This window comes from Arthrobacter sp. R3-55, from assembly GCF_054161505.1.
This window is the reverse complement of sequence record NZ_CP096423.1, coordinates 4,293,457-4,350,796: the sequence shown is the minus strand read 5'-3', so window position 1 is coordinate 4,350,796 and position 57,340 is coordinate 4,293,457. Positions and strand designations below refer to the sequence as shown.

Below are 57,340 nucleotides of genomic sequence, written 5' to 3'. Positions count from 1 at the left end.
GCAGATGTCCGACGGCGAACTCACCCCGGGGCCCGCCGGCACGGCAGTGCTTGAGGTGCTTCGCGAAGTGGTCCAGGGACCGGGCACCGACCGGTTCCTTTCGCCGGAACTGGAAGCGGCTGACCGTCTGGTTGGCTCCGGTGCGGTCCGCGCGGCCGCCGAATCCGCCGTCGGGGTTTTGGCCTGACGTCGAATAAAACGCTCATCTGATGGGCATATTTGCCACGTCCCGGTCTTTGTTCGCAACGCAATGACCGGGGCGTGGCAAATGTAGTAGAACTTATGGTGTACGTCACGTCCACAACAACGGTGTTGTGGGCTTGACGGTCAACCGTTCACACAACTCAATACACAACAGAGAACATCCACAAAGGGGTAGAAGTTCAATGAAGGCACGCGGAGCAGTCCTGTCCAGGCGAAGCGCTCACACGGCTACGGTTTCCGACTGGAAGACGCTGACAGTTGGCGAGGCGGTGGAAGTGGTCAAATACGCCCACGTGATTGCCACTGGCCGGGTCGAGGAAATCTCCAGCAGCGGAAACGTGGTGTGGCTTGAGCACTCGGGCCCGGGCGTTACCGAAGAGGGCAAGGAACTGTTCATGAAGTCCGACGGCGTCACTCTCCGCCGGGCATAGCTGCAGTTACCGTCGAGGTACTTGTTAAACAGAAACCGGGGCTCGTTCCCTTTCCGCGGGTAGTAGATGCGGAAAGGGAACGAGCCCCGGTTTTTGGCGTCGCTGGCCCGGAATACGTTGGGGTATCAGGCAGCGAGTACTTCGCGGGTCTGACCGAAGGGAACGGATTCGTCCAGAGCCACGGTGTAGGTGCCGGGCTCGTGCCGGGTCACCAGAATGCCGCAGTTAGCATCTGCTGCTGCGTTTTCGATCAGGGCATCCACGGCGCGGTCGAGTCCGTCGTGGATTTCGTCTGCCTTGGAAAAGGACAGGCGAATTTCGCGTTCTGCAATCATTGCAGGGGTCATGGGGGTGCCTCCTATTACGTGCCGCATGCGAGGGCGACCCATCAATCATAGTGGTCGCGCCCGAAAATTTGTAAGATGACCAGCACTTCGGTGACGTGGGTCTCACATGCGGCCCGGGTGTGGGGCGAACCGGCGGCGGGACTCCAAAGACGTGGTGGCGGGATTCGAACCCGCGTGCGCTGCTTTGCAGGCAGCTCCCTGGCCTCTTGGGTACACCACGTGCCAACGACACTAGGTGCACCCAAGCGGGCCCGGCAAAGTTCATGTCCCGAGCTTTCCCAGGGCTACGAATGGTGTCGCCCGGCTAAGAATTGGAGACGTCCGGGGACGTGAAGATTGCGCCGGGTTGCCTCCAGTGACCGGTTGCCTGCAGTGACTCCATCGACCGGCCAACCCCGGGCTTGTTCGCTGACGCATGGCGCTCAAGGGCGGGTGTCACGGACAAGCGCGGGATCCGTGGATTCACCCCGTGCGGAGCGCCGCCCCGCCAGCTTGGTCACTCCGACGACGATCAGGAGTGTCAGGATGGACGCCGCCATGTGGGTATAGAGAAGGAGGTGGACGTCGCCGCCACTGGTCGCGGTGCCGGCCGGTACGTCCGCCACCGCCTGTTCTCCGTGCAGGTGGTCAAAGAATCCGCTGCCGGGAAAGTACCCTCCGAAAGCGTCGAACCCCAGGTGCAGCACTTGCTGGGCCAGGCCGGACAGAAACAGGAGCACCAAAGGTCCATGGACCCAGCGGGCGATGAGCTGGGCTGCCAGGCAGGAGAGTGCGGCGAAGGCCAAGAGGACGGGAATGGCGGGGATGCTGCCGCCGGCCAGGGCATGCGCGGCCAATCCCAGGGCGACCGCTGCCAGCCCTGCCACCCAGGCCCACTTCTCCTGCACAAGGGGTGTGCGCATCGCTGTCCTTTCCTCCACACAGGCTATGTGGAGGAACGTGCCCGGGAACAGGCCCTTTCAAACGTGTCTCTAAGCGAGCAGGGTGTTGATCAGGCGGGCCGCCACTTTTGCGGTGCGGTGATCTATGTCGAACTCCGGATTCAGCTCCGCGACGTCCAAGTGCAGCAGCTTCCCGCTCGCAGCAACCTGGCGGCAGACCGCGCTGATCACCGGCAACGGCACACCGTAAGCAGCAGGGGCGCTCACCCCCGGAGCCACCGACGCCGGCATGACGTCGAGGTCGATGGTCAGGTACAGCACGTCCACCCCGGCCAGGAAGCCGGCAACAAAAACCTCCACAGCCTCGGGGGTGCACAGCTCGTCCAGCAGGTACTTCACACCCAGGCGTTCGGCTGTGTTGAAGAGCGTCCGCGTGTTGTTGGGCTCCGAAATTCCGACGACGGCGTACTGCAGTTCGCGCCCTTCGGCAGCTTCTGCGCGGGCCATCTGAAGGAACGGCGTGCCCGAGCTCGGCGTGGGCTCGTCGCGCAGGTCAAAGTGGGCGTCCAGGTTCAGTACGCCGAGCCTTTTGCCACGAACCGCTTCAGAACCTGCCACGCCAAGGTAACTGGCAAACGCGGTCTCGTGCCCGCCGCCCAGCACCACGGTGAGGTTGCCGGCGTCGAGCAATCCCGAAATGGCGCGTCCGGCGCGCTGTTGGCCCGCTTCCAGTGAGTCGTCCTCCACCACTACATCACCGGCGTCGAACACGTCACGGTCGAGGTGGAAAGCCAGGGGACCCAGCGCCTCTCGGATGGCGGCGGGAGCAGCGGCAGCACCCACGCGGCCCTTGTTGCGGAGGACTCCGGCGTCACTGCAAAAACCAAGCACGACGGCGGGGCGCGAGGCCGTTGCCGACGCGGAGGACGTGAACGGCGTTACCGCTTGCCACCAGCGCCGGTGTTCGGCGCCGTCCCCGTCAAAGCGGCCCGTCCAGGGTGTGGGGCTGACGTCGACAGTGGGGATGCTGCTGGTTTCCATGCCTTAAGCACACCCGAAGGCGGGCACTAAAACCAGCGATCCAATCACCCGGGTGTCCGGAATCCCGGACTTCCCTACTTGACGCCCAACAACTCCTCCACAGTTCCGATCCCGAAGAACAGGAGGAACGCCGCGGCCACAGCCCACATCAGGGGATGGACTTCACGGGCGCGGCCTTGGAAGGTGCGGATCAGGACGTAGGAGATGAAGCCGGCGCCGAGGCCGTTGGCGATCGAGTACGTGAACGGCATGAGGGAGATGGTCAGGAAGGCCGGGATGCCGACGCCCCAGTCCTGCCAATCAATCTTGCCCACCTGGGAAACCATCATGAAGCCCACTACCACCAGCGCCGGGGCGACGGCTTCGAACGGGACAAGGTTGATGAGGGGCGTGAAGAACATGGCCACTAGGAACAGCAAGCCGGTGACGATCGAGGCGAGGCCGGTGCGGGCGCCTTCGCCGATGCCTGCGCCGGACTCAACAAAGATCTGGTTGGAGGAAACCGAAGCGCCGCCACCTACGATCGCGCCGAGGGCATCCACTTGGAGCACACGGTCAACGTTGGGGATGTTGCCGTCCTTGTCCACGGTTCCGGCCTCGTTGGCCAGGCCCACCATGGTGCCCATGGCGTCGAAGAAGATGCTCAACAGGATCACGAATGCCAGCAGTGCCGCCGCAATGAGTCCGAGGTGTTCAAAGGCGCCGAACGGGTTGGCCTTGCCGATGAGGGACAGGTCCGGGGCGCCCCACTCCGAAAGGGTGGGAGCAACCAGGGACCAGCCGCGGGGGTTGACGTTCTTGCCGTCAAAGCTGGGGCCGATGTGGAGGGTGAATTCAAGGATGGCGGCCAGTGCAGTGGAAACCACGATGCCGATCAGGATGGCACCACGGACCTTGCGGACCACCAGGGCGATGGTCAGGATCAGGCCCACTGCGAACACCAGGGTAGGCCAGCCCATGAGCTTGCCGTCCACGCCGAGGCCCAGCGGGACCGTGGTGCCGGCGGCGTCGGGAATGCGGCGGACAAATCCCGCATTGACCAGGCCAATCAGTGCAATGAAGAGGCCAATGCCCACCACGATCGCAGTCTTCAGGGCCTCCGGGACGGCCTTGAACACGGCGGTCCGGAATCCTGTCAGCACCAGGATGAGCATGGTGACGCCGGACAGCACCACAAGGCCCATCATGTCCGGCCAGGTCAGTTCCGGGTGCGAGGCCACGGTGACGGCCACAAAGGCGTTGACGCCCAGGCCCGTTGCTACGGCAAACGGGTGTTTGGCCCACGCGCCCATGAGGATGGTCAGGATGCCCGCTACGAACGCCGTGGTGGCCGCGACGGCAGTGAAACCAAGGGATGCCCCGCTCGAATCAGCCCCGGAGAGGATCAACGGGTTCAGCACCACGATGTAGCTCATGGCGAAGAACGTTGCGAAGCCGCCACGAATTTCCCGCGAGTACGTGGATCCACGTTCAGTAATCTTGAAGTAGCGGTCTACTGCAGAACCTTGTTTAAGCATGAAGGACTCCGGGGATCGAGGGGAGTGTGCTCTCAAATCCTATGCGGTCCGGTACGGGCGCTCCGGACGATTCGCCTAGTCTGTAAGGAAGCCAACACTAGGAGAAACCGCCCCATGCGTACCATCCGCCCGCTTCTGGCCGCCGTCGTTGCTGCTCTTGCCTTCGCGTCCGCCCTGCTGTTTTCGGCGGCTCCGGCGTCCGCCCATGACGTCGCCGAATCCACGACGCCGGCCAACGGTGCCGCTGTGACGGAAGTGCCGGCGTCGGTCGCCATTACCTTCAACAACCGGCCGCTTGCCATCGGTTCGGGCGTAACTGTCACGGCGGGTGGCGAAAACTGGGCCGACGGCCCCGTTGAAATCATTGACAACCAGGCGGTTCAAAAGCTGCGTAAAGGCGCCCCCGCCGGCGAGTACACCGTGGTCTGGCGGGTTGTCAGCAGCGATTCCCACCCCATTGAAGGCACCTTTACGTTCACTGCCACCGCGGGAAGCACGACGTCGACAGGCGCTTCGGCAGGTGCCTCGACGTCGGCCCCGGCTTCATCCTCCGCAGCGGTGCCGACCGCAGGAACCGGGGCGCCTGGAAACGGCAGCAGTGAACCGGCCGCGGATGCCTCCCAGCCCTTCCCGTGGAGCATCGTGGGACTGGCCGTGGTTGCTGTAGGTCTCGTTATTTTTCTGGCCGTTACTGCACGCCGGAAACTGGCTGCGTCAAATGACTCTGAGGGCGATTCTGCCGCGGAATAACGGGGTTTTCTACGTAGCTGCGAAGATCTCGAAATGGTCACCACGACACGCCAGAAGCGCGGTTCTCGTTACTTAAATGTGACTTCGGCGTGATCATCGCGTACGGTTGTACCTGTGCCTGTTCCACGTAGCGGGCACTTCCGGCCTGATTGCCTAGCTCTGCCGCAGTCCGGAATCCGTTCGCAGACAAACCTTACGGCAGAGACGGGGAACCCATTTTAGGTCGCTTTCGAGCGTGCCTTGGGGTGAAGTCACGAAGCTTCCGCGTAACAGCGGGGCGTAGTGGCCGGGTGACTCCCATCCGAATCCGACAGCTAACCTCGCAGGCATCGGGAGAGGCTCTTTCATGTCTTCACGCATTCTTCGCGGCCGTCGTAAGGCGGACAGCGTACGTCCTAATCCGTTCATCTCCATCTCCAAGGCAGTCGCCAGCAACGCTTCCGGCGCTGGCCGCCAGGCAGCTGTTATCGCAGCAGCCTCCGGCCTTGTCCTGACCGGCTCCATTGCTGCCCACGCAGCTGAAGCTCCGGTTCAGCGGGATTCCAGCCCTGCAACGGTCGCTGAGACCGTTTCCGAGGCTCCCACCCAGGTTGTGACCGCATTGGCCACGGCTACCGTCAACTTCGAGCGCCCCGCTGTTGCTTCCGTAGCAGCTCCGGTCATCGAGAAGCCGGCTCCGGTTGCTCCGGCTCCCGTCGCCAAGAAGGCTGCAGTCACCACTGCAGCTGCAACGGCTCCTGTTGCCAAGGCTGCTGCTGCCGCTCCGGCCGCAGCTCCGGCTCCGGCTCCGGCTCCTGCTGCAGCCCCGGCCGTCGGTGGCGTCAACGCTGCCATGGTTGCCTCGGCTTACGCCCAGATCGGCATCATGCAGGACTGCACCGCCATGGTGGAGCGGGCCCTCGGTTCCGCAGGCATTCCTGTTGGCGACCTCGGTCCCATGCAGTTCATGAACTACGGCAAGGTTGTCAGCTCGCCCCAGCCCGGCGACATGATCGTCCAGTCCGGCCACGTTGCCATCTACATCGGCAACGGCCAGGCCATCAGCGGTGGCATCAACGGCAACCAGACGGGCATCCACCCCATCAGCTGGTTGACCGCAACGGGTCCCCTGACCTACGTACGCGCTGGCGCATAAGCCTCACGCTTCAGTTCAAAGGCCGGTGTCTTCGAAGAACCAATCTTCGAGGACACCGGCCTTTGGCGTTAAATAATGTGAGTTAAAGTTCAGAGTCCTAGGCGGTAGCGATGCCCGGGCCTGCCGGGAGGGCAACCTTGGATGATATCGCCTGGCCCACAGCCTTTGCCTGGCGAAGCACTTCCTTGGGTGTGGGCGTAATGAGTTCCCCGACTCCCACCAAGTGCATCCCGACGGCCCGCATGGCGGCCACCAGATTCTGCCCGATCGCTATGCCCAGTTCGGCCAGCATGCGGCGCAACTGACTCTGTGCGCAGCGCGTCACCACAATATGGTCGGCCAGAAGGACCCCGTTGGCAGTGTGCACGGCCCACTGACGGCGGGTGGATTCGAGTGGACCGGAGGCGTGGAGCCCCGTTCTGAGCCCGGCAGTGGTCATGCTGGCAGCCAGTCCGTAGCCGATCTGCTGGGACGGGTCGGAGCCAAGGAAATCAAGGCGTACAGCCCGGGTGGTGCTGCGGACATCCAGGTGGTGGCTGGCGGCGTAGTTCCGTAGGTGGCGGAGGATTTCGTTGCGTTCCTGCATGGCTGCTGGATCAGCGGCGTCGCAGCGTTGAAGCATTCCGGTGTGTACTGACGGGCCGGTTGCGGACAACGCGCCGAACCCGTCCACCACTATGGAGCCCACGCCATAACGGCTGAGCTCACTGGCAACTGCCAAGCCGGACAGGCCGGCTCCGATGACCACGGTGGTGGTGCGTTCCGTGGCGGAATCAGGCGTGAGTGACACTGCTTGGTTCCTCCTTGACGTGTGTGCCCTTGGGCATCGCATGGGGTCGCGTCCGAGTTCCCCAAGCGGCCGCAATAAATGGCCGGAGTGTGTTGTGGAACACGTTTGCCGGCCATTCTGTGACTCGAACACTACCGAACTTTTTCTGCCATGGATAGCCTCCGGGGTGCGCGTGTTTCCGGTGTTCATCCGTAGCGCAAAACGGCCTTGCTGCAACCGACCCCGGACCGTTACCCACATAGCCCGAAGTCGCCTTGATTCGGCGTTCCCGACCGAGAATAGTGGGCCTTGGGAGGAAGAATTTTATTGTTTCTTCTGCCCCGGCCATTGACAAGGGCGCTGTGAGGGAATCCTGGAAGGAGAACCTCTGGCAGAATGGCCGGAACATCAAGCAGCAGGTGGAGAGGCGGGCCCCATGGACCAGCACAGCAGGCACAATGAAGAGCCACAGGACGGGCAGGACCAGGCAGTGGCGCCTGGTGGCATCGTTGTTGGAGTGGACGGTTCGGAGCACGGTCAATGCGCCTTGGTATGGGCCGCGCGGGAGGCCGAGCGCCGTCAATTGCCTTTGCACATCGTGACGGCTTACTCCGTCCCCATCTTTGCTGCATCCGGACTCGATGGCGGCTATGCAACTGTGGATGATTCAGTGATTCGCGAGGGCGCGGATGCCATCATCAAACAGGCCATGGACAAGGTTTCCGGTTACGCCATCGACGTCGATGCTTCGGTCGAAAACGGCGACGCTGCCGGTGTCCTCCTGGATCTCTCCGCTGACGCTGCGCTCCTCGTTTTCGGCAGTCGGGGCCGCGGTGGCTTCGTTGGACGCCTCTTGGGATCGGTGAGCAGCGCCTTGCCCGCACACGCCAAGTGCCCCACCGTCACGGTCCCCTTGTACTGCGCTGATCGGCTGGGCGAAAACACAGAGGACAAGCACATCAAGGCCGAGCACGCCAAAGCCGGACCCCGCACTGTCGAGAACGTGGTTGCCGTGGGCGTGGACGGCTCCGAGCAAGCCCGTGTGGCTATGCTTGAGGCAGCCGAGCAAGCCCAACGCATGGGAGCGAAGCTCCGCGTCATCTGCGCGGTACCGCAATACAGCGGGTCCTTGGCCTGGGTACCGGCCCCGTTGGACCGGGATGCCCTCTTTGCCGACATCAAGGTCCAGCTGGACGCCGGTGTCGCATGGCTTAGGAGCCACTTCCCCCAACTGACCATCGAGACGGACCTCCGGGACGGCTCGCCGGTGGACGTCCTGGTGGAAACCAGCCGCAGCGTCGAGCTGGTGGTTCTGGGAACACGCGGCCGGGGCGGCTTCGCAGGCATGCTTTTGGGTTCCACCTCGGATGGCGTCCTGCACCATGCCAAGGGTCCTGTGCTTGTTGTCCCTGACAGGGAGGACCCGCGGCTGGCTGATCGCCATAAGTTTGGGCCCATGCTCGGCGCAGCTTAGGCGGCGCAGCCTGGTGCTCATCCTCGACATCGCCGGCATCCGTGCTTCCATGCTTCCTGACGTGGGTGGCAAGGCGGCCAACCTGGGTGAGTTGGCACGTTCGGGGCTGCCCGTACCGCCCGGCTTCTGCCTCACAACGGCCGCCTACCGCCAAGCTCTCTCGGGCGCCGGGCTGGAGGCTGTGCTGGCAGCGTTGAAAGAGACCTCTGCGTCCCAACTCGAGGATTTGAACCGCCTTGCCGCCCGGGCCAGGTCCTTGGTGCTCGACGCCGGCGTCCCGGCGGGGATTGCCGAGGCGGTGCGGTCCGCTTATCAGCAGCTGGGAGAGAACGTCCCGGTTGCCGTCAGGTCTTCAGCCACTGCCGAGGATTTGGCCTTCGCGAGCTTCGCGGGTCAGCAGGACACCTTCTTGAATGTGGTGGGCGGGGACGCCGTCCTGGACGCAGTGAGCCGCTGTTGGGCTTCGCTGTGGACGGACCGGGCCGTGACCTACCGGACCGTCAACGGCATGGATCATGCCTCGGTCACCCTGGCTGTGGTGGTTCAGGAGATGGTGGATTCAGCTACTGCCGGCGTGATGTTCACTGCCAACCCTGTAACGGGAAACAGACACCAGACGGTGATTGACGCCAGCCCTGGCTTGGGAGAGGCAGTTGTCTCCGGAGCCGTGAACCCGGATCAGTACGTTGTTGACCTTCGCCGCCGCGCCATGGTGAAGAGGAGCTTGGGGGACAGGCAGGTGGAGATCAGGGCGCTCCCAGGCGGCGGCACGGAACGCGTTGAACGGAGCGCCGGGTCCCTGCGCGACCAACAAGCCGGTTCCGAGCCCCAGCCCTGTCTCAGCGAAACCCAGGTCCTGAAATTGGCGGACCTGGGCCAACAGATCCAGGGGCACTACGGAGCCCCGCAGGACACGGAATGGGCCATCGACCCAGCGGGAAAACTGTGGATCACCCAAGCGAGGCCCATCACCACCTTGTACCCGCAAACCACGCGCACCCCTTCCACCCCCGGAGAGCATGCCTTCCTGAATTTCAGCCTCGCCCAGGGGCTCACCAGGCCGCTGACGCCCATGGGCTTGGCCGGGATTCGGCTCATCGCCTCCTCTGTGGCAAGGACTGCGGGCTTTGACGTCCCGGATCCGCGGTCCGGCCCGTCGCCGTATTACGAGGCCGGGCAGCGCATCTTCTTTGATCTCACTTCGGTGGTCAGGAGCAGGGTCGGCCGGGTGATCGTGCCCCGTGTTTTCGACGTCATGGAAGCCCGCTCAGCCAGCCTGATACGTGGTCTTTTCGATGATCCACGCTTCGCTGTGACCATCAAGACACCCTTGAAGCTGATTCGCCACGTAGCTCCGGTCGCAGCCAAGTACCGCGTCCCGGAAACGCTCTTACGCGGTCTTTTCCGCCCCGGTGCGGCAATGAAGCGCGTGCAGGGGTTTGGTTCGAATCTGCGGACCTCCCTGGCCGTCCCGGCGGAAGCCACAGCCCATCAGAGGATCGGCCACGTCCAGCGAATCCTGGGTGAGGAGCTTTTCGCCACAGTCCCCCAGGTACTGCCGCTTCCTGCGCTGGGCTTTGCCATGCTGGCGCTGGTCAGGCGCCTTCTGGGCGACCAAGCCTCCTCCGGGGAGCTTCAAACAGTGCTACGGGGCCTGCCAAACAATGTCACAACGGAGATGGACCTGGCCTTGTGGCAGCTCGCCTCCGGGATTCGGGAAGACCCCGACGCCGTTGCCTCCATCACCGGTCGGTCGGCGATAGAGCTGGCGGAACAGTATCGGGACGGAAGCCTCCCGGCCGTTGCCCAGGCCGGGTTGGCTTCCTTCCTGAACACTTTCGGGCACCGGGCGGTCGCAGAGATCGATCTCGGAATGCCGCGCTGGTCAGATGACCCCACCCATATCCTTGGAGTCGTCTCCAACTATTTGAGGCTCCCGGACGACGCGGAGGCGCCGGACCAGCAGTTTGCGCGGGCAGCTCGCGAGGCCGACAACCAGATAGCCCGGTTCGTGGCCCGCGCCAGGACCAAGAGCCCGCTGCACGCAGCGATCGTCAGAGTTGCCCTGGACCGGACACGGCGCTTCGCAGGACTGCGCGAGTTGCCAAAGTACAACCTGGTCCTGGGATTGTCCGCTGCGCGGAAGCAGCTGCTCCTGGTCGGGGAGGAGCTCGCCGCAGCGCATCGGATCCAACGTCCCGAGGACATCTTCTTCCTGGATCTGGACGAAGCCGAGACCGCACTGGCCGGAGATGAGCTGCAGGAGTTGATTGCAGAGCGTCGTGAGGCCTATGAGCAGGAACTGCGGCGGAGGCATATACCGCGGGTGCTCATGTCTGACGGCACTGAACCAGAGGCTGCGCCCGGAACCAACCGCACGCAGCGCCCGGGCACTTTGTCCGGCAGTCCGGCGTCGGCGGGGCAGGTCACAGGCCCTGCTCGCGTCATCATGGATCCCGTCGGCGCCCACCTGGAGCCCGGAGAAATACTTGTGGCGCCGTCAACGGATCCTGGCTGGACGCCGTTGTTCCTCACGGCCAGCGGGTTGGTCATGGAAATGGGCGGGCCCAACTCGCATGGTGCTGTGGTGGCCCGCGAGTACGGCATTCCTGCAGTCGTGGGAGTTCCGGATGCCACAGTGCGCATCAGCACCGGGCAGCGCGTCACCGTGGACGGCGCCGCGGGGAGCGTGGCTATTGAGGACGCGGGAGGCGCGGCCGGCTAAGCGTGCTGGTGTGATTCGTGCTCGGAGTGGCTTACAGGCTCCAACTGGAAAGTGCAGTGCTCGGTGTCGAAGTGCCGGCCGAGGCAGGATCCGAGCTGATCCAGGATGTTGTCTGCCCCGCTGGCATTGAGGACCGCGTCCTCCACCACCACATGGGCCGAGAAGACGGGGACTCCGGAGGTAATGGTCCAGATGTGGATGTCGTGGGCATCCACCACACCGTCCACGGCAATGATGTGCTCGCGGATCATGTTCACGTCCACACCCTTGGGCGTGGCCTCGAGCAGGACGTCCACCACATCGCGCAGCAGATGCCAGGCGCGGGGAATGATCATCACTGCGATCAGCATCGAAGCGATGGGGTCGGCGGCGCTGATTCCCGTGGTCATGATCACCACAGCCGCGACGATGACGGCGATGGAGCCCAGGAGGTCGCCCAGGACTTCAAGGTAGGCGCCGCGGACGTTGAGGCTCTCCTTCTGTGCTCCCTGCAGGATCAGGAGTGAGACCAAGTTGGCTACAGCACCCAAAATGGCTGCCCACAGCATGACGTCCGTCTGGATCTCCGGGGATTCCCCGAAGCGGCGGATGGCCTCGATCATGATCACCACGGCAATGACGATCAGGATCAGGGCGTTGGCCAACGCGGCCAGGACCTCGGCCCTTTGGTAGCCGTACGTTCGCTGGTCACTTGCCGGCCGGGTAGCGATCCATGCCGCCATCAGGGCAATGAACACACCTGCCGCGTCGGAGAGCATATGCCCGGCATCGGCCAACAGCGCCAAAGATCCGGACACGACGGCGCCGATCACCTGGATGCCCACCACCCCTAAGGTGATGGCGAGGACGGCAATAAGCCGCTTCCGGTGCTTGCCGGTTGCTGTGACTCCGTGGGAGTGGTTGTGGTCGTGCCCCATGTCTATAAGGCTATCCCCAGCCGAGTTCGTGCAAGCGATCGTCGTCGATCCCGAAGTGGTGTGCGATCTCGTGGACCACCGTGATGGCCACTTCATCAATGACTTCTTCGCGGGTGCTGCAGATGTCCAGAATGGGCTGCCTGAAGATGGTGATCCGGTCCGGCAGGGAACCAGCCTCCCACCAGGAATCGCGTTCGGTCAGCGGGACGCCTTCGTAAAGGCCCAGCAGGACGGTGTCCGGATCTTCGCCCGGTTGGGGCGTGTAGTCGTCCTCAATAAAAATGGCTACATTGTCCATGGCACTGGCCGCTTTGGGCGGTATCAGTTGGAGGGCGTCACTGACAGCTTCTTCGAATTCCTCGGGTGACATGTCGAAAGCCGGGGTGTGCCCCACCGAGGCGTGTTCAGCCGGGCTGTGCACCGCATTCCTTGCCGGGAGAGGCGATGAGGGGCGCTCGCCGTCCGGAACAATGGGCAAGCCGGGTGGAAGATTCGCGGGCATGATCTGACTTTAGTCCGCCCTGGCAGCATCGGCGCCGTGTGTGATGAGAGATACTAAAAGTCAATCCTCTCTCGACAGACACAGGAACCGCATGACCGGCACATCTTCCCTCGCGCCTGAGCCCCTCGATGTCGTCGTAGTTGGTGAGGCGTTGATCGACATTGTGGAGTCGTCCGAAGGCCAAGTGGAGTATCCAGGCGGTTCTCCGGCAAACGTCGCTTTCGGTCTGGGCCGTTTGGACGTCAAAACCGGCCTGCTGACGGCCATTGGACGCGACACCCGCGGCGATGCCATCGCAGCACATCTGCACAGCGCCGGTGTGGTGCTGTTGCCCGGTTCTATGTCAGCAGGCAAGACAGCCACGGCCACCGCGCGGATATCAGCCGACGGTTCAGCCGACTACACGTTCGATATTGACTGGAAACTGGCTCCGATTGCCCTGCCCTATGCGCCAAGGATCCTGCACACAGGCTCCATCGCCACCTTCCTGGAGCCCGGAGCAAGCGTTGTGCGCAGCCTGCTGGAGCAGGCTCAAGGCGGGTGCATGGTCACGTACGATCCCAACATCCGCCCCGATCTCCTGGGAAGTCACCACGAGGCACTGGCCCTCTTTGAGGAAATAGTGCCGCTGACCGACGTCGTGAAGCTCAGCGGTACCGATGCCCGTTGGCTATACCCGGGCAAGGCGCTTGAGGACACGGCAAACCACCTCTTGGCCCTCGGCGCCGGGTTGGTCGTTGTGACCCAAGGGGTCAAGGGATCACTCATGGCAACGAAGCACATACAGCTCAACGTCCCCGCCGTCCCGGCCACGGTGGCGGACACCATTGGCGCCGGTGACTCCTTTACGGCAGCCCTCATCATGGGGCTGTTGCTGCGGGGCAGCGACGGATTGGCGCCCACCGTCATGGAGCGGATCGGCACCATCGCCTCCATGGCGGCTTCCATCGCCGTCGGCCGCCCAGGTGCCAACCCGCCCACACACCGCGAACTTTTGGTGGGAATGGCCCGCTAACGCATCGGCTTACGGGTTCGGCGCCGGGTCAGGCCAACGCCGATCAGGCACACCACGCCCCCGATCAGCCCCCAAATGGTGGGGACTTCCTGGAGGACAGCCCACGAAATCAGGATGGTGGTGCCCGGAACCAGGTAGGTTGTGGCCGCAAGCTTTCCCGCCGAGATCAGAGAGAGCGCGTAGGCCCAGGTGGTGAAGGCAATGGCTGTGGGGAAAATGCCCAGGTACACCAGCCCGAGGGTCGCCGGCAGCGGTGCCGCTTGGATTTCGGAAATCAACTGTCCCGTCCAGGGCAGGCAGCAGATGGCGCCCACCATAATCCCGAACCACGTTGCCTGCCCGGCCGTGAACTTCCGGAGCACGGGTTTCTGCAGGATCGCGCTCACTGAGGCGAGCACAGCGGCAAGCAGGCACAACAGCACACCGGCGACGTCCGCCGTCGAGCGCTGGCCGGAACCCAAAGCGATCATCGCAACCCCGCAGAACGCCACACCGCTGCCGATCAGGAGCCACCGCGGGAAGCCCTCCTTGAGGAAGATTCCAGCAAGGATGGCGATCAGGATGGGGGAGACGTTGATCAGCATGGCGCTGGTGCCGGCGTCGAGTACGTGTTCCGCGGCGTTCAAGGCCACGTTGTAGCCGCCGAACCACATCACCCCGTACGCAACGATCGGCAACCATTCCCGACCCCTCGGCCACACCTTCAGCGTCGGCAGGACAACGATTCCAAGCACGACGGCGGCCACCGCTAACCGTCCCAGCGTCAAGGAGCCGGGGGAGAAGCTGGGGCCGACCGCGCGGATGCCCACGAACGCCGACGCCCACAGGACGACGGTGATGATGACGGCGGCGATGCCGAGCTTACTGATGGCTGCTCCCGGCGCGGGGGTGGTGCGCTGGGGCAGGTCCGGGGAAGGCTGGCCGGGTTCGGCCGGGGTGGTGGTTGTCATGAGCCAAATCTATCCGGCAGGCAGCGGGGGCGGCTGGCGGTTTTCGGACGCGTCAGGACAAGATCCTGCCAATGTTCGGCAGGCGTCCTCCCTGGGCTCTTCCTGCGTGTTCGCGAGGGGCGGGCTCTCGGCACTTTGGGTGTCCCTTTGGGGCGAGATCCAACCCCTCGATGGTCATCGGATGGGGTGTCCAGATGCCCGGCAAATCCTCGATTTGGGAATATCGCCATCTATGCTCTAAAGTTTTAGAGTCCAGTTCGGACGAGCGAGACACGGAAAGAACGCGTAAGCGTCGCTTTTGTTTTGTGAAATCCGAATTGAGTTCAGGCCCCCATCGTCTAGCGGCCTAGGACACCGCCCTTTCACGGCGGCGGCACGGGTTCGAATCCCGTTGGGGGTACGCAAGGAAGTGGTAAACCGGATGAAAAAAGTCTGGTAAGCTAGAAGCCTTGAAAAAAACGCGGTAGAGATACTGCAAACGCAAGGCCCTGTAGCGCAGTTGGTTAGCGCGCCGCCCTGTCACGGCGGAGGTCGCGGGTTCAAGTCCCGTCAGGGTCGCTCTGAGCGCCGAAGAAATTCGGTTCTCAAGGTGACATGTCACCTAGGCTCTGTAGCTCAGTTGGTAGAGCGTTCGACTGAAAATCGAAAGGTCACCGGATCGACGCCGGTCGGAGCCACCAGCGAAAACCCCGCAGTTCCCAGTAATCCTGGGGATCGGCGGGGTTTTTCTTTGCTTCGTCTACACGCCGAATCCGGCTTGGATCGGATCCAATCGGGAAGAATCGGAACAGCACCCTTGGTATTTCCTTGGTAGAAACCCTGGGTCCCAGCGCCGTCGGACCTAATAATTATCTTCTCGTGCCATGTTCCACCATCGTGCCGTGGACGGAGGCGAGAAGCGCAAGCTTTAAAACAGTTTCTACTCTGACGCGGGGAGCCTAGTCCTTACCGACCTTGTAGTTGCCCCCGGTCAGGTAGCGGAGGCGGGCTCCACTCAGCTTGATCATCCATTTGGCTGACGGAATGCCTTCCTCGCCTATCCGTCACTTGCCGGGTCATCGACTGTTGACGGTGTGGGTAACACTCACCATGTTGAGTGCGTGACGATGCCGCCCTCTATCTGGAACATGAGGCCTGGCGTGACAAAACCAACTGACTTCATCGGAACTGACTCGGCGGGCTGGATGGACTGAATGTACCGCCGTGATGCAATTCGACCGCCCAAGATGGCGCGGGAGGCCTTGCGCTGGATCCGCGCGACGGGTTCGTTGTCTGTGGCTTGGAAAGTAACGATCCACCCTGAAGTCGAGTGCACGCGCGCCGTCGGTTTGTAGCCCAACGAACGAGAGACTTCGAGAAATCCGTCAATGATGCGCCGGTTGGTGTTGGTGAACTGAACCTGGCCCTTCGCGGTGACATTGCCGTCCGAATCGATCATGCCCTGCATGAGTGAGCGGCGTTGCTCCGTCCCGGCAAGCAAGAACAGATCCGGTACGTGCTTGTTTCTCAGCAAACCCAAAGTTCGGAGCCGCTGGAACAACGACTGCTGCGGCGACACTCTGGAGGGTTTCTTGATGTTCCGGATGTTGAGATGGTGACACAGGTTGTAGTCGTAGTACCTACAGGTGATTATCTCGTACGGCAGCAAAACTCTCGTTAGAATCGCGGTCACCTCTTCCACGTCCGCGTTACCGACTGCGAAGGCCCCATTTGCTGCGTACCCATCACCGAGCCAGTAGCCGAAAAGGTAGGGATCGATGGGAAGATCGAGATTCGGCGATTCACGTTTAGTCAGAGGGATACTTATTGCTGACCGTCGGCTACCTTTCATGATGGCGAGTTCCTCCGTTGTAGCCGTGAACTCGACAAAGGCGTTGTCGTGTCCATTACGGGTCTGAACGGTCCAACTCTGTGACGCCGCGGCCCGGATCCGCTGACCGTCGTCAAAGGTTATCTCGAAGCAAGGCTGCCGACGATACGTCGGGGAGGTTTCGGAGACTGGTGTCATTGCGCCGGTGATGTCAAATACCAAGTCGTTTGGGACAAGTTCGGCAAGGGGCTTCCATCCCGTCGGAGTAGCAACCCGGTGTGTGACCGCAAGTGCTTGACGTCCTGTGGCAGCGGTGCTTCTTGCCTGGGTTGCGCGAGCCTGCCCACGAGGCTGAAGGTAAAGCGCCCGAAGGTGGGCAGGCACCGATTCCTTGTCATCGGCAGCGAACTCCTCGCTCAAGTGCCCGTTGGTGACGAGGTGCCCTGGGCTTGGACCTCTAGAGACCTCGAAGAGGGCTGCTTGCCCCGGTACTTCACTCTCAACGAATGGCGTCATAGCTGGCTCCCTAAATTTTCCATGTATCTCTAAGAGAGCAGACAACTATGACAATATTAGTTGGCATTGATTCATGCCCATTAGTCCGCAGCAGTCCTCCAAAGAGCAAACGCTCCGATGGGCTGAACGACGGGCAGCTGTTGGAAGCCGTATCCGGGAGATTCGCCTCGAGCAGGGCTTATCGCAGGAGGCCCTGGCCTTAGAATCGGGCCTGAGTCGGAATATGATCATCGGGATCGAATGGGGCCGTAAGAGCGTTGCGTATGAGCGTCTGTGGGATATTGCAGCGACCCTGGACTGTGACATCACGGAATTGTTTACGCCCGCTGAACGCCGTCCAACGGTTAGCCCATACCGAGGTGGCAGTAGGGCGATGAACCATTCAGCCGGTAGGTGACGGGCTCCACTTACACGAGGCGTGAGGTTGGGCGCGGCCCAAGAAGCTGAGACCTGAGACACGAGTGTTTGGACAGAGCTACCTTCGTCGGATCATTTGTTGAACCGATGGATAGCTTGCCGGTCCAGCTACATGCTCGAATGGCTGACCGTCGAGCCCATAAGCAAAGGGCCCCCCACCGGGAGTTGCCCTGCCGATGGGCAATCCTCGTCGCATCGCCCACAGTATTGTCGCACCGCTCATTTGCTTGATGCTGACGAGATCCTGAATAACTGCCTCTGGTTGTTCGGCAGCGCGGCGGTGCTCCAATTCGCTGTTGCGGCGTGAAGTCATGGGCATCATGTGGTCCGGGCGAACGCATAGGGTGTTGCGGCATACGTGGTCGAGCGTCAGGCGGTTTCCGTGGCCGCCCATGAAGAGGCCGTAAGCGTAGCGATGGGCAAGCCATTCGTGGTTGTCGATGCTGATGACGCCGTATCCTGGCCGTATTTCACCTGTCGGGCTGAAAACTACCTTGTTGATTCTTCCGCTCCATGGCCAACAGCCAAACAGGCCATCGAGGCCGTCGCGTGTCGGCGCGATCTGTCCCCGGAATTTGTTCAAGGTTCGGCGCATGGCTTGAGGCGTGCGGATGGGTTCCACAAGTAACAGGGGCTCGTCCATCCGGCAATAGCCTTCTCGGGAATATCCGGGTACCAACCGGGTTGTACAGCCGGTGGCCTTGCACTTCGGCTTCTTCCGGTGTTCTTGCCGGTAGTGCTTTTCGCAGAGCCCCTTGGCGTAGTGGGGGTTGGGCGGAACATGGCGCTTATTCGTGGCGAGGCAGCGAAGGCAACTGCGGCGAAACTCGGCTCTCGGTCTGACCATGTCGTCGTTTCCCCCCACCACGATGTGTCCTATGTAACTCCGTCGGGGAATCCTACAGCGGTGCTGTGCGGCCCGCAAGACAGGGGTTTCCGGCGGTGAATTGCTCGATTCGGCGTGCAGAGAGTTAGGGCAAATGGCGGGGCCTTTGGAAGGTCTATTCGTAGGGCCGGGTCTGGTGGCTAGCGCCCTCTCGGAGTCTGACTGGCGGTCTGCCCCTGAGGGCGGACCGCCTCACGCTCTCTGATATGGCCGCTCCGCATCCTGGGGGCTCTATTCCCCCGGCGACGCTGGATCATGGCTCCTTGCCACGAGGCACCTGTCGCCCGGTGCGTTGTTGCCTGCTGTCACCGGCATCCCTCGTGCAATGCACTCCGGAGATGCGGATTGCTGGGCATCAAAGCAGGGCGCAAATTCACCAGTGACTCGGCCAGGCCGGAGCGGACAACCGGGCATCAGTAGGCCAGGAACGACTCAACAATTGGCTGGTCCTTCGTTCCGCCGACCGTGCACTCGATGGTTACGTCGGCTTTGGCGTTGGACTGGTTGGTCACGTCAGCCCCCACCTTGAAGAACCACCGGTCGTTCACGATCTGCGCAGCCTGCCTGTCCAGCGCCCAGTGCGGGTCCCAACCATAACGGAACTCCTGTTTGCCGTGAATGTCACACGCAGCTTGAGCGTATAATTCGTCCAAACCAGTGGACGTTGACGGCCCGGTCGCCGGTTCGGCTGCCTTGGTTTCCTCAGGCTTGTGGACCTGGAAAACAACCTTTCCGCCGGTCTTGACTACAGTCCCGGGCAACGGGGAACTGGACAGGACAGTCCAGTTCTTCGGGGACAGGACCGCCTTGCCGTTCACCGCGTCCTCGGCATCGTAAAGGGTGCCGTTCTTGAGCAACTCCGCGAGAGGGACGTCCAGAGTCTTACCCACGTAGTCCGGGAGGGTGAAACCCGCGGTCGACTGGGTCGGGGGCGAAATGCGCGTCGTCGCGCTTGGCGGGGCGGTCGTAGCCGGGGGAGGTGACGCAGTTGGAGCCGAAGGGCGGGAACAGCCTGTGAGGATAGCGAGGATGAGTAGAGCCGCTACCAGGTGGTGCCTTCTCTTTTCCGTGGCCTTCACGCCCTCTGTTCGGTACTAAGGTTGTGGCATGGCCCCGGCGTCACGAGGACTGCTGTGGCCATCAGCGTTTCGTAGGGCTTGGATCCGTCCTCGTGCTTCGGTTGAAGCATCATGCCAGAGCATGTCCCGCTCGCGGATCAGCTTCTGAAGGTCCGCCCACGCAATTCTGCGGAACCGGGTTCGCGGACGCTGCATGGACGCCGCGCGCATGCGTTCCAACTAGTCAGGGTCACGCTGGGTCATACCCATGGATGAAGCATTGGCCAGATGCGCATTCCAGTCAATATCCGGGCAATCCGGCGACGGTCGGCTGCGGCTGGGGCGGGAGTCCTGTGACGGCCTCGCAGAGGACATCCATGTCCTCGTGCTTCACTTCAACCACGACCTGACCCCGCCGAGGCGCACCTGCGTCTCTCGTGCAAACGGAAGCCGGGCAGGCAGGTTGCGAGATATCAACGTAGGACGCAAATTCACCTGCGTCTCTCACTGGGAATCGAAGAGAGCGCACCTGCGTCTCTCTCAAGGGCCCTTTGGGATCCAACGCCTTGAGGTGCACGCCTCGTCTGCCGCCGAGGTTGGCTACATAGTGCCGGAGCGTGTGAGCCCCGGAAAACAACGCGCCGTAAGCCCAGGCCTACCCGAACCGGGGCCCAACGAAGCGTCGTCAGAATTTCGTCACACTAGGCCGTTTACAGGGGCGCTAGGCCCACAGCCATGATCCTGAACAGCTGGTTTCCCGGGCTCCCAACGGTCTGGGTGGATCTGACTGGTTAGCTGTTCTAGCGTCGTCCACCACAAATCTGATGGGCGCGCCCTGCCAGAGATGGTGGGCTCCCGCTACTGGCTGTCTATTCGGCGTGCGGTTGGTGTGCCCGCTTGTGCCGAATTTCCTCTCGGTCTCTAAGTACCCACTCAGTGATCGACATGGCCATCACCACCGCGATGTAGGCCCATGCCCACATGCCGCTCAGGATGCCGGTCGCCAGCAGCAGGAAGCCGAGGGCAACAAGTGCCCACGACGTAACCTTGAGTGCGCGCACAACGCTTGCGACTGGCATGCAATGATCATCCCTTTCCTTGTGACTGCCGTAAAGACCATGCAGCCGGTAAAGCATGGAGCAGTCACGAAGCCCCTTGGCGGCGGATCTCGAGAAGTCATGAGTGCGCTACCCCCACGCAGTACAGGGTGATACCCGCCTTGCCTAATGGGTGCGGCCCGACCGGTGAGTGGGAATCAGCATGACAGCCACCCTTTGGGCCGATAACCGGCCAATATGGGTGACAATCACCATGTTCATTGCTTCGACCGCAGCTACCAGCAACGGGGTGGGGGTAGACCCTCGTTTCACGGGCAGCCCGGCCCGCCCGTGATAGCGGCTGGGGTACCGTACGGGTTTGACAGTATTAAATATGTTTTAACCTTGTGATCTGAGGCTGGCCCGTGAGATCGGCGCCGACGTCATCGCGGTGGGCGTGGAAACCGCCAAAGAACTCGCAGAAATCAGCGCGTTGAAAATCACCTCCGCGCAGGGCCGGCCCACAGGTATCCCTCCGTTCACCCGCTGGACTGGTCCGCGTGGAGCATCAGCGCACAGACCGTAACCCAGCCTGGCAACTGACCCCCACGCCAGCCGGAAGGCGATTGTTAGTGAACACTCCTACAGCAGGTTGGTACACCGATCCCAGCAACTCAACAGCGGTCAGAGCAACTTCCAGAGGAAGTCAACAGCATTCCAATTTCACGGAAGTGGGACATCTTGGACCATCTGGTGCACCAGAAGGGGATCGGGGGTTCAGGATGTTGCTGGCCCTGCAAGCCGGGATTCTTGCGGGCAGAATTGATCTACCAGATCGCGGAGTTGGCAGGCCGAAACGGTTTCGGAAGATAGGCAGATGCGCCAGCAGAAAAGCCGTCCAGCTCGTCTCCGGTTGCCGCGAACGCGGTGATCATCAAAATCGGGGCCTTAGTCACGTCGCGTAGTAAGCCAGCTACTTCGCGGCCATCCATGTCAGGGAGCCCTAGATCCAGAGTGATCAGCTTCAATTCCACGCTGGCGGCCGCCAGGAGACCTTCCGTCCCCGTTGCCTCTACCCGGACGTCAAAGCCTGCGGTGGTAAGAAGTACCTCGATCAGTCCGGCGATATCCTCGTCATCCTCGATAACCAGGCACCTACCGCGTGAAGTCATGTCCCCCCTGTGACGTCCCAGTCAGTCTACGGCCGTACGCACGGACCAATCCATAAGCGGCGCTTGGCTATAGAAACCTGCACAGCGAGAGAAGGAGCCCCTTCGCCGGAGGCTGGGTTTCCTTTTCTTGTGTATGCGGAAGCTCTTCCTGTGTTGTTGGTCGGCCCTAGCTGCGGAGTCGTAGCTTGGCTGCTCGTCCGATAAGCATGGGCACATAGTCGCGGATCGGGCCGTCGTTAAGGGCGGTGTATTCCTCGCTGACGATCCTCGACCTGGGTTCGTGGGTGTCCGGAAATTTCTTCGCCAGTCTGTCGATAACTGCTGCTACAGTCTGTGCTTCGTCTTCTTTAGCCATGGCCCAGTGTCAGCGCATAAGGCTGTCCCGTCAACGCCGTTCCGGTTCCAAGGAAGTGGGACTGGCCGCGCGGGCTTGGTCGCTGGTCAATGGATGCAAGCTGTTGACGTCCATCATCTGCCTCTTGTGGCAGAAGCCAAAGGAAGGACCGACCCTAGGGCCGATCCTTCCTTCGCACGCTTTGGCAGAGCTCCAGCCGGCAGCCCCCGAGGAGCGTCTAGGCGATTACCCCACGAACAAACCCAGCCCGGGGACGATTATCGCCACGGAGATGGCCATAGAAATGGTGTTACCGATGAAGGGGTGGAAGTCTTTCGGGAGCCGGGCTGAAACGGCGCGGGCTATCAGCGGGCAAAGCAGGGCGCCCGCGACGGCGCCGCCGATGATGGAAAGTGCGCTGCCGTTGTAGGCGAGTACGCTGGCTGGTCCAACGGAGACGACGGAGATGTAGGTGGGGGCCCATCCGCCGGCCCGGTAGAGCTTTCTCCAGACGATGACGCCGATGGCTGATGTGAGAGCTTGGACAAAGAGAATCTGGGGTAGGAGATTCGTTCCGTATGCCGGGAACAGCGGGTTCATCAGGAAGGCTGCGACGACTCCGAGGATCACGCCGATGCTGGCTAGTTCGTTGGCGTAGAACTGGGTTTCGGTGAAGTCTGCGATTACCCTTCGGACCGTCCAAACGGCGTCCTTGATTAGAGTTGGCGCTCCAGGAATGGTGCGTACTGGGGTGGGGGATTCGGTTGAGGCATCTGTGTCCTGCTGTGGAGCGGGTTCTGGCAACCGCATCCAAGGCAGGTAACGGGCGATGATGAATGTGGCCGCAGCTCCAATGGACATTGCCAGGGTGTTGGCAACAACCGGCGGGAGAGCGAGAGGGCCAGTGACGAAGTTGATGAGAACCATCGCGACTGGGGTGGTGGTGGCTGCTCCCAGGATGGCGCCGGTCAGGAAAACCGGCCAACCTTTGCCGTAGACCAGAACGGTAGCGGTTGCAACGCAGACGAACGGCACAAAGGTGGGTTGCCATCCTTCGCCGAGTCCTCCGCCAAAGGCGAGGTTCGAGAGGACCAAGCTCAGAGTTGCCGATCCCAGAATCCATGGCCACAGTCCGGTTCCATAGGATATGGGCATTCCGGCCCATTTCTTGTTCCGGGATCCGGCCCACCATGCCAGCGCTGCGCCGGCCAGCAGGCCGATGGAGGCCAGCCAGGACTTGTAGAACTGGGGTTCTGTCATGTCTCCAAGGGCCCATTGGGCCCGGGTGAGGAGATCGTTCGGTAGTGGTTGGACCCACTCGGTGTAGGTGGGGCCTTGTTGAGCGAGCAGGGGAGAGAGTGCGCTGATACCTACGGTTAGGGCTCCGAAGAGTGCGACGACAGCTGTGGCGCCGATGAGAAGTCCTGCGAGGCTGAGTTCGGTGCGGGGCGTTGGTGCCGAGGTTGTCTGTGGGGGAGGGCCGAGTTGGGTGTTGGGAACCGGTACATCGGCGAGCATTTCTTGAGACGGATTTTGTCTCGTGTTGTCGGTCATGGGAGGCCTTAGGTCAGGGTCTGGGTGGTGGCCGGACTAGCGGACGAGGGGGGTACCGTTGAACCCCAGAAGGGGGTCATAGAGGTCTGTTCGGCGGTCACGGGCCAAATCGTTGAGGTCGTTCCAGATCATGGCTGCCCGGGATGCGGTGAGGTCGAGGTCCGCGTAAATAATGGTTTTGGCTTCGGCATCTGCGATTCCTCCTATAGGCCAGCCGTTCGTTCCGGTGATCAGGGAACAGCCGAGGAACTTGCCTCCGCGTTCTTCGCCGACCCGGTCGGCTGCGACGATGGGGATGGTGTTGACGTGCGACGCGGACATGGTGAGGTAGGAGGCCATGCAGTTGCCGGCGTCGTCAAAGAGGGGAGGCGGCGTCCAGACCCAGTTGTTGGTGGAGCAGATGATGTCCGCGCCTTGGGCAGCGAGGATTCGTGCTACTTCCGGGAACCAGATGTCCCAGCAGATCAGCAGGCCGATGCGGCCGATTTTTGTTTCGAAGACCGGGTACTCAGTGCCAGGTGTGAAGAGCAGCTTTTCCCGGTTCCACAGGTGAGTCTTGCGGTATTTTCCGATGAAGCCCTCGGGGCCAATGAGGACGGCCGTGTCGTAAAGTGTTACGCCTTCTTGTTCCAGGATGCCTGCGACCACGTAGGCGTCGTGTTGGCGGGCGGCTTCAATCCATGCTTGCGAGGTGGGGCCGTCCGGGACAGATTCTGCGTGAAGATATGCTTCCTCCCTGGTATCGAAGGAGTACCCGGTGCTGGCTAGTTCCGGCAAGACGATGAGCCTTGCGCCCTCATGGGCAGCCTCGGCGATGAGAAGCAACGTGGTCTCGACATTTGATTTCTTGTTTTCGATGCCGACCTGGGGATCGGACTGCACTGCGGCAACTTTGATTTCGCTGGCCGCGGGTGAGGTTCCTGTGCGCATTTGGTTAGTTCCTTTTGATGTGAGGGTTATTTCGGGTGTGAATAAGCTGCTGTTGAACTGATGAAGGAATTGCGCACCTCGTCAGGGGTGTCGACATACCGAGTGCGTTCGGCGCCCATCGCGTTCCGGATCTGCTCGACGTCAGCACCGGAGGCCACAAGTGCGGCCAGAAGAATGCGCGCCTGGCTTGGCCTGAGGTGGCCGGCGGGGATGGCTCCGGCGGACATCAAGTCAGCACCCCCGCCACCCCCTCCATAGACTCCCCGGATCGGACCTCCGGCAACCCGGGACGAGACGACGACAGGAATCCCGTTCCGAACGTGTTCGGCAACGGCACCCACAATGTCGGGATTCGCGTTGCCGTACCCCGTCGCCTGCAGGACGATGCCCCGCGCGCCGGCCTGGATATTCGCATCTAGCGCGACTCGATCCACGCCGGGGTATATCGCGATGGTGTCGATGCGTATGTCTCCGATCGAAACCGGATGCCGCGGCCCGTCGGACGGAGGACTGACCTTTGAATGCACACGCACACAGCGGTCAATCACGATCCCGAACGGCCCATGGTCTACATCGAAGAAGGCTGACAGTGCACTGTTGTGGATTTTGCGCGTCCCCCTTGCCGCATGCAGTACGCCTCCAAAACAGATGAGGACACCGCATCCACGGGCATTTGATGAGGCCGCCACAGCAATGGCATCCGCCAAATTTTCGGGACCATCGGTGTTGGGATCATCAGCGCTTCGCTGGGCACCAGTGAAAACCACAGGACGGGGGTCGTCGTGGAAAATGTCGACCAGCATCGCGGTCTCTTCCAAGGTGTCGGTTCCATGGGTGACGACGACCCCACAGGTGTCCAGCTGACTCAGGGCTTCTCTGACAGCGTCGTGGACGGCATCCATATCAGCCAAGGTCATCGAATAGCTATTAGTCGAGAGAACCTGAACGACGTTGACGTCGACACCCTCCGGCGTCGCAATGCCCGCCACCAAAGCTGACCCTGGGATCGCGGCAGATTTCACCCCGCGACCATCGGTCGTGCTGGCAATCGTTCCGCCAGTCGTGATGATAACCACTTTTCTCATTACTTGCCCAATCGTTTGCGCGTCGTATCTGAGTCAACCATAAGTGATATGGTGTGGATCACGCAATCGTTTGTGCAAAGTATTTCGCGACACCAGAAAGCAGGGCCTGATGAGCACCGATCCACTGCCGTTCGCAGATGAGGCTGGTCGCCCTACGCTGCGGACAGTTGCCGAGATGGCAGGTGTTCATGTTTCGACGGTGTCGCGTGTGTTGGCCCCGTCGCTCCGGCCCGGCGTTCGGACAGCTTCGAAGGCCACGACTGAGCGGATCAAGGCCATCGCCGATTCGCTGGGCTATTCACCGAATCCAATTGCCGCCGGTTTACGCACCAGTCGCAGCTCCTTGGTGGGAGTGCTTGTTCCAAGGCTGACTGACATCGTGCTTGCCACAATCTATGAAGGGATCCATGAGGCTGCCCGCGGTCATGGATACCAGACCTTCGTTGCCAATAGCGAGGACAGGCAACCCGAGCGGGTAGCCGGGGCGGAAATGCTTCTGGCGCGGCGGGTCGATGGGCTGATTCTCGGAGACTGCACGCTGGACTCGACATTTGCGGATTCCCTGCAGCAACGCGGCATCCCGTTCGTGCTGGTAAGCCGACGCTCCGGCAAGCATCCTGCCGTAGTGGGCGATGATTACGCGGGAGGCCGGCTCGCAGCTGAACATCTGCTCTCTCTCGGACATACCGATGTGGGGATAATAGCGGGCGAGGCCTACGCAAGCACAGGTGTCGACAGGACCGCAGGGTTCGTGGACGCATACGCGAAGGCGGGAATCAACATACCGGACTCCCGGATAGTTCACTCCAGCTTCGACGTCATCGGCGGACGAGAAGCATCGACGCGGATCTTCGCCAGCAAACCCTGGCCCACAGCACTGTTTGCAGTAAACGACTTCGCGGCCATTGGAACGTTCGGCACCTTGCGCGGTCTGGGACTCCGCGGCGGTGAGGACATTGCCGTGGTGGGCTACAACGACACCGTCCTGGCCGCCGAACTCCCCGTTCCCCTTACATCCGTGCATTCCTCCATGCGTGAGATGGGCGAAAAGGCTTTTGAACTGCTTCTTTCCCGTCTCAACGGTGAGCCCGTCGTGTCACACATAATCCCGCCAACTCTCGTCGTCAGAGAATCAAGCGCCGGCGTACGCTCTACCCTCCGTATCGGGAGCAACTAGGCGGGAGACCCCGCCGGCGTGCCGTTCACCAGTGAACAGTACGGAAATTCACGTCAAGCAGCCTCAGAGCGAGGTTGCCAGCCCTGTATGCGCGGTAGCAGCGTCCTCTTTCTAGCCGGCCGCTGCAGGTTCGGTTGACCCAGTCCTGGTACGGCCAGCCACATTTGACGCGCTGAGGGGCGTTAGCCAGTGTTCCTCGGCACCATCTGGGGCGGACGTTGTTGCCGAGTGGCCTATCCTGGCCAGCGGGGGTACTTGCGGTGCGACGTCGTTGAACCGCCCGGTGCGGTTGCAGCGGCTAGCCGCCGCCATGCCATTGAAGTTCTCAGCGCGGAGAGCCAAATGGTGAATTCATTGTCTTTTCAGTTTCCTGAAACGCCTGCACAGCGGAGAGAATCGTTCCGGCTCCCAGTGCCTGCGTGATCCGATGGGTTCGAAAGGCGGGTTCTTTCGCTTTAGCCAACAGGGCGCGTCATGAATGCTCGATGGAAGCTAGCTTAGCTCTACATTGCAAGGGGGCAGAAGGGAGACCACTCAGGCTGGATGATCGGCGTCGTAGTTGAGGCAGATCTGCTGCCGGATGATGTCCATAGCAGCGATGATTGCGATGCTGTCCTGTGGGGGGAGTATGGTTCCTGCGGTAGGAAGCTTTTTGATCAAGGACTCCATCTCCATTGCTTGGAATTGCATGCCTCTGCCCTTTGCCGGGTGGGTGAAGACCTCGACCAGGTGGCCCTGGTTGTCGTACCGTCCGAAGGTTGCGCTCTGGTTCCAGACGGATTCGATGCTAATCCAGCCCTCGGTTCCGATGATGGTTGCCCGGTTGGCTCCGGCGGCATCAAGTGCGCAGTCGAGCAGCGCCTGTTCACCGTGCGGGTAGGTAAAGATGACCGCGGTCTGTCGGTCAACGCCCGTGGTGGTCTTTGCGGCGCTTGCCTGTATTTGTTGTGGTGCGCCGAAGATGTCGAAGGCGAAGGAGATCGGGTAGACGCCGAGGTCCAGGAGTGCCCCGCCGCCCAAGGCGGGGTTGTTGAGACGGTGGGCGGGGTCTTTCGGAAGGTTCCGGTTGTGGCTCGCTGTGATCTTGCGGATCTCCCCGAGTAGTCCTTCTTTGATGATTTCGCGGATGCGGACCATGTGGGGGAGGAAACGAGTCCACATGGCTTCCAAAACCACCAGACCATTTATCTCTGCCAGGGCCACGATTTCCTGCGCCTCGTGGACGTTGATGGTGAAGGGTTTCTCGACGAGCACATGTTTACCGGCGTTTAGTGCCAGTAGCGCATGGGTGTGATGGAACGTGTGCGGGGTCGCAACGTAGATGACGTCGACTTCTGAGTTGGCGACCAACCCCTCGTAGCTTTCATGGGCATCCGGGATGCCAAACCTGGCGCTAAACGCTCTGCTTGAGTCCAGGGAGCGGCATCCAACGGCTTGGACCGTAAACCCGTAGTCGATCAAGTCCTGCGTTTGTGCGGTAGCGATTCTGCCGGCGCCAAGGATGCCCCAGCGGATGCTGTTAGTCGGCGTACGGACTGCTATTTCATTCACTTCGGCGCTTTCTTGTGTTGCGGGCATGGCGAGCGTCGCCGGGAGGATCCTGGCTACCCGTGTGTGTTTGGGATGCCAATTGCTGCTTCTCGTTGATGTCCCCGTTTCCGGCCCACTTTCCCCCGGCTTGGTCGCCTTGGGCGGTGTTGGACAGCCAGGCGATCGCTTCCAGTGTCGAGCACTCCAGGGATGCTGGTTCTGGCCATTGCGCTGGGACTCGTTCAAGGGCTTCCGTGGGAGGCGCAGGCCAGGGCTCGTGACGGATGTCGTCCAGAGAACCGATTGCCATGAGGCCCTCGGTCAAGGCTCTTTTGAGGAGTTGCAGCACTGTGCCCCTCAGGTCCCTGCCGCCTACGCGCGTGTACGCGGAAACGTAGTCGGTGAACATGCCCAGACTCATAACGTCGCCGCGGTTCTCCACCAAGATGCGGTGCAGGACGTCGGGTTGACCGGGGCAGACCCGTCGCTGATGGTTTAAAGTCTCCGATTCAGGGGCTGTGTTTCTATGGAGAACGGATCCGGGTGCGACATTAGTTGGTGCTCCCGATTGTCTGGGTCGTTGAATAGATCCCGTACCGTAGCGAGGACGGTGCCGCTTGCTCGTAGTACGAGGACGGGGTCGAAGGACGGTTCGGATGTGACGTTTCGAAGTCGTCCCGTCTGAGTGTCAGGGCTCGGATGTCGGCTGTAGAGATACTAGCTTTCGAGTGGTGTTCGGCAGCCTTTGCCGAACGGCATTGGCAAGCTGTGGGCGAGGCCTCCGGGCGAAGGTTCTCTGCAAAGATGGACATGTTTTTCTGCGATTCTCGGGTCAGTGGCCTGGCGTCGGACGTGCACAAGGAGCGTGTCGACGTTGCAAGATAGCCCGGGCGCAGATGCGGGCAGCGATCACAGTCTGGAGCCGCGGAACTCCTGCGCGACTCCAGACTGTGTTGGTTGTGCCCGCCGTCTGCTTGAGGGGCGCAAAGTCGCTCTTAGCGCTTTACGCGTTCGTTGTAGGCCTTCAGGGCAGCGGTTCCTTTGTCCTGGGCCGTAGTCAGGGTTGCTCGTACGTCGGCTCCGTCGGCAATGGACTGGATGGCGCTGCGTACGTCGGCGCGGCTCTGACCAAATGCGCCGTTGTGGCAGCCAGCCGCTGCGTTGGCATCTTTGGTGCTTGCCAGTTGTTCCAGGAGAGCTTTCTTCGCCGGGTCGGTTTCAGAGCCTTTCAGTTCATTCAACGCGGCTTTTGAGGAGGGAAGGTAGCCGCTGTCCTTGAAGATCTCCTTTTGTACGTCGGCCGATCCCATGAATTCGGCGAACTCGAGGGCTGCTGCCTGTTCGGAGGGCTGGCGTCCTTCGCCGAGGATCCACAGGGCACTGCCACCGGGCACTGCTCCGCCCTTGTCGGAGGCAACGGGCAAGGGCAAGGCGTCAATCGTGAACTTGGCTGCTGCTGCAGTTGTGCCGAGGCTTGCTGATGATGCCAGCAGCATCGCGGCCTGCTGGCTGCTGAACGCTCGCTGTGCGGCCGTTCCGTCGCTGCCGACGTTCAGGATTGCACCCTTCTTCAGTGATTTTTGGTAGTGCGTCCATGTGGCCACGAGTTCATTGTTGACGTAGTCGAACGCGTTTGCCGGCTCGGTCCCAAGCCCATTGTCCGGCGTGCAGTAGGTGAAGCCGTTGGATGCGCTGAACTGTTCGTTCCACCATTCATTGTGTTGGAACACTAAGCCTGGGGTGCCTGTGGTCTCGTGGATGGTGTCGGCCCAGTCGAAGAGCTCCTGGATGTTTTTGGGCCGTTCGGCCGGGTTGATCCCTGCTTGGGCAAGTACTGCGGGGTCGAAGAACACGGCCGGTTGGGAGACCATCATCGGAACGGCCCAGAGTTCGGAGTTGATGGTGTAGTAGTTGGCCGCGGCTGTGGCCACGGAGTCGCGGTTGAATTTGTCGCCGTCAAAGGGGCTGATGGAGCCAGGGATTGTGGCGAGTCCTGAGTCGTGTAGGTATGCGGTGAAGGTGTCTCCGCCTTGGAACAGGGGAGGTGTCTCGCCGCTCTGTACTGCGTTGGTGAGTTTGGCTGCTGTTGCGGCGTAGTCACCTTGGTAGATCGCGTTGATGGTGATCTGGTGTTTGTTGCTGGTGTTGAAGGCGTTGACTTGTTTCAGAAGTGCGTCCGCAGATGAGCCTCCGACTGAGTACCAGAAATCCAGTTGGACCGGGCCTTCGGACTTGACTGTCGTTTGTGTCGTTTCGCTCGCGCAGCCGGTAAGGCCTACAACCAGGGCGGCCGCGGCGCCCACGGCGCCAAGGCGGAGGGACGTAAGGTGTTTCATTTCACTGCTCCTTCGGTGATTCCCCGTGCGAGGAATTTTTGACCCACGAGCACCAGGATGATTGTGGGAATACTGACGATGATCAGGCCGGCGAGGCCTGCCCCTATATCTGTGTCCGCTTCGTCGAAGAGCGCTTTGACGCCTACTTGGACGGTGCGCGCTTCGGGGGATTCGGTGACCAGAAGCGGCCAGAGGTATCCGTTCCAGGCGGCGATGGCGGAGACCAAACTGACGGCCATTACGGTGGGTTTGGTCAATGGAATGAGAAAGCGGGTGAGGAATCTGATGGGTCCCACGCCGTCGAGTCGGCTGGCTTCCACAATTTCGGTCGGGAAGCTGAGGAATGACTGGCGCAGCAGGAAGATTGAATATGCGGACGCGATGAAGGGAAGGAAGACGGCCAGCAGGGTATCGAAGAGGCCGAGGCTTCTGATCGTGAGGTAGTTGGCGACGACGGTGGCCTCGTTGGGGATCATCATCGTGACCAGGTAAAGGCCCAGAATGAGGGTTGGCCGCTTGAAACGCCCAAAGACAATCGCGTAGGCCGCGAGCAAGCTCGTGAGTACCTGTAGTCCTGTCTGAGCGATGAGCACTAACGTGGAATTGAGGATCTGTTGGAACAGCGGTGCCCGGTTGAACGCTGACACAACGTGGTCCCACGTAAAGCCGGTGGGGATGATGTCCAGGAGTGTCCCGGCCACCGCGGGGGAGGGCCTGACTGCACCGAATGCCACGTACGCGATGGGGAGAACGATTACCAGTGCGACGGTTGCCAGATATGTAAGGAGCGCTATCCGGGTTGCTGATTTCATTTGTAGTTGACCCTTCGCTCGAGCACGCCGAATTGGATCGCGGTGAGTGCCAGTATGAGTATGAGAAGGACGATCGATCGGGCCGAAGCTGCACCGTAGTCGGCCGTGCCGCCGAACGCGGCGTCGTATATGTCCAGCACGAGTGTCTTGGTGGAATCGGCCGGCCCGCCGCCGGTCAGGACGCTGATCACAGTGAATTCCCTCAGGGACTGGATAGATTGCGTCACAACGATGAAGAACAGCGTCGGTGTGATGAGCGGAAGTGTCACTGACGTCAGCTGGCGCCAGAATCGTGCTCCGTCAATAGCTGCCGCTTCGTAGATTTGCGTCTCAATGGAGTCGAGCGCAGCCAGAAGCAAAAGAACAGTGAAACCGAGGGCAGTCCACACATCGACCATGATCACGGAGATAAGCGAGATGCTGGTCGACGTCAGCCAACCCACGTTTTCGCCGCCGAAGGTATTGGCGATCACGTCGAACAGGCCACTGGATGGGGTCATGAGAGCCCGGAACGCCAAGCCCGCGACGGCGACCGAGACGGCCATCGGCACGAGCACCGTGGCCCTGAAGATAGCTGTACCGCGGAGCCTGGATGACAACGGGACGGCAATGGCCAGACCGAGGAGAAGTTTGCCGGTGACGGACCCGGCCATGAAGGCCACCGTCGTCCCCAGAGTCCGCCAAAAGTCAGGATCACTGAGCATGTCGGCGTAATTATCGCCGCCGACAAAGCCCTTGGGCTGCCCGAAGAGGTTCGTCGTTTGCATGGACAGGAACAGTGTCCGCAGCAGCGGCCAATAGTCGAATAGGGCTATGGCGCCGAGACTGGGGATGAGGAACAGAACAGCCCAGAGGTGGGGACCCTTACGGCGCCGCGGCGGACCATTGCGGCCCTGCGGCGGCTTGAGCGCCGGTCTTGATGGATTCGATTGAAGCGCAACCATGATCATTCTCTTCGTTGGGAAATTGGACTATTGTGAAAAGTGTAGGGAACGTTCCCTACATAGACAACAGATTTTGGTGAAGTTTTCATGAACAGGCGGCCGGCCCCTTGCCAGCGCCGGGAAGGCAGATGATTGCTGCACATCGATTGGATCAATAATTCAACGCTGACAGAGCTCGCGCTAGTGGGGATGGCGTACGTCTTTTCGGCGCTGGTGGGGATAGAACGCCACCGCCAGGTCAAGAGCGCGGGTCTGCGCACGCACACGCTGGTAGGCCTTGGCGCAGCGGTGTTCACCTTGGTATCCGGCTACGGCTTCAGCGCCATTACAACGTCCGATGTCATTCTGGACCCATCACGCATAGCCGCGCAGATCGTTTCGGGTATCGGCTTTCTGGGCGCCGGCGTCATCTTTGTGCGACAAAACGTCGTCTCCGGCTTAACGACCGCAGCGTCCATCTGGGTAGTCGCGGCGATTGGCATGGCTTGCGGGGCCGGCATGCCGGTGCTCGCTGCGACAGGAACAATCCTCCACTTGCTCACGGTGACTCTGCTTACACGGGTCGCCCGTCAGATTCCGGTGGCCGGCAGGGGTCGGGACCTAACGGTCCATTACGGCGACGGGCAAGGCACCCTTCGAGTCATCCTTGAGCGGGCTACTGAGCTTGGATTTGAGGTGGCTTTGAAAGGAACCCGCCGCCAGGAAACGGCCCGTGCCGGCACCGTCATTGAGGCCAATCTTCGCTTTAACCGTGGCAGAGTCTCGATCGACCATCTGGTTGAACAGCTCACCGACGTCTCCGGCGTTCAGCGGGTCGTCAACGCCACGGACGCCGACAGTTCCCTGTAAGAATGAGTACGCAGGCCAAACACGACAATAGGAGCTGGCATGACTTCCCCATCCGCGCGGGAGCAGGCAATCGGCCGAGTTGCGGCCGGTGAGTCCGTCAAGGACGTCGCGCTGCGCTTCAACATACAACCAGTCGCTTTGCAGCGCTGGGTGGCGGAGGAAACGGGTGTTGAAGGACTGATTCCCGCTGAACAACCAGCCGTACGCAACGGCCACGTGACGATCGTTGACGTGGCCCGACGGGCCAACCTTTCAAAGTCCGTCGTCTCACGGGCACTCCGCGGACAATATGGTGTCAGTAACGAGGCCCGTAAGAAGGTTGAGCAGGCTGCCCGCGAGCTGGGCTTCGTGTTCAACGCGGCCGCACAAAACCTTAGCTCCTATCGGACGAACACCATAGGGGTCTTGGTCCGGGACGCTTCGGCCGCCTTCTACGGCGAAATGCAGAGTGCGCTCCAAAAGAGAGGGACCCAGGTTCAGAACCGCGTCTTCATCACGTCCGGGGCCTTGGACAACCACGACGAGAGACGGGCCCTTGAGGATCTGATTGCCCTTCGCGTCGATGGCCTCATCGTGTGTAGCGGAAGACTGCCCGCCGAGGAAGTGAAGCGATTCTCAGACCGCTTCCCCGTCGTGGTTGCCGGGCGGCCGGAAGCCGATCCGGCACTGAACAGCGTTTTCGGAGACGAAGACGCTGGGGTGGCCGACTTGGCGCAGCACCTCATTGACCTGGGCCACCGGGAAATCGGTGTACTTCAGCCATCTATTAGTGCCTCGCCCATACTCCACCGGCGTACGAACGTCATGGCTGAGGAACTGAAGCGACGCGGCGCCATCCCTCACCTCCTTCCTGTTGAGTCAGCAGAATCCGCGCCGGAGTCGCTGGACTCAGCCCCCGGAACAATCACCGCCCTCATGTGCCCCAACGACCGCTACGCTGCCGTCTGCCTGGAACTCTTCGAACAGGGGCGGCCACGGCTTGCCATCACCGGATTCGATGGGGTGGGAGGACTGGCCAGCAACCTCATTGGCATTACAACCTGGCGCCAGCCCATCGATGAGATAGGAACCGCTGCCGTTGATCTGCTCATGAAGGTGATCGCTGAACCCGGACGGCCTGTTGAACGCCTCGCCATTCCCGGACAGCTCAGGGCCTCGCGGTCCACGGCGGCGATCTAGAAATTACCCTCTGGACAACCAGCAGGCTTTATTGGATCATCGTAGGGAACGTTCCCTACACTTCCGGAATAGACCATAGGACAGCAAAATGACGACGAAATACACGTACGGTGTCTACCTGCGACCAGACCCGCTCACCTGCAAAGCCGTTTCCGACCTCACCAGCTTGGCTCGTCGTCAGTTCGGCATTGTCTCGGCTGCCGCCTTCCCGCCGCATGCAACCCTTGCCGGGGCCATTCCGAGCAAGGCCACTGAAGATGACCTGGTCTCCGCACTGGACCCTGTCCTGAGCACCACCAGTGCAATTGAGGTCCACAACGCCGGCATTTGCCGACACAACGTGGCCATTACCTTCGATGTTGACCACACCATCAGCGGGCAGAAGAACCAAGCCATCAAGGACTTGGCTGTGGCAGTCAATGCAGCACTGGCGCCCTTGACTGAAAGCGGCGAGGGGTTGCGCGCCAAGCCCTTCGACGCCGACAACTTCCGCGCCCACCTCTCGTTGGCCTCACACGACCTGGATGCAGCTCCTCATCTGCGCGAAGAGGTTGAGTCATTCCTGCGAGCAATGCCCCACAGTGCCCCCTCGGATTTTGTGGCCAACACTGTAACGCTCTTCCGGTTCTACAGCAGTGACTGGGCAGGGGAGTGGTGGCACGACCTCCAATGGACACATCTGCGTTCTTGGATCCTTAAGTAGCCCGGAAACCATCAGTGGCGGCATGCCCTGGGGAAAGAATGCAGATGATCAAGCCAGACATTTTTCAACATCACGGCCCCACGGGACTCCTCGTCACCGTCGCCTCGGCTGCGGACATGGAGAAGCACCTTACGTCCGCCGTCGAGCAAATCAGAACATCTACACATTGTCGAACCTTCGGGATAATGGTGACGCGTCAAGGACCTGGGACGTTCGTCGTTGATGTGAGCCCCGACGTCCCCGCCGGCACGGTCTACGAACGAGACGCAACCTGAAGCTGCGGGTAGAAGTCCTGGAGCTTGGACTCCGCGGGAAGGACCCTGCAGCCTGGATTCGGGCAGTGGTCGCAGATGATCTCCCTCCCCATCAGCCCGCCGTCCTTGGATCAACGATTGACACGAAACCCAGTGTGGCCAGTGGCGAAGCAGCAATTCCCAGTTCAGGCTGAACCTGGGTCGTGCCGACGTGAGCCCGAAGGCGCGAGCGGCCCGAGCTGGGCCCTAACGCTGCTTCTTAGGTTGCCTCGGTGCCGGTAAGTATCCCCGCCTTGGGGCGTGTCTGGAGCGAAACTGACTTGAGGACCCGTGCTGTAGCCCTTCCTGCCTGCAGTTCGCTGGGAAGTGGGGGTGGGCGGCAATGCGAAAGGATCAATGTGCATAGAACTGAGCGTGACATGCTGGGACCGCTCCAGATCCCAAAAGACGCGTACTACGGGGTGCATACGCTCAGAGCGAGCAGGAACTTCCGGGTCACTGGTTCGTCCATTTCGGAGTTCCCAATGCTTCTGGCAGCGCTGGCAGCTGTAAAGGAAGCGGCCGCGATGGCCAACTCCGAGGTAGGCGGCCTCGATATTGTCCGGACACAGGCAATCGTTCAGGCATGTCAAGAGATCCGGGCGGGAGCCCTGCACGATCAATTTATCGTCGATCCGATCCAAGGGGGCGCAGGTACCTCCACAAACATGAACGCCAACGAGGTCATAGCCAACCGGGCATTGGAAATATTGGGCCTCCCCAAGGGATCGTATTCGAACCTCCATCCGAACGAGGATGTAAATAGGAGCCAGTCCACGAACGATGTCTACCCGACTGCGCTGAAAATCGCAGCGATCACCGCAGGTGCTGACCTCATCGAAGCCTTGCGGCACCTTCGTCTTTCCTTTGAGCGAAAAGCAGTCGAGTTTGCGGACGTGATCAAGGTTGGCAGGACCCAGCTTCAAGATGCTGTGCCCATGACGCTGGGTCAAGAGTTCGCCTCATATGCCACCATGATGGGGGAAGATGAACTGCGGCTCGGGGAGTCCTTGGTGCACCTGCACGAGATCAACCTTGGAGCGACTGCCATCGGAACGGGAATTACCGCTCCCTCAGGGTACGCCGAAGCCGCCAGGCGGCACCTTCAACGCATCACCGGCCTGCTCGTTGTCACCGCCCCAAATCTTGTGGAGGCCACACAGGACTGCGGAGCTTTTGCGCTGTATTCGGGAACTCTCAAACGGACGGCGATAAAAGCTTCCAAGATATGCAACGACTTGCGGCTGCTTTCCTCGGGCCCTCGCGCCGGCCTGTCAGAAATAAACTTGCCGCCCAGGCAGGCTGGGTCCAGCATCATGCCCGGAAAGGTCAACCCCGTCATACCGGAGATGGTGAATCAGGTCGCGTTCGAGGTTGTCGGAAACGACGTGACAGTCACCATGGCCGCCGAAGCAGGGCAACTTCAGCTCAACGCCTTTGAACCAATCATCGCCTATTCCATCTTTCGGAGCGTCGCGCACCTCACGGAGGCGTGCACGACGCTGGCTGATCTATGTGTAGATGGCATCACGGCCAACAAGGAATTCCTCCGGTCCCAGGTCGAGTCCTCCATAGGGGTTGTGACGGTGCTGAGCCCGCACATTGGATACGAAGCCTCCGTCGAAGTTGCCCAAGATGCTCTTCGAACGGGTCGCTCAGTCACAGATTTGGTGATCGAGAAGAACCTTCTCCCAACAGAGGTGGTTCTCATGATGTTGTCACCGGAGATGCTGCTCGGTGCCGGATAAGCCAACCGGCGACCACAAACCACTCACCGTGCCCCGATTCAGATCAAAATAAGGAAACTCATGAACACCGTAGTGGGAGTCAGCTAATGACAGAACAGGCCGAGAGCGGATCTCAAGCGAACGATGGGCGGCTCACCGAGGCATGGATCGAGGCCAATGTTCCGGACGGCTTCACCATGGTGGCTGTGGGAGACCTCGTCGTAGACGACGTCCTGGCTCCCCTGCTCGAAAGCCAGTCCCCTGAGATGATGGCCATCCTCAAAGGATCAGACATAACTTTCGGCAACTTTGAGGGCAATGCCATTGACCTTGAGAAGTTCGGGGGATGGCCGGATGCGGACCCGGGAGGGTCCTGGCTGATCAGTTCGCCCCGGGTTCCAGCGGACCTGCGCAGCATGGGCTTCGACCTGGTGGCGCGGGCAAACAATCACACGACCGACTGGGGCGTTGCTGGCATGCGCTACACGGACCGGTTGTTGACGGAAGCAGGAATCGGTCATGCCGGGACCGGGGAAACACTGGCTGCCGCACGGGCACCGGAGTTTCTCACCGTCCCCGCGGGGCGAGTGTCACTGGTCGCTGCGGCGTCGCGCTTTCAGACAGGTTCTCGCGCATCCGACGCGGCGGGGAGAATCCCGGCCCGGCCCGGCCTGAACGCCCTGCGCACCACGCGCCACGCGGTGGTAACCGCAGCTGAACTCGAAACGTTGAAGGTCATCAGGGACGCGCAACCCGCCGGGTCCATTCGACGCTCCATTCTGGACGCCGATGAACGGAATGGAACCGTCACCCTGTTCGGAGCGAAGTACGTTGCTGCCTCGGCTGAAACTCCACGAGGGGACTTCGTCTTCACCGTCAATCCCCAGGACCGACGGGACATATTGCAGAACATGAAGCAGGGAAAGCAAACTTCCGATTTCGCGATCTCATCGCTCCATACCCATGAACCCGGGAACTACAGTGAAACGCCGCCAACGTTCATGCAGGATATAGCGCGGGACTTCATAGACCACGGAGCCGACGCCTTCATAGGACACGGACCGCACCAGCTCCGGGGCATAGAAATCTACAAAGGCAAGCCCATCTTCTATTCTTTGGGAAACTTCATCTTCATGGAGAACACCCAGCAGCCGTTGCTCCCTGAAGCCTTCGAAAAAGCGCACCTCGACCCGGCCGATACAACAGCGGCAGAAGCCCTCGAACATAAACGCGTCCATGGTGTCTTCAAGGAAAGCGTCTGGTACGAGAGCGTCATCGCAGTCAGCACTTTTGCTGGCAACGGAAGCCTTCGCTCCGTCCGCTTGCACCCCATAGAGCTCCACTATGCCTCGGGCCGTGACGCCGACCGAGGGATACCGCGGCTTGCCCAGGGCAGTTCCGCCCGCCGGATCCTGGAACGACTCCAGCGGCTCTCAGAGCCATACGGCACAGCAATAGACATCCACCACGAAACAGGCATTATCCGGGTCGATCGTGCCAGGTAAGCCGGTACTCAAAAAATATACTTACCGCACTTGAGGTAAGTGATGGCCGTCTCAGGTTGTTGCATTTGTACGCTGATTTCATCAGGAAAACCCGCGAAACGGGCACTCACATCAACCCCAATGAGGCGTGCAATGCGACTAACAAAAACCACGGGCGCCGCAGCGACAGTTGTCGCAGCGGCGCTCTGCCTTTCCGCTTGTAGCAGCAGCGGTGATACCGGCCAGAACCAGCAGACCAGCGAACCAAGAAGCGGCGGGCAACTTGTCGTTGCGTCGCTGCCCACGATCATTGATCCGCTGGGATCAACCTCACGCACCAACTGGCTTGTCGCGGCGTCCGCCTGTGAAGGCCTTTTTGCGAACGACTCCAAACTCTCGGTTCAAAGCGGATTGCTCGAATCATGGAAGTACGATCCAACGACGCTTCGATACGATCTCACACTCCGCAGCGGAGTCAAGTTCCACAACGGAGAAACGCTCACCTCCAAGGACGTCGTCGCATCACTGGAACGGTACCGGGCGAACTCTTCCGGGGCACAGTTCAACAAACTCGTCAGCCAAATGACGGCCGTGGACGATCAGAAGCTGACAATCACCGTCAAGGAACCCACAGGTGCGATTCCCGCCCTGCTGGCGACACCGGACACCCCCGCGTACATCATGCCGGCATCTTTGCTGACCGGGCTCGCTCCCGATAAGAAGTTGGACAACATCGTTTGCACAGGACCGTACAAGGTCGATTCTTTTGCAGCGGACCAGCAGGCAGTCCTGTCCAGGTTCGACGACTACAATTCCCGGTCCGATGCAACTGACGGCGCTGCGGGGAAGAAAACGGCGTACGCAGACAGCATCAAATTCGTACCCTACAACTCAGCCAACACCCTCAACGAGGTGCGCACCAACGCCGTCGACATCGCTCCGCAGTTCGTCAGCCTGGACCAACTGGCGGTTTACGAAGCCGACCCGGCGCTGACACCAAAAATCCAAGAGGGCGGCGGCTTCAGCCTGATCAAGTTCAACCTCAAAGACGGGCTCATGACCAACAAGACCCTTCGCCAGGCGGTTCTGAACGCAGTTGATCCCAAGGCCATCGCCACCCAAACCCTGGGCGGCCTCGATCACTACAAAGACAGCTCCAGCCTGTTTCCTGAAGGATCCGAATGGTACTCGGAAGAAGGCCAGGACGTCTTCAAGAATAAGGACCCCAAGGCAGCTGCAGATCTGCTCAAGCAGGCCGGCTACGACGGGACCCCCGTTCGGCTTCTCTACCGCCCCGAATCAGATACCTACGGTCCATTGCTGCGACAGCAACTCGAAGCAGCCGGATTCAAGGTCGACATGAAGGCAACCGACGCTGCTACCTTCACTGCAACCAGGACGGATCCTACGGCTTGGGACATGTTCATTACCGACGGAACAAAGTACTCCGACCCCTTGACGGTGCCGTTCATCGCTGACACCTTCCCCGGGTGGTGGACCAGCGAAGAAAAGACCAAGCTCATGGCCCAGGTCACTGCCGGCGCCACCACAGCCGAACGGAAACCAGCCTGGGACAAGCTGCAAGCAAATATTTGGCAGGACCTTCCCTTCATCAAACTGGGAACAGAACCCCGACTGGCGATCATCGGCAACAGGGTCAGTGGCTTTGAATCAACCCAGACCATTCGTGGGTTCTACAACATCTGGCTGACTAGCTGAATCAGCGGACCCTCCGATGTCTACAATTCCTCCTCTCAAGGCCACTCACATGCAATTCACCCGGCTTAGAAAACTAGCCACAATGCCCTCACCGATGATCGGCGCAGGCATCCTGGTGATCATCATCCTCCTGGCTGTGTTGGCACCCGTCCTCGGCGGGGACCCGCATCTGGTTGATCCGGCCAACCGACTCAAGCCGCCCTCACCGCAATTTGCCCTGGGAACCGACGAATCCGGTCGAGATTTGTGGACCGTACTGTTGTTCGGTGCCCAGACAACGCTGGGCATCGCGGGATTGTGCACGTTGCTTGCTGTCGCCGCAGGTTACGTCATAGGCATCCTGTGCGGCTACTACCGCCGCTTCGACGCCATCGCGATGCGCATCATCGATGGGATGATGTCCTTTCCAAACATCATCCTGGTCATGAGCTTGGTCGGTGTTCTCGGCGCCGGAATGGGCCCTGTCATCTTCGGACTGACCATCGTGCTCGTTCCGGCCATTGCAAGAGTCGTTCGCGGCGCCGCGCTTTCGGCCGTAGGGATGCCGATGGTCGAATCCGTCCGATCCCTCGGAGCAAAAGACGGCTGGATCCTCACCCGATACGTCGCGCCGGAAGCCGTCTCGGTGCTGATTGTCCAGACCACGCTTGCGTTCTCCCAAACCGTGCTGTCCATCGCGGCCCTCTCCTTCCTCGGAATCGGTCTGCCACCGGATATCCCCAGTTGGGGTGCCAGCCTTTCGGCCGCTCAACAATACATCTACGTCGGATGGTGGATCGCAGTATTCCCCGGCTTGGCGATTCTCCTGACGGTCCTGGGTCTGGTCCTTATCGGTGACGGACTCAGGGACGTATTCGACCCCCGGGCGAAGAGGGACTAAGACAATGATTGAATACATTCTCAAACGCCTGCTGCTGCTGCTGCCGACCGTCGCCGTTCCGATGATTCTTCTGTTCGTCCTCCTAAGGCTCACCCCAGGCGACCCAGCAGCTGCCGTCCTGGGCGACGATGCAACAGTCGAACAAATCAACGCCCTTCGCGACGAAATGGGCCTCAACGACCCCATCCTGGTGCAGTTCCTCACGTGGCTGGGAAACCTCGCCAGGTTCGACTTTGGCGAGTCGATCTTTCTGAACCAACCAGTGGCCGGCCTTGTGCTGAGCCGGGCAGCGATCACTGCCCAGCTGGCCGTGTTTGCACTCGTGATAGCCGTACTTGTCGGCCCGGCCCTTGGCGCCTTCTCGGCGACCCTGAGGAACCGGAAACTGGACAAAGCGTTAGTGGTGGGATCGGCAGTCGGAATCGCGATGCCAACCTTCTGGCTGGCCATCCTGATGATCTTCGTCTTTGGTGTACTCCTCAAGGTCCTTCCTGTCGCAGGGTTCACCAGCATTTTTCAAGACCCATTGAAGTTCTTTTACTACATGGCCCTTCCCGCACTGTCACTGGGGCTGCTGGAGGCTGCAACGCTCTACCGCTACTCACGTAACGGCGTCATGGACGCGAAGAACCAGCCCTACGTGACCACGGCACGTGCTCAGGGAATTCCCGAGCGGGTCATCACCAGCCGGTACATCTTCCGCTCTGCCCTCGTGCCGATCGTGACAATGGTTGGCGTCGCGGCCGCGGGGCTGCTCGGCGGAGCTGTCGTTACCGAATCCGTATTCTCCATCCCAGGACTCGGCCAGCTACTACTGACTGCGGTCCAGCGGCGTGACTATCCGGTGATCGAAGGATGCATCTTCTTCATCGCAGTTGTGTTCGTCGTTGTGAACCTGCTGGTTGACCTGACCTATGCATTCTTGGATCCCCGCATCCGGCTTGATTCAAAGGAGGCCTGACATGATTACCACCAATTCGCCTCTCCTCAGTGTTAGAGACCTGAACATAGATGTAACGACGGGTTCAGGGCGCAGCCGCGTGGTCAGCGATGTCTCTTTCGATCTCCGCAAGGGGGAGACCGTCGGAATCGTCGGAGAAAGCGGCTCCGGCAAATCAATGACGGCCAATGCCATCATGGGAATCCTCCCAGACGTGGCCACTGCCACCGGAACGGTGCAGTACGACGGAACCGAACTCCTCAGTCTCTCTTCGTCCAAACGCCGCAAAATGTCCGGTCCGGGTATCGGCTACATCTTCCAGGAACCGATGTCGGCGCTTCACCCGCTCCTGACCATCGGTGAGCAGATGATTCGACCGCTTCGATATCACCTGAAGCTTACGAAGCAAGAGGCAAGCCTCCGTGCTACGGATCTCCTTGACCAAGTCGGCATCCCGCCATCCAGGGGGGTTCTCCGTTCCCACATCCATGAACTCTCGGGGGGAATGCGCCAGCGAGTCATGATCGCGATGGCAATATCCTGCCGGCCCCGCTTGCTGATCGCAGACGAGCCCACGACGGCCTTGGATGCCACAGTCCAAAAGCAAATCCTTGACCTGCTGGTGCAGCTCCGAGACGACATGGGTCTGGCCCTGGTACTCATAAGCCATGATCTTGGCCTCATCGCGAAGTACTCAGACCAAGTAGTCGTGATGCTCGAGGGAAACGTCATGGAACAAGGGGCTACTTCACAGATCATTCACTCCCCGGCCCACCCTTACACCCGAGGGCTCATGGATGCTTCCCCGCGGCTGGGCCAGAAGCAACATCGGCTCCCGGTCATCGACAAGACGAAGTTCACCAAGTTGGCACCGGCGGCTTCCACCACGACGGAGGAAAAATGAACACTGTCCCGACGGGCCAGCCCGTTCTGAGCATGTCAGCCGTGTGTAAGGACTTCAAATTCGGCTCACTGATTAAACGCTCGGTCCATCACGCCGTCAAAGACGTCGACCTGACCCTGCAAGGCCGTGAAATCCTCGGTCTCGTTGGCGAATCCGGATCCGGCAAATCCACAGTGGGCCGGATGGCAATCGGGCTGGCCAAGCCAAGCTCAGGAACAATCACCGTTCTGGGAGAGGAACTCGAACACCTCAACAAAGCGGAGATGCGCCAAAAGCGACGCACGATGCAGATGATCTTCCAGGATTCATCCAACTCCCTCAACCCACGAATGTCCCTGCACGAACTGCTGTGCGAGCCACTGCGCGTGCAAGGGCTCTACACGGCGGAAGAACGCGACAAACGTGCCGTGTTATTGGCTGATGAAGTGCAACTTGCACGGAAATGGCTGGACCGCAGGCCCCACGAGTTCTCCGGAGGGCAGCGCCAACGCATCTCCATCGCACGAGCCCTGGCCTTGGAACCTGAACTCATCGTCGCAGACGAACCAGTTTCTGCACTGGACGTCTCCGTCCAAGCGACCGTCCTCAACCTCCTCAAAGACATCCAGGAGGAACGAAAACTGTCCATGGTCTTCATCAGTCACGACATGGCGGTCGTCGAATTCATGAGCGACAACGTGGCCGTTCTCTACAACGGCAGCATCGTGGAGTACGGGCCCGCAGATTCCCTCTTCGCGAGCCCACGAAACGACTACACCAAAATTCTTCTCGCATCAACGCCGACCCTCTAGGACACAGATTGAGCACTTCACCTCGAACCAAAACCGCTCCCTCCGCGGTCATCGCCGGGCCTATCCCGGAAACAGCACACTCCTCACCGGTTGTTCTTGAGCCCTACGGTGTCGAGCGGATACCTACCTATAACTACATCCAAGAGGAGTACTTCGTCTCCGGTACGGCTGCGGGACAGCCCTACCAGACCCGAATCCTCGTCCGCCGCCCTGAAAACATTGACCATTTCAACGGGAAAGCCGTAGCTGAGGTCGCGCACATCTGGGGAGGTACCTCAGTCTGGCGGGTCCTGAACCGCCACCTGATGCGCAATGGGTACATGTGGATCGAGATCGACTCCCAGTCACCCAGCGCGCTGGGCCTCATCGCCGGATCAAACCCGGAACGCTACCGCTCGATGACCTTCATCAAGGGCCCGCTGGCCTCGGATTTCGCTGCCACCATTCCGTTCGTGGAAGATCCAAACCAGGAAGAGCTCGCCAAACAATACGACGAGTTCAAGGAGAAATGGTGGGAAGCGACACCACAGTCCTTTGAGATCATCGCCCAAGTTGCCCAGGCTCTCCGTACCGGCCTTCCCGATCTTCAGGGATCAGAGGTGACAGGTCTCTACTTCATCGGAATCTCCCAGACAGGGGGAGTCGTTCGCCGATTTGTGGAGCAGTATCATTCCCAGTTCCGCAATGAAGATGGCCGGCCCGTCTTCGACGGATATTTGCCAGCTGCATCAGGGGGACCTTCCCTGCCGGACATCGATGTTCCAGTGATCGAGATGCTTGGTGAAGCAGAATTTCAGTCCGTCCGCTGGGAATGCGGGGTATCGGGACAGGTGCGGGGACTAAGCCATCGGCGCCCTGACAGCTCGACGTTCCGCCTTTACGAAGTGCCCGGCATGGCCCATCGGGAAACCCGGTACATGTCCGACAAGGACAAGATCCGTCTGAAAGACTGCCCGCTGCCGGCAGGAGCATATTGGAGTACTTTCCCGAACTCCCATGTTTACAACGCGATATTCGAACAACTTGTCGCGTGGAGCGAAGGAATCAAGGTTCCACCGCCCAGCCAGTACCTCGAAACTGTAGGAACCACCGACACGATTGTGCGCGATGAACATGGAAACGCACTCGGCGGTTGGCGCACCACATACACCGACGTCCCTCATTCGACCCTGGTCGCCGCAACCCCGGTCGGCCGGCCGTCTTGGTACCACGGCAACGAAACACCCTTCGATTCGGCCAAACTCAGCAGGCTGTACGGCAGTCCCGCGGGTTACCGTCATGAGGTCGCAAAGAACCTGCAGGAGCTCATCGAGAACGGTTTTTACCTTGAAGTGGATGCGGAAGACATCCGGCTGCAGGCAGAATCGGTGCAATGGTAGTACAACGAACTAAGGCCTAGCCCATGCCCATTGTCTTGGATCTACATCAACTCCGACCCGAAGCCGTATCCGTGCAGCTATCCCAGATGGCCGAGTTAATGGCCTTCCTCCATGCCGTTGCGGAACCCGCGCATCACTTGGACCGGAGGCAGGAAATCCAGGGCATGACACGAGCCCTGCCGGACGAAGCGAATCGTGCCGTCCGGGCGCTGGCACCCTTCTGGGCAAGATTCAGGGCAAGACACTTGATGCCGATGACATTTGGGCAAGCAAGCGGATTCGAACACGAGTTGAAAAGACTGGAAAACCTCAGCCTCGACCTGTTCGCGGCATTTTCCGCCGAGGTCATCTACGGCACACGAATCATGACCTTTCCCGATGTCACCAGAAGTCCAGTTGCGGCGGCCGATTTCGTTGCCAGGGCCGAAGAACGCTCCGAGGCGCGAGGTATTCTCGCTGCGCAGCTCATCCGAAATCCGGAGGAGCTGCGCAGCCAACTCATCGCGACCTTGAAAGAGGTAAACGAGAAGTTCTTCTCGGAACGATGGATTACCGCATTACCCCAATTGAGAGCCGCCCAAGCTGAGCTTCAGAGCGCCCTCGCCACCCAACCTCTACCAATGGTCTTCACGTCACTAAACCCCGGCACTCACTACTTTCCCAGCACTCAGCAAATTGCTTTCGACAAACTTCAGAATGCATTTATCTCGTCCTCGGATGACCGAAAGTACATACTTCTGCCCTCGTCCTACGGTTCCCCGCACCTGGTCATCAAGTTCGCTCAAGACTACGGACACCAGAGGCTAGACCTTCCGGTAGTGATTCAGTTCCCCTTCACGGAGATGGGGGTCCCCACAACCAACACAATGGAAGAGATTCGCCTCCGACTCACAGTCATGGCTGACCCCGCACGGATGGACCTGTGCCGACATCTGGTCAACGAGCAATGCACAACAACCGAGCTGGCCAAGCGAACAGGCATGACAGTGCCCCAGGTGTCCCGGCATCTACGCAGGCTCCGAGAATCCGGCTTATTGGACTCCGTCAAGGACGGACGCATGGTGCGAAACAGACTCAACCTACGAGCCGTCTACTCTCTGGGTTATGACCTGGTCTCGAGCATCGTCCGCTAGCGAAATCCGGGTGTGGCTCCGTATTCGAGACCAACTGAGTGTGTTGGCTCCCGGTTCCGGTCAGACCGCGGCACAATGCTCTGGTCTCCAAGACGGTCGGCGTCAATGATTCCTGACATTTGTGTACAAACCGACTGAAATCAAGTTTGTGCGTTCACGACCTATCTTCCGTCCGCTGGGCGCGGCTATTCGCAACAAGTACCCCGAGGTCCGGGGATGTGCCCAGCGGACGGAACCGCATGAACCTCTTTTTGTCCCGGCAGGTATCGCGACGAGAGTTTACCTTTGAAAGCCACCTTGAGCCAGATTTTATGGCTTCAAATAGTTCGGCATCGTGTCATCAATTTGCCGCGTCAGCTCGTCATGTGCTTGCGCCGGCAGCCCATAGAAGGACACCACATAGGACAGGGCATTGTAGAACGCTATAACACCCACTCCGAGCAACCTCTCAAGGTAGTCCAAGTCCACTTTCAGGACAGTTCCAACGTATTCGCCTCGGTCAACGTACTTACGCATCTGTCGGGCTTGGTACAGCGAAGGATGGGTTCCGCTCGACAAAAATGAGTAGATTCCTTCGGATTGCTTCTCGTTCACGCTGCCGTTGGCGTTCGCGTTGAGCAGGCCGAACATCCACGAAACGGCGCTCTCTGGCGACAGTAGAGTTTGACTGCCGATCGTCCTGTTACCGAGGTCCTGCGGCGTAGTCTCGGGGAACGCCGCGATTGCCCGCTCTCGAATTGCCTTCCAACGCTTTTGCGCATGCTGGTGAGGATCGTCCTGTTTGGAACCCATGCGACCTGCGGCCATCTTGGCGAATTCCGAGCTGACAAACTCCTCGAGATAGGCGCGGGCCAACATGTCGTCCGCCGTCCCCGAGCCGTCGCCAACTACCCACATCGCGTGAGCACAATACTCCAATACCGACCGTACGAGCGGCAGCGGCGAAAACATGACCTCACCACTGCGATAAAGAGCAGCCAGGCCACCTAGATGATTGGCAGCAACCTCCAGATAGCTCACAACGACTTCAGAGACAAGATCAAACCCTGCCAATATGTCGGCGCTGCTGGTTGCAGGGTCCTTGGCTGTAACATCAATCTTCGCGCGGGCTGCCGCCGAATTTTCTGCGGGTTGCCATGCAGATTCAGCTAGGGCAAGAAAGGCAGTCCGACCTGCGTCTGCGAGTCCAGCCAATTCGGCCAGGCGAGCATGGGGATCGTCTGAGGTAGCTTCCATGGATGCGACACTACGCGAGCGCACCATGTGCCCCAACTATTTCCTAAGCCTGCGCCGTTCGTGGGGGAGGGGCGCGCAGGAAGCTTTGCAGGGAGAAGACCTCGCGTGCCCGCATGCCCTATCGGTGCTAATTAGCGAATGAACCCCGGCGTATGATCTAGCCTTTTCCTCGGCCGACATTCGTCTGGAGCCGCCGCTTCCGCACAATGCGCCGATGCAGGATCGCGTGAATCTTACGAGAGCGGCGGAGACGCCGCTGACGTCGTCGGAGCCGTTGGTTCAAAACAAGAATCTTCACCTTGCTGCGAGCAATGATCACACTCGACTTGAGGAGGATAACCGAGCTGAAGAGAACCGCGGCTACCAAGTATTTCCGGCGGATGAAGTACTTCAATGAGTCGAGTACTGGCTCTCCAGTTTCGGGCTTCAAGAGGAGCTTCTGGAACTGCCATTGCCGGCGAAGAGTCATTCTCACCGGATAAATAAAGTCTCCAAGCCCTCGGGCCTCTGCATACGTCCGAACGGCAATTTCGCTCTCTCTCGCCTGGACACGCAGCTGGTATGAAAAATTGAAATCAGCACTCCGGAGCTTCTTGTGATGCCATTCCAACAGGTGGGTCCCAGTTGCCCTTAGCAGGTCGTTAAGGTCAGAGCTGCACGCTTGGCGAGACTCCAAGTTCTCGGATGCGGCCTTCCGCCTCAACATCACACCCACCGCCATCTCGTGCATCCACCAAGCGAGGTACCGCTGACGTCGAGGAAGGCTTAGTTCAATGATTTCCCGGCTGGTTAGCGCGTTGTAGCTGTAGTCCGGCGCGCTGGATAGCTCGCCGAAGTCGTCTACCCACTTCGAGAGTGCCCGAAACCAGTCTTCGATGACTTTTCGCCGACGCTCTCTCTGCGCGGCCGCGGCGTTGAGCCCGTAGCCCAGCCAGAAGACAGCAACTGATACACAGGCAGTTATGGCAACGGACAACAGACTCGGAGCTGACCCGGCAGCCTGTTCAGTAGATGGGATCAGAAGTTGCACTTGTAGATTCAAGCATGGGAATGACCGTCCGGTTCACCAGGTCATACTGAGAAACACGGCACACGCACCTTGGGCTGTAGCCGACCACGGCAAATCTGCACACCATTAACCCCAAGGGCGAGCGACCCGGGCCAGCCGGACTCAGTCCAAGCGAACGTTCGTGGCAAGCTGGAGTTCCCGCAGCTGCCTAGCGCCACCGGATGGGGCGTCGAGGAATGCATGAGGGGGGATCCGCGTGGATGCACACGGCAGGAGTTCGAAACAATTAGACCGACATCTCATGGCTAATAGCGACAGGGCTAGCAAAATTGCCGGTTCGAAATCGCCCTCAGAAGGGCTAATTGGCGGTGCACTCGTCGAGTTAGCTGTGCAGCCGGTCCCAACTAAACTTCCGGAGGCGCCGCATTCGTTGAAGTCCAACGCATCATCCTGCCGCTTATCCTTGCCTGAACATCTCTGCGTGCTGGCCCGTATGAATATCGGTGGGTCGCTGACATCTAACGAATACCCCGCCACCGAGAACTACGGGCCGGCCTGCGGACCAACTAGACCACCCTGAAACGATGTCTCCTCGTGCCTGCCGAACTGTGGCCTTTCGCCCTATACTGAAGCTGTTCTTGCATCGACTCGTTCGGTGCCTGTGGCGAAAGCTGCTTACCGGCAGGCACGTGAGAACGTGCTGGTTAGACCGAGGAACTAATCCTTTAGAACAGGCGGAGATATGGCCATATCGAAACCCAGTCTTCAGGAGCCAGAAGCCCGGCAGTAACGAATACCGCTCCAAGTCTGAGGCTGGATCGAACTAAACTGCCGGGCTTTTGAGTGCCCGGCCAGGACTAGTCGAAAATGAGCAACCCGTTTCTGTTGCTACTTATCCCAACCTCGTAGCGGCGCCCCAAGTCCTCCCAAGCCCGGGGACTACGGTAATGCTCTAAGCCTGAGGGGGTCGCTTCAACGGTTAAGTAAGGTGCCACTAATACGCCGTGGAGAACCGACGGAGCCACACCCCGACGCATCAGATCATTTACCGGCTCCATACGCAGAAGGCCGCAAACGGCAGCAATGAGAGTCTCCTCTGAATTCAAGGGTTCACGAAGCCCGCGCTGACGCATAAGGAGTTGCATGATGCCGTTCATCTGGCGCCGTATGAGCACGCGATCCAGACTTGGCTGTTTTGTCGAAAAGAGAATGCTGTCAACGCCGTGAGATTGAACGGGCGCACTATGCGCGGCAACGGACACCCGCAGGTTCAGTCCGTCCTCAGGTCTTAAAAGGGGATTTTCTGCGGTGCAGTTCTGAACCAGTCGCACTATCGTTGCGTGCCAGGCACTTAATCGTCCAACAGCATCGAGGGCATCAAGGAAGGCCTTGTCGGTTCGGCCTGATCTGATTCTCACTTCGAGCTCGGCTTTGGCCCCTTTCCCATGGATAGTCCGCCCTGTTAAGGCGTATGCCATCATCGCCCCCCACCCGTAAACGTCGGAGGCGGTTGAGGCTGCATCTCCGTGTGCGACTTCTGGTGGCATGTAGCTTACGGTGCCGAGCCCAAAGGTGTGCGTCGAGTACATCACTGACTCGCGGCTGATGCCGAGGTCAATTATCCGGGCCCCTGCAGCCGACATAATCGTGTTCGCGGGCTTGATATCCCGGTGGATCACACCGCGCTCGTGCATCTCTGATAGGGCGCTCGCCGTCTCAGACATGAGCTGACTGATTCGGGATGGGTCCGTTATTGGGCCGAGTTTTTGAACAGTCTGGCCGAGTGTCAGTCCGTCAATGTACTCCATGGCCAAGTAAGGGTCATGGGCCTCGAGGTCAAAATCATAAAGCGTGGGAGCAAACACGGCGTCTTGGAGTTTTTGAAGTAGCTCCACTTCCCTGATGAAGAGCCGCTTATGATTCGGATCCGGACTGTATCGGAGCATTTTGATGGCTACAGGTCGGTTGCCGGAGTCCGTGGCGTAGTAGACGTCTGCAAAGCCGCCATGGTCTAAACGCCGGAAACCGGAGTACCCGGCGGGCATTGCGGTCATCTCGGCACCGATGACCGGGGCTGCCTCAGAAGGCACCACTCCCGAGTATTGAGCCGTCAGCGGGATTTCGTTCGTCGAAGTCAGGTTCGGTAGGACAGCTAGGTTAGCTGTGAACGGGGTGTTGGTAGTGGCTCCACCAAGGTCTTGAGTGATTTCATTTTGAACGCCCTGCGACGTGAGATGGTCTCTCCTGGTTGCTCTACCGCTGGTGAAAACTCTCAGACCGCCGATTAACAGGGCCACAGCGATACATAGGAGGACCCAATACGGGGCTCCGGCAAGGAAGGACGGCGACGCGAGCCATTCAAAAACGTCAGGGCCTGTCCAATTCATTGCGCCCCACTCCTTGCTTGGCGTGCGTTCAATTGAATCTTCCCATGCGTTGCCCCCGATAGGACAAGCTTGAAATCGCCTTTTCAAAAGGAGCCCCAAACCGCTCCCGTATACTCCGAGTGAAACGGTTGCGGCCGGGATACGGGCCAAAAGAGGTCGGGGACGCGGATGAAAGAAATGTTGTTAGTCGTTGCAACTGCATTTCTGGTGGGCTGGGTAGTTCTGGAAAGGACTTCCAGAGTGGTCGGCAAGCCACGAGGGGAGCTCTTCCAGGATCTGTTTCGATCGGATCTGGATAGATTGCCTATAACTTCGGCTGCGGTGAATCGGAAATATACTGCGCTGATGAGGAGGTCTGGTGTTGTCGGACCTTCTGGACTGAAGCAGCCGCGAAAGCACATAGTCGTCCTGACGCCCAGCGAGGACTACGCCTTCATTAGGGCATTCGGGATCGTCGCATATGAGCGGCAGCTGCTGGACTACTTGCGAAGATATGCCGCTGAAGAAGGCTGGAGTCGTTCGGATGTCGCATCGGTACATTTCGCTCTTGATCGCAATCGAAAAAGACTAAGACCAAGCCTTGCCGTCGCTGGAGGCGACGAACAACGAACTTCAGTGCTTACTCCTCACCTGCCGGCGGAGCCTCGCGGAGCAGAGTTTCCGGAAGAAGCGACTTCCACTGCGACAGAGGCAGCCGGGCCGTTCCAGGCGGCCAGTTTAGAGTATGAAGGTGCTCTTACCCCTCTGCCGACCGATATTGGCGAAGTTACGGTCGGCAGAGGAGAAGAGAACTACGTGGTCATTAGCCACATGAACTTCTCAACGAAGCATCTCATTCTGTGGGCTCACGATGGTCAGTGGTTTGTAAAGACGGCGGACCCAGTCGGTAAGAATGCCACTTACCTGAATGGTCAGCGGCTGACTGGCCCGGCCCGACTGAACGATGGGGACGTTATTCTCGTTGGTGCAAGCACTCCCGTAACGTTTCGAAGTCAATCCTTCTAATACCGGCCACCGACAAAGTCCTGTCGACCGTCCAGGAAGTGGGCAGCCAGGGGGTCAAAGTGCGATCATTCCCAAGGCGCGGAGGACCAATCACAGCACGAGGGGCTCCAACGCTTAGAGTCTCAGCACCGCCTTCGCGCAATCGGAGCTACTCACCAATTCAGTAGAGTGTCAGCCTTGCAATGGGTGCATTGGCTCGTGCCTAGGCGGAGCTCGAGCAGAATCGACTGGTTGAACCACGACGGCGGCATGGGGCCATTGTCGTCGGAGCACCTCCGGCGCCGCACGGCATTACGGGCGCTGACGCCGCGATAGCAGCGGACGATGACGGTTTGCCCGCCCGCTGGTGTGAGTGACGACGGTGCCCCGAGGGTAAGGTCCAGAGGGTGCTACCGGCATTCCGACCACGGGATAAGTACTGTGTTTCTGTTGCAAGGAAACCGGTCACAGTGGCGTAGCTTTCTTCCATGAAGGTTTCTGCCATGGATGATTGCCAGCGCGGCTCGACCGCTACCTTCAAGGTCATCGAAGAAAAGAAGTACTGATGGAGTACCCCCACCGCCGCACTTGGAAAGCAGCCGCTAGAGCCAAGAAGGAGTCTAGGGAGCTCGGTGTGCTGCACGCCGTAGAGCCGGCATCACGCCGCATTGATGGGTCGCCCAGGGTGGGCGCAGACCAGGTTTACGTCGTCAGTTCGGGAAAGGTCTACCACCCAGCTTGGTGCAACTCGGTGGGTAACGTGTGGGATGAAAACCCTAAGCGACTGCTGGTAATCGAAGTCGGTGGGGTCGGCGCACGGAAAGCCTGCAAAGCCTGCGACGAGCCGCTGCAGGCCTGAGCTGCTTGGGAGCGCGGTCGGTCCCTGCCATGCAGGGCAGGGAAAACGACCGCGTAGCCCTTCAGGAAGTGCCGAACTAATGTGGAGCGCCCCCTGCATCACCAACGCCTTTGAATTGGTCTGGTTCTGTGATCAGTCGAGGTTCATGGCCCCTGAAGCTCTCCAATGAGTCTCGCTCTGTCCGGCAAATCATGTCGCCCTGGGCGTCGGGCCCGCCTAGCGATCTCTGCCGAAAACGCGCGCTATGGCATCGTTGACGCGCTGGGTCTCGGCGCCACTGGTCCGCATCTCATGGAGGCCGGAGGAAACGGGAAGCAAGTGGGCTTCGGGGGGCCTCCTCGCTCCCTGTCGATAGGCCTTTAGCTGTGTTAGTCGGGCCAGCTCTGGCTTCTCCCCGATGTACTTTCCTAGACCGGGCGGTGGAACTAGGGTGCCGGTGGCAGAGATACGCCACTCCGGCAGCGGGGCGGATGCAAAGTGGGTGGGGGTACGCATGTGTTGCTCGGCGGTGGGATGACGGTATCCGGTGGTGTAATTCGCAACGAGGATCCCCATCGACTCATGCTCAAGGTCGAGGACGACGCTCGTCAGCGGCAGGTCAAGGATCGGAACGGGAACGTCCGGGGACCACAGCCACACGTCTCGGATTCCGCCGCGCTCATACCCGCCGTGGCGACGGTCCCAGTCCCTCCACTCCATCGGCTTGCGCTGGACCTCGAACGCGAGCTGCTGGCCGCTGGCCAGAGTCGCCTTCACGTCGCTGCGCAGCCGGGCACCGGTCACCCAGAACTCTTCTTCGACGGACCCCGGGATGACGTGGTGCTGGTGCCTGGACCACTCCGTGATGATGTTCTTGCCGCGCATGTGTTCAGCAGTCTCCCCGTGCCTGCCTAGCCCGTCGGGCGCATCTCCCTGCCTGTGGCGGAAATGAAGGCGTCTCTTCTCGGAATCAACGAGTATGACCGGAACGTCCTGGCCGCCCTGCTTGCAGTCGATGCACACAATGTCCTTGGAGCCCTTGTACCCGTAGCGGTCGTAATACGAGCTGTTCCCGCGGCTCATCAACTCCGCAGCGACAACCTGCCCATCAGCATTGTTGTAGGCGACTAGTGGGTCCGAGGGCTCCCACTTGCGAGGACATAGAGAACGTACTTCGATCATGACGAGAGTATGAGCCCGGGGGCTGACAATAACTTCTGCTGTGCCGCCGCGGAATCCGGCCTACTAAGTCCGGACTGCTGCGGCGCCGGGAGCATGCCTCATATGTGAGGCTCCTGCATTTTCATCCGGAAGCGCCGATGGCGGTTCCACAATCGCCCAGCGTGTTCAGCGATCAACTGGCCCTCAAGCACCAATGCCTCAGCTCTGGTCGACACAGTTTGCCAGCGAACTTCTAGACGTGCGTGGTCGATAGCAGAGCGGGCAGCCACTGTTGCGCGCATCGGTCGACCTGCGATGGCCTCGTCCAAGCGTGCTTGAATCCATGCCGGGTCGGCCAGTGCTCGGTCCATCGCGTGCTCACCAAGACCGGATGTCGCTCCCCGCCCGCTCGCGTAAATGGACAGCCGACCACGGATCCCTGTGCCCTTGCGTTCCCCAGCCATCCCGATGTACACCGGACCGGGTTCCGGCTCGTCCGCCTTGCGGAACGTATAAACGCCCGGGAACAGCGGGGCGAGCGGCAGGGCTAGGTCGAACGGTACCCATTCAGACCAGACCCGATGCCCTCTGTCAGTCGCTGGCAGGTGGTAATTCACAATCTCGGAGGTGGGAGCAGAACAGGTGGTGTATTCCTTCGCATGACCGGTGGACCGACCATACTCGGCAGCCAGCTGTTCCACATACCAACCGGCAAGATACCACCGGCCGTTCTTCTTGTTCGGAACTTGGATGGCCCCTGGAGGTCTTTCTGCACGCAGCCGATTGCGTAGCTCGAGACCGGTGATGCCCAATGTATCGGCGGCTTCGTTTGCCGTGGTGCTGTAGTCGTCCATCGACTCTATATTTCCACCCGCCACCTAACCTCGTTGGTCTACAGCAGCACACGCCTAACAGGAACTGAGTGGTATTTGTAGTGACGACCACGTGTCTCGATTGTCAGGGAAAAAGAACGCGCCTGTCACGAGTCTGCTCCGCGGAAGGACCAAGGCGCGGCCAAGGCGTCCGCATGCCATACGGGCAAGGCAGCAATCCGGCCAGTGTGGGCATGGTAGATCCCACTGAGGCGGATTACTTACGGGGCTGAGAGGCGCGGGGGGATTCGGAGGATCGTTCGATTCGCCGTACACCGGCCTCGACTTTGCCAGCAGCGTAGAGAAGAGGGCTGTCGGCCAGCAGCGCTACCGCTTCACCCAAATCCATGCCCTGTATCAGCATTAGCTGGATGTTGGCGGTGACGTTATGAAGGGCAAGCTGCTCCGCTTGTTTTTGTCGCGCAAGAAACATCTCATCTGACTCTCCGGGGTCTCTTATTACGGCGTCGGAAAGCTCTTTTAGCCTTAAGGCAACAAACCTCGTAAGGTCTGCGATGTCCTCTAGCTGTTTTCGGGCTTGCTCCGGAGTGAGATCGGGAGTGTGGCCTTGGGCGGCCTCGACCCCTTTGGCGAGATCAATGGCCGTCGAAGGATCGACATCGGTGACACGTGCTTCTTTGGGAGTCGGGGCGGGATTCGACGCTGCGAGCTTCTTTTTCATTAGGTGGTCCCAGGCGATCTTCGCCTTTGTCTTCATCCAGGGAAGCGCCACATCTTCGAACCAGACCTTCATATAGGGCTTTGCCTCTTCAAACGCCTCTTTCACATACGGCTTCGCCGCGTCCAAAAACCAATAAAGCAGGTCCTCGAAGAATCCACTCCACTGTTTGGCGCGCAGATCGTCGTCCGGCGCGGACTCGGCATACGTGCGCGAACAGTCCGGTGTCTGAGGTTGTTCGTCGGGACTTATGGGATCCCAGTGAACACCTCTGCCTTGCGGTCCACCGTATGTCATGGTCCACCATTCGCCGGCGGCCTTTTCGACACGGAACTGTGTGGACGGTTTTCGAGATGCGTCCGCCATTCCTGTCCTTTCTTCCGAGGCCCAAGATGGCCCATTACGTGTCGCCCGTGCTCTGATCATAGTTTTGCCTACGAGAATTCACGGCAAATGGTGTCCCTACGGCACTGTCGAGAATCTTGTGCCGCGACTGGAGCCCGCAGGGGCAGTAGCCCCCGTAGCTACTTCGCCGACGTGCCTTGATCAGATGCGTAGCGAAGCCAGTCGTAGACCACGCAGAGTTTGCCGTATTGCGTTGTCCACCACGAATATTGGCGTTGTGCAATATTCGCAAGCAGGTATTCCTGCAACCCTGCCCAGTCAGCTGTGTAGCGGACGACCTCCCATGGGTTTTTGAAGATCCATTCGGTTCCCCTTTTCGAGACCAGCTCGTCCATAGTGAGAGTCTGGGGTTCCGACCGCGGGCGCAGCAGCCCGTTGACCCGGTCCACGCGCTTTTTGGCTTGGGACGGAACCTTTGCGGATGGACCAATCTCCCCTTCCGCTGTCAGCGCACCCATCTGGCGCAAATACTTGAAGCAGGGCACGTACCAGGCCAGCTGAAAATGAGGTAGGGCGTTAGCAACGACCTGCTCAGGCGCCAAGCCTCGATCTGGGGCTTCAAGGACGTCGTCCATGATGTCGTGACGAGTGAGGCCGATGATTCCCTTTACGGTCATCTTCGCTCCGACACCGAACACGACATCAAAGTTCTCGGTGTTTTCATCATCCTCAATGTCGGATACGCGTACCAGGCGTCCATGAGGATCGTTGCTCTTGACCAATTCGTAGACCTGGGATTTCAGGTGGCGCAGCACGCGGGCGGGCATGGCTCGTTCGCGTTGACCCAGCACTGTGAAGAGTTCCACGAAGTCGGGGACAACGATTTCTACGGCTTGAATGCTTACGCCGTTAGCCAGGACGGACCTTGTCCGCACCTCCGGTGAGGCGGTGGGTTGCCAGTCTACGAATATTAAGCGGTCGCGCAGCTTATCTACGTTCTTGCCTCTCATGGCTGTTACGAGAGACTCTAGGATTTCCTGAATATTGAGGTCACTCATGCTGTAGCCGAGAAAGATGACCGGGTGTTCGACGAAGACGGTCATTAGTTTTGCCGCCAGGTAGGCGTTACGGGCTCGGAAGTCTTCATAGTCTTCTGCGGTGAGAACAAGTGATCCGGGGTCTGTCGATGAGCCGTGAATCATGTAGATCTCGGCGATTCCCTGAGTGTCAGAAAACAGGAGCTCGTCCTGGCCGACAAACGCGGTATAGCTCTCGTAAGCCTTTGTCAGGAGAGGATCGTAGTTTGTGGTGATGACTCCGTCGGCGTCTAGGGCCTTGAGAAGATCGAACTCAGCCACGTGGTCCGGCGGGATGGGAGTATTGGCAACCTTGCTATCAACCAGATTGGCAACTTCGATCTTCAGCGCAGATGATGGGTCTGTCACCTGGTCCTGCCATTTGGCTCTGGATGCCTCGAAGTCCGGGGACTTCCACCACACCGGGTAGAAAGCATCCGCAATCAAGCTGGCGGTTTTTGGAAGGTCACTACCGGCGAGACCTTTGTAGTATGCATACGGATTAGACGTCAGGTC

At 60.1% G+C, this 57,340-nt stretch carries 52 protein-coding genes, 4 tRNA genes and 1 riboswitch (2 of these 57 running past the window's edge); of the genes, 25 read left to right on the top strand and 31 right to left on the bottom strand.

Features of this window, described 5'->3' with window-relative positions:
• Nucleotides 1–187: the end of a histidine ammonia-lyase gene (hutH, locus tag M1D51_RS19860; RefSeq protein WP_458107739.1), read on the top strand. It extends 1,406 nt beyond the left edge of the window; only the last 187 of its 1,593 coding nucleotides appear in the window; its start codon lies off the left edge, out of view; it ends in the stop codon at nt 185–187.
• Nucleotides 188–386: 199 nt separating this feature from the next.
• Nucleotides 387–635, top strand: coding sequence for a hypothetical protein (locus tag M1D51_RS19855; protein ID WP_458107738.1), 249 nt, complete (start codon nt 387–389; stop codon nt 633–635).
• A gap of 125 nt (nt 636–760) precedes the next feature.
• Here M1D51_RS19855 and M1D51_RS19850 read toward each other — a convergent pair whose 3' ends face one another.
• From M1D51_RS19850 to M1D51_RS19830, 5 genes are all read right to left on the bottom strand, one after another.
• A complete protein-coding gene (locus M1D51_RS19850; RefSeq protein ID WP_017198995.1) occupies nt 761–982 on the bottom strand; it encodes a hypothetical protein in 222 nt (73 codons plus the stop codon).
• 149 nt (nt 983–1,131) lie between these two features.
• Nucleotides 1,132–1,202, bottom strand: a tRNA-Cys gene (locus M1D51_RS19845).
• A gap of 202 nt (nt 1,203–1,404) precedes the next feature.
• Complete coding sequence (locus M1D51_RS19840; protein ID WP_458107737.1) at nt 1,405–1,884, bottom strand: hypothetical protein; 480 nt, start codon at nt 1,882–1,884, stop codon at nt 1,405–1,407.
• 69 nt (nt 1,885–1,953) lie between these two features.
• Nucleotides 1,954–2,904, bottom strand: coding sequence for a formimidoylglutamase (gene hutG, locus M1D51_RS19835; RefSeq protein WP_458107736.1), 951 nt, complete (start codon nt 2,902–2,904; stop codon nt 1,954–1,956).
• Between the two features lie 74 nt (nt 2,905–2,978).
• On the bottom strand, nt 2,979–4,421 hold the full coding sequence (locus M1D51_RS19830) for an NCS2 family permease (RefSeq protein ID WP_458107735.1): 1,443 nt from the start codon (nt 4,419–4,421) through the stop codon (nt 2,979–2,981).
• Between the two features lie 114 nt (nt 4,422–4,535).
• On the opposite strand from M1D51_RS19830, the gene M1D51_RS19825 reads away from it, so the two are divergent.
• Nucleotides 4,536–5,171, top strand: coding sequence for a copper resistance CopC family protein (locus M1D51_RS19825; protein ID WP_458107734.1), 636 nt, complete (start codon nt 4,536–4,538; stop codon nt 5,169–5,171).
• Nucleotides 5,172–5,345: 174 nt separating this feature from the next.
• Nucleotides 5,346–5,514: riboswitch (cyclic di-AMP (ydaO/yuaA leader) on the top strand.
• A gap of 3 nt (nt 5,515–5,517) precedes the next feature.
• Nucleotides 5,518–6,306 carry an NlpC/P60 family protein gene (locus tag M1D51_RS19820; RefSeq protein ID WP_458107733.1) on the top strand — a complete coding sequence of 263 codons (789 nt, stop codon included), beginning with the start codon at nt 5,518–5,520 and terminating at the stop codon, nt 6,304–6,306.
• A gap of 97 nt (nt 6,307–6,403) precedes the next feature.
• On the opposite strand, the gene M1D51_RS19815 is transcribed toward M1D51_RS19820, so the two are convergent.
• Entirely contained in the window at nt 6,404–7,096 is a 693-nt protein-coding gene (locus M1D51_RS19815; RefSeq protein WP_458107732.1) for an FAD-binding protein, read from the bottom strand.
• A 415-nt stretch (nt 7,097–7,511) separates the two neighbouring features.
• Here M1D51_RS19815 and M1D51_RS19810 point away from each other — a divergent pair, with 415 nt between their 5' ends.
• Nucleotides 7,512–8,549: a universal stress protein gene (locus M1D51_RS19810; RefSeq protein WP_458107731.1), complete on the top strand. Its 1,038-nt coding sequence runs from the start codon at nt 7,512–7,514 to the stop codon at nt 8,547–8,549.
• 49 nt (nt 8,550–8,598) lie between these two features.
• Entirely contained in the window at nt 8,599–11,274 is a 2,676-nt protein-coding gene (locus M1D51_RS19805) for a PEP/pyruvate-binding domain-containing protein (protein ID WP_458109625.1), read from the top strand.
• On the opposite strand, the gene M1D51_RS19800 is transcribed toward M1D51_RS19805, so the two are convergent.
• Both M1D51_RS19800 and M1D51_RS19795 read right to left on the bottom strand, forming a co-directional pair.
• Nucleotides 11,271–12,191, bottom strand: a complete 921-nt coding sequence (locus tag M1D51_RS19800) for a cation diffusion facilitator family transporter (protein ID WP_172324160.1) — start codon at nt 12,189–12,191, stop codon at nt 11,271–11,273. The two genes, M1D51_RS19805 and M1D51_RS19800, sit on opposite strands and share 4 nt — an antisense overlap.
• 10 nt (nt 12,192–12,201) lie before the next feature.
• Nucleotides 12,202–12,693 (bottom strand): metallopeptidase family protein, encoded by a 492-nt coding sequence (locus tag M1D51_RS19795; protein ID WP_458107730.1) that lies wholly within the window; start codon nt 12,691–12,693, stop codon nt 12,202–12,204.
• A 91-nt stretch (nt 12,694–12,784) separates the two neighbouring features.
• On the opposite strand from M1D51_RS19795, the gene M1D51_RS19790 reads away from it, so the two are divergent.
• A complete protein-coding gene (locus tag M1D51_RS19790; RefSeq protein WP_458107729.1) occupies nt 12,785–13,708 on the top strand; it encodes a carbohydrate kinase family protein in 924 nt (307 codons plus the stop codon).
• On the opposite strand, the gene M1D51_RS19785 is transcribed toward M1D51_RS19790, so the two are convergent.
• On the bottom strand, nt 13,705–14,658 hold the full coding sequence (locus M1D51_RS19785; protein ID WP_458107728.1) for a DMT family transporter: 954 nt from the start codon (nt 14,656–14,658) through the stop codon (nt 13,705–13,707). The two genes, M1D51_RS19790 and M1D51_RS19785, sit on opposite strands and share 4 nt — an antisense overlap.
• Nucleotides 14,659–14,985: 327 nt before the next feature.
• Between M1D51_RS19785 and M1D51_RS19780 the strand changes: the two genes are divergently transcribed.
• The 3 genes from M1D51_RS19780 to M1D51_RS19770 all read left to right on the top strand — a co-directional run bounded on the left by M1D51_RS19780 (nt 14,986) and on the right by M1D51_RS19770 (nt 15,338).
• Nucleotides 14,986–15,058: transfer RNA gene (locus M1D51_RS19780), tRNA-Glu, on the top strand.
• 84 nt (nt 15,059–15,142) lie between these two features.
• A tRNA-Asp gene (locus M1D51_RS19775) sits at nt 15,143–15,216 on the top strand.
• Nucleotides 15,217–15,262: 46 nt separating this feature from the next.
• Nucleotides 15,263–15,338, top strand: a tRNA-Phe gene (locus tag M1D51_RS19770).
• A 404-nt stretch (nt 15,339–15,742) separates the two neighbouring features.
• Here the strand turns inward: M1D51_RS19770 and M1D51_RS19765 are convergent.
• The gene (locus tag M1D51_RS19765) at nt 15,743–16,888 is read right to left on the bottom strand and encodes an LAGLIDADG family homing endonuclease (RefSeq protein ID WP_458107727.1); all 1,146 of its coding nucleotides are present in this window, start codon (nt 16,886–16,888) and stop codon (nt 15,743–15,745) included.
• A 169-nt stretch (nt 16,889–17,057) separates the two neighbouring features.
• On the opposite strand from M1D51_RS19765, the gene M1D51_RS19760 reads away from it, so the two are divergent.
• Nucleotides 17,058–17,381: a helix-turn-helix domain-containing protein gene (locus M1D51_RS19760; RefSeq protein ID WP_458107726.1), complete on the top strand. Its 324-nt coding sequence runs from the start codon at nt 17,058–17,060 to the stop codon at nt 17,379–17,381.
• 78 nt (nt 17,382–17,459) lie between these two features.
• Here M1D51_RS19760 and M1D51_RS19755 read toward each other — a convergent pair whose 3' ends face one another.
• From M1D51_RS19755 to M1D51_RS19720, 8 genes are all read right to left on the bottom strand, one after another.
• A complete protein-coding gene (locus M1D51_RS19755) occupies nt 17,460–18,044 on the bottom strand; it encodes a hypothetical protein (RefSeq protein WP_458107725.1) in 585 nt (194 codons plus the stop codon).
• Nucleotides 18,045–18,700: 656 nt separating this feature from the next.
• A complete protein-coding gene (locus M1D51_RS19750; protein WP_458107724.1) occupies nt 18,701–19,177 on the bottom strand; it encodes a hypothetical protein in 477 nt (158 codons plus the stop codon).
• Nucleotides 19,178–20,214: 1,037 nt separating this feature from the next.
• On the bottom strand, nt 20,215–20,424 hold the full coding sequence (locus tag M1D51_RS19745; protein ID WP_458107723.1) for a hypothetical protein: 210 nt from the start codon (nt 20,422–20,424) through the stop codon (nt 20,215–20,217).
• Between the two features lie 785 nt (nt 20,425–21,209).
• Nucleotides 21,210–21,554 (bottom strand): response regulator transcription factor, encoded by a 345-nt coding sequence (locus tag M1D51_RS19740; protein WP_458107722.1) that lies wholly within the window; start codon nt 21,552–21,554, stop codon nt 21,210–21,212.
• Between the two features lie 166 nt (nt 21,555–21,720).
• Nucleotides 21,721–21,909 carry a three-helix bundle dimerization domain-containing protein gene (locus M1D51_RS19735; RefSeq protein ID WP_458107721.1) on the bottom strand — a complete coding sequence of 63 codons (189 nt, stop codon included), beginning with the start codon at nt 21,907–21,909 and terminating at the stop codon, nt 21,721–21,723.
• A gap of 225 nt (nt 21,910–22,134) precedes the next feature.
• On the bottom strand, nt 22,135–23,442 hold the full coding sequence (locus M1D51_RS19730; RefSeq protein ID WP_458107720.1) for a hypothetical protein: 1,308 nt from the start codon (nt 23,440–23,442) through the stop codon (nt 22,135–22,137).
• Between the two features lie 36 nt (nt 23,443–23,478).
• Nucleotides 23,479–24,372: a nitrilase family protein gene (locus tag M1D51_RS19725; RefSeq protein WP_458107719.1), complete on the bottom strand. Its 894-nt coding sequence runs from the start codon at nt 24,370–24,372 to the stop codon at nt 23,479–23,481.
• Between the two features lie 26 nt (nt 24,373–24,398).
• A complete protein-coding gene (locus M1D51_RS19720; RefSeq protein WP_458107718.1) occupies nt 24,399–25,394 on the bottom strand; it encodes an asparaginase in 996 nt (331 codons plus the stop codon).
• 172 nt (nt 25,395–25,566) lie between these two features.
• Here M1D51_RS19720 and M1D51_RS19715 point away from each other — a divergent pair, with 172 nt between their 5' ends.
• A complete protein-coding gene (locus tag M1D51_RS19715; RefSeq protein WP_458107717.1) occupies nt 25,567–26,634 on the top strand; it encodes a LacI family DNA-binding transcriptional regulator in 1,068 nt (355 codons plus the stop codon).
• A 534-nt stretch (nt 26,635–27,168) separates the two neighbouring features.
• Here the strand turns inward: M1D51_RS19715 and M1D51_RS19710 are convergent.
• From M1D51_RS19710 to M1D51_RS19690, 5 genes are all read right to left on the bottom strand, one after another.
• A complete protein-coding gene (locus M1D51_RS19710; protein WP_458107716.1) occupies nt 27,169–28,212 on the bottom strand; it encodes a Gfo/Idh/MocA family protein in 1,044 nt (347 codons plus the stop codon).
• Nucleotides 28,178–28,573 carry a hypothetical protein gene (locus tag M1D51_RS19705; RefSeq protein ID WP_458107715.1) on the bottom strand — a complete coding sequence of 132 codons (396 nt, stop codon included), beginning with the start codon at nt 28,571–28,573 and terminating at the stop codon, nt 28,178–28,180. The genes M1D51_RS19710 and M1D51_RS19705 overlap by 35 nt, the downstream gene beginning before the upstream one ends.
• A 586-nt stretch (nt 28,574–29,159) precedes the next feature.
• Nucleotides 29,160–30,500: an extracellular solute-binding protein gene (locus M1D51_RS19700; RefSeq protein WP_458107714.1), complete on the bottom strand. Its 1,341-nt coding sequence runs from the start codon at nt 30,498–30,500 to the stop codon at nt 29,160–29,162.
• The gene (locus tag M1D51_RS19695; RefSeq protein ID WP_458107713.1) at nt 30,497–31,312 is read right to left on the bottom strand and encodes a carbohydrate ABC transporter permease; all 816 of its coding nucleotides are present in this window, start codon (nt 31,310–31,312) and stop codon (nt 30,497–30,499) included. The genes M1D51_RS19700 and M1D51_RS19695 overlap by 4 nt, the downstream gene beginning before the upstream one ends.
• Nucleotides 31,309–32,256 (bottom strand): carbohydrate ABC transporter permease, encoded by a 948-nt coding sequence (locus M1D51_RS19690; protein ID WP_458107712.1) that lies wholly within the window; start codon nt 32,254–32,256, stop codon nt 31,309–31,311. Before M1D51_RS19690 ends, M1D51_RS19695 begins: the two co-directional genes overlap by 4 nt.
• 132 nt (nt 32,257–32,388) lie before the next feature.
• On the opposite strand from M1D51_RS19690, the gene M1D51_RS19685 reads away from it, so the two are divergent.
• The 5 genes from M1D51_RS19685 (at nt 32,389) to M1D51_RS19665 (ending at nt 38,512) form a co-directional block, all read left to right on the top strand.
• Entirely contained in the window at nt 32,389–33,105 is a 717-nt protein-coding gene (locus tag M1D51_RS19685; RefSeq protein ID WP_458107711.1) for an MgtC/SapB family protein, read from the top strand.
• Nucleotides 33,106–33,144: 39 nt separating this feature from the next.
• A complete protein-coding gene (locus M1D51_RS19680; RefSeq protein ID WP_458107710.1) occupies nt 33,145–34,284 on the top strand; it encodes a substrate-binding domain-containing protein in 1,140 nt (379 codons plus the stop codon).
• Between the two features lie 88 nt (nt 34,285–34,372).
• A complete protein-coding gene (locus M1D51_RS19675) occupies nt 34,373–34,987 on the top strand; it encodes a 2'-5' RNA ligase family protein (protein ID WP_458107709.1) in 615 nt (204 codons plus the stop codon).
• Nucleotides 34,988–35,660: 673 nt separating this feature from the next.
• Nucleotides 35,661–37,028: an aspartate ammonia-lyase gene (locus M1D51_RS19670; protein WP_458109624.1), complete on the top strand. Its 1,368-nt coding sequence runs from the start codon at nt 35,661–35,663 to the stop codon at nt 37,026–37,028.
• Between the two features lie 86 nt (nt 37,029–37,114).
• On the top strand, nt 37,115–38,512 hold the full coding sequence (locus M1D51_RS19665; protein ID WP_458107708.1) for a CapA family protein: 1,398 nt from the start codon (nt 37,115–37,117) through the stop codon (nt 38,510–38,512).
• An 8-nt stretch (nt 38,513–38,520) separates the two neighbouring features.
• On the opposite strand, the gene M1D51_RS19660 is transcribed toward M1D51_RS19665, so the two are convergent.
• A complete protein-coding gene (locus M1D51_RS19660; RefSeq protein ID WP_458107707.1) occupies nt 38,521–38,796 on the bottom strand; it encodes a hypothetical protein in 276 nt (91 codons plus the stop codon).
• A 106-nt stretch (nt 38,797–38,902) separates the two neighbouring features.
• Between M1D51_RS19660 and M1D51_RS19655 the strand changes: the two genes are divergently transcribed.
• The 7 genes from M1D51_RS19655 to M1D51_RS19625 all read left to right on the top strand — a co-directional run bounded on the left by M1D51_RS19655 (nt 38,903) and on the right by M1D51_RS19625 (nt 46,237).
• Entirely contained in the window at nt 38,903–40,210 is a 1,308-nt protein-coding gene (locus M1D51_RS19655; RefSeq protein WP_458107706.1) for an ABC transporter substrate-binding protein, read from the top strand.
• An 82-nt stretch (nt 40,211–40,292) separates the two neighbouring features.
• A complete protein-coding gene (locus M1D51_RS19650) occupies nt 40,293–41,090 on the top strand; it encodes an ABC transporter permease (RefSeq protein WP_458107705.1) in 798 nt (265 codons plus the stop codon).
• Nucleotides 41,091–41,094: 4 nt separating this feature from the next.
• Nucleotides 41,095–42,051 carry an ABC transporter permease gene (locus M1D51_RS19645; protein ID WP_458107704.1) on the top strand — a complete coding sequence of 319 codons (957 nt, stop codon included), beginning with the start codon at nt 41,095–41,097 and terminating at the stop codon, nt 42,049–42,051.
• A gap of 1 nt (nt 42,052) precedes the next feature.
• Nucleotides 42,053–42,934 (top strand): ABC transporter ATP-binding protein, encoded by an 882-nt coding sequence (locus M1D51_RS19640; RefSeq protein WP_458107703.1) that lies wholly within the window; start codon nt 42,053–42,055, stop codon nt 42,932–42,934.
• On the top strand, nt 42,931–43,725 hold the full coding sequence (locus M1D51_RS19635) for an ATP-binding cassette domain-containing protein (protein WP_458107702.1): 795 nt from the start codon (nt 42,931–42,933) through the stop codon (nt 43,723–43,725). The genes M1D51_RS19640 and M1D51_RS19635 overlap by 4 nt, the downstream gene beginning before the upstream one ends.
• 8 nt (nt 43,726–43,733) lie before the next feature.
• Nucleotides 43,734–45,104: an alpha/beta hydrolase domain-containing protein gene (locus M1D51_RS19630; RefSeq protein WP_458107701.1), complete on the top strand. Its 1,371-nt coding sequence runs from the start codon at nt 43,734–43,736 to the stop codon at nt 45,102–45,104.
• Between the two features lie 23 nt (nt 45,105–45,127).
• Nucleotides 45,128–46,237: a DUF5937 family protein gene (locus tag M1D51_RS19625; protein ID WP_458107700.1), complete on the top strand. Its 1,110-nt coding sequence runs from the start codon at nt 45,128–45,130 to the stop codon at nt 46,235–46,237.
• A 309-nt stretch (nt 46,238–46,546) separates the two neighbouring features.
• On the opposite strand, the gene M1D51_RS19620 is transcribed toward M1D51_RS19625, so the two are convergent.
• The 3 genes from M1D51_RS19620 to M1D51_RS19610 all read right to left on the bottom strand — a co-directional run bounded on the left by M1D51_RS19620 (nt 46,547) and on the right by M1D51_RS19610 (nt 50,869).
• A complete protein-coding gene (locus M1D51_RS19620) occupies nt 46,547–47,473 on the bottom strand; it encodes a hypothetical protein (protein WP_458107699.1) in 927 nt (308 codons plus the stop codon).
• A 157-nt stretch (nt 47,474–47,630) separates the two neighbouring features.
• The gene (locus tag M1D51_RS19615; protein ID WP_458107698.1) at nt 47,631–48,503 is read right to left on the bottom strand and encodes a hypothetical protein; all 873 of its coding nucleotides are present in this window, start codon (nt 48,501–48,503) and stop codon (nt 47,631–47,633) included.
• 836 nt (nt 48,504–49,339) lie between these two features.
• Nucleotides 49,340–50,869: a serine/threonine-protein kinase gene (locus tag M1D51_RS19610; RefSeq protein ID WP_458107697.1), complete on the bottom strand. Its 1,530-nt coding sequence runs from the start codon at nt 50,867–50,869 to the stop codon at nt 49,340–49,342.
• A gap of 168 nt (nt 50,870–51,037) precedes the next feature.
• Here M1D51_RS19610 and M1D51_RS19605 point away from each other — a divergent pair, with 168 nt between their 5' ends.
• On the top strand, nt 51,038–51,874 hold the full coding sequence (locus tag M1D51_RS19605) for an FHA domain-containing protein (protein ID WP_458107696.1): 837 nt from the start codon (nt 51,038–51,040) through the stop codon (nt 51,872–51,874).
• A gap of 1,054 nt (nt 51,875–52,928) precedes the next feature.
• On the opposite strand, the gene M1D51_RS19600 is transcribed toward M1D51_RS19605, so the two are convergent.
• The 4 genes from M1D51_RS19600 to M1D51_RS19585 form a co-directional block, all read right to left on the bottom strand.
• Nucleotides 52,929–53,873 (bottom strand): competence protein CoiA family protein, encoded by a 945-nt coding sequence (locus M1D51_RS19600; protein ID WP_458107695.1) that lies wholly within the window; start codon nt 53,871–53,873, stop codon nt 52,929–52,931.
• Nucleotides 53,874–53,971: 98 nt separating this feature from the next.
• Entirely contained in the window at nt 53,972–54,706 is a 735-nt protein-coding gene (locus M1D51_RS19595; protein WP_458107694.1) for a hypothetical protein, read from the bottom strand.
• A 235-nt stretch (nt 54,707–54,941) separates the two neighbouring features.
• Nucleotides 54,942–55,769: a hypothetical protein gene (locus tag M1D51_RS19590; protein WP_458107693.1), complete on the bottom strand. Its 828-nt coding sequence runs from the start codon at nt 55,767–55,769 to the stop codon at nt 54,942–54,944.
• 158 nt (nt 55,770–55,927) lie between these two features.
• Nucleotides 55,928–57,340, bottom strand: partial view of an SIR2 family protein gene (locus M1D51_RS19585; RefSeq protein WP_458107692.1) — the 3' portion only. Its footprint extends 132 nt past the window's final position; only the last 1,413 of its 1,545 coding nucleotides appear in the window; the start codon falls outside the window, past its right edge; the stop codon is at nt 55,928–55,930.

Coding starts and splice junctions, on each gene's coding strand:
- M1D51_RS19705 (WP_458107715.1), bottom strand. CDS start 28,573: ATGTTCACCGACTACGTTTCCGCGTACACGCGCGTAGGCGGCAGGGAC.
- M1D51_RS19695 (WP_458107713.1), bottom strand. CDS start 31,312: ATGAAATCAGCAACCCGGATAGCGCTCCTTACATATCTGGCAACCGTC.
- M1D51_RS19690 (WP_458107712.1), bottom strand. CDS start 32,256: ATGGTTGCGCTTCAATCGAATCCATCAAGACCGGCGCTCAAGCCGCCG.
- M1D51_RS19820 (WP_458107733.1), top strand. CDS start 5,518: ATGTCTTCACGCATTCTTCGCGGCCGTCGTAAGGCGGACAGCGTACGT.
- M1D51_RS19670 (WP_458109624.1), top strand. CDS start 35,661: ATGCTGGGACCGCTCCAGATCCCAAAAGACGCGTACTACGGGGTGCAT.
- M1D51_RS19855 (WP_458107738.1), top strand. CDS start 387: ATGAAGGCACGCGGAGCAGTCCTGTCCAGGCGAAGCGCTCACACGGCT.
- M1D51_RS19595 (WP_458107694.1), bottom strand. CDS start 54,706: ATGGACGACTACAGCACCACGGCAAACGAAGCCGCCGATACATTGGGC.
- M1D51_RS19725 (WP_458107719.1), bottom strand. CDS start 24,372: ATGCGCACAGGAACCTCACCCGCGGCCAGCGAAATCAAAGTTGCCGCA.
- M1D51_RS19625 (WP_458107700.1), top strand. CDS start 45,128: ATGCCCATTGTCTTGGATCTACATCAACTCCGACCCGAAGCCGTATCC.
- M1D51_RS19850 (WP_017198995.1), bottom strand. CDS start 982: ATGACCCCTGCAATGATTGCAGAACGCGAAATTCGCCTGTCCTTTTCC.
- M1D51_RS19715 (WP_458107717.1), top strand. CDS start 25,567: ATGAGCACCGATCCACTGCCGTTCGCAGATGAGGCTGGTCGCCCTACG.
- M1D51_RS19730 (WP_458107720.1), bottom strand. CDS start 23,442: ATGACCGACAACACGAGACAAAATCCGTCTCAAGAAATGCTCGCCGAT.
- M1D51_RS19755 (WP_458107725.1), bottom strand. CDS start 18,044: ATGGACGAGCCCCTGTTACTTGTGGAACCCATCCGCACGCCTCAAGCC.
- M1D51_RS19620 (WP_458107699.1), bottom strand. CDS start 47,473: ATGGAAGCTACCTCAGACGATCCCCATGCTCGCCTGGCCGAATTGGCT.
- M1D51_RS19710 (WP_458107716.1), bottom strand. CDS start 28,212: ATGCCCGCAACACAAGAAAGCGCCGAAGTGAATGAAATAGCAGTCCGT.
- M1D51_RS19795 (WP_458107730.1), bottom strand. CDS start 12,693: ATGCCCGCGAATCTTCCACCCGGCTTGCCCATTGTTCCGGACGGCGAG.
- M1D51_RS19680 (WP_458107710.1), top strand. CDS start 33,145: ATGACTTCCCCATCCGCGCGGGAGCAGGCAATCGGCCGAGTTGCGGCC.
- M1D51_RS19790 (WP_458107729.1), top strand. CDS start 12,785: ATGACCGGCACATCTTCCCTCGCGCCTGAGCCCCTCGATGTCGTCGTA.
- M1D51_RS19840 (WP_458107737.1), bottom strand. CDS start 1,884: ATGCGCACACCCCTTGTGCAGGAGAAGTGGGCCTGGGTGGCAGGGCTG.
- M1D51_RS19830 (WP_458107735.1), bottom strand. CDS start 4,421: ATGCTTAAACAAGGTTCTGCAGTAGACCGCTACTTCAAGATTACTGAA.
- M1D51_RS19800 (WP_172324160.1), bottom strand. CDS start 12,191: ATGGGGCACGACCACAACCACTCCCACGGAGTCACAGCAACCGGCAAG.
- M1D51_RS19740 (WP_458107722.1), bottom strand. CDS start 21,554: ATGACTTCACGCGGTAGGTGCCTGGTTATCGAGGATGACGAGGATATC.
- M1D51_RS19635 (WP_458107702.1), top strand. CDS start 42,931: ATGAACACTGTCCCGACGGGCCAGCCCGTTCTGAGCATGTCAGCCGTG.
- M1D51_RS19590 (WP_458107693.1), bottom strand. CDS start 55,769: ATGGCGGACGCATCTCGAAAACCGTCCACACAGTTCCGTGTCGAAAAG.
- M1D51_RS19805 (WP_458109625.1), top strand. CDS start 8,599: ATGCTTCCTGACGTGGGTGGCAAGGCGGCCAACCTGGGTGAGTTGGCA.
- M1D51_RS19610 (WP_458107697.1), bottom strand. CDS start 50,869: ATGAATTGGACAGGCCCTGACGTTTTTGAATGGCTCGCGTCGCCGTCC.
- M1D51_RS19675 (WP_458107709.1), top strand. CDS start 34,373: ATGACGACGAAATACACGTACGGTGTCTACCTGCGACCAGACCCGCTC.
- hutG (WP_458107736.1), bottom strand. CDS start 2,904: ATGGAAACCAGCAGCATCCCCACTGTCGACGTCAGCCCCACACCCTGG.
- M1D51_RS19825 (WP_458107734.1), top strand. CDS start 4,536: ATGCGTACCATCCGCCCGCTTCTGGCCGCCGTCGTTGCTGCTCTTGCC.
- M1D51_RS19665 (WP_458107708.1), top strand. CDS start 37,115: ATGACAGAACAGGCCGAGAGCGGATCTCAAGCGAACGATGGGCGGCTC.
- M1D51_RS19650 (WP_458107705.1), top strand. CDS start 40,293: ATGCCCTCACCGATGATCGGCGCAGGCATCCTGGTGATCATCATCCTC.
- M1D51_RS19700 (WP_458107714.1), bottom strand. CDS start 30,500: ATGAAACACCTTACGTCCCTCCGCCTTGGCGCCGTGGGCGCCGCGGCC.
- M1D51_RS19760 (WP_458107726.1), top strand. CDS start 17,058: ATGCCCATTAGTCCGCAGCAGTCCTCCAAAGAGCAAACGCTCCGATGG.
- M1D51_RS19600 (WP_458107695.1), bottom strand. CDS start 53,873: ATGATCGAAGTACGTTCTCTATGTCCTCGCAAGTGGGAGCCCTCGGAC.
- M1D51_RS19810 (WP_458107731.1), top strand. CDS start 7,512: ATGGACCAGCACAGCAGGCACAATGAAGAGCCACAGGACGGGCAGGAC.
- M1D51_RS19645 (WP_458107704.1), top strand. CDS start 41,095: ATGATTGAATACATTCTCAAACGCCTGCTGCTGCTGCTGCCGACCGTC.
- M1D51_RS19605 (WP_458107696.1), top strand. CDS start 51,038: ATGAAAGAAATGTTGTTAGTCGTTGCAACTGCATTTCTGGTGGGCTGG.
- M1D51_RS19735 (WP_458107721.1), bottom strand. CDS start 21,909: ATGGCTAAAGAAGACGAAGCACAGACTGTAGCAGCAGTTATCGACAGA.
- M1D51_RS19640 (WP_458107703.1), top strand. CDS start 42,053: ATGATTACCACCAATTCGCCTCTCCTCAGTGTTAGAGACCTGAACATA.
- M1D51_RS19785 (WP_458107728.1), bottom strand. CDS start 14,658: ATGACAACCACCACCCCGGCCGAACCCGGCCAGCCTTCCCCGGACCTG.
- M1D51_RS19745 (WP_458107723.1), bottom strand. CDS start 20,424: ATGCCAGTCGCAAGCGTTGTGCGCGCACTCAAGGTTACGTCGTGGGCA.